The organism is Pseudonocardia nigra (assembly GCF_019396355.1).
In the GTDB taxonomy this organism is placed as follows: Bacteria; Actinomycetota; Actinomycetes; order Mycobacteriales; family Pseudonocardiaceae; genus Pseudonocardia; species Pseudonocardia nigra.
This window is the reverse complement of record NZ_JAHKRK010000016.1, coordinates 1-56,296: the sequence shown is the minus strand read 5'-3', so window position 1 is coordinate 56,296 and position 56,296 is coordinate 1. Positions and strand designations below refer to the sequence as shown.

The 56,296-nt window shown below is 75.0% G+C and carries 56 protein-coding genes and 2 pseudogenes (1 of these 58 cut by a window edge); 31 read left to right on the top strand and 27 right to left on the bottom strand.

Annotated features, from left to right (window positions below; translation table 11 throughout):
* From KME75_RS06795 to KME75_RS06780, 4 genes are all read left to right on the top strand, one after another.
* A protein-coding gene (locus tag KME75_RS06795; protein WP_219413669.1) for a phosphoribosyltransferase family protein crosses the window boundary here: on the top strand, positions 1 to 1,094 show its 3' portion. Its footprint begins 295 nt before the window's first position; 1,094 of the gene's 1,389 nt are visible here — the last part of the coding sequence; its start codon lies beyond the left edge, outside the window; the stop codon is at positions 1,092 to 1,094.
* The gene (locus KME75_RS06790) at positions 1,091 to 2,242 is read left to right on the top strand and encodes a cysteine protease StiP family protein (RefSeq protein ID WP_219413668.1); all 1,152 of its coding nucleotides are present in this window, start codon (positions 1,091 to 1,093) and stop codon (positions 2,240 to 2,242) included. Before KME75_RS06795 ends, KME75_RS06790 begins: the two co-directional genes overlap by 4 nt.
* A complete protein-coding gene (locus KME75_RS06785; protein ID WP_219413667.1) occupies positions 2,239 to 3,066 on the top strand; it encodes an HAD family hydrolase in 828 nt (275 codons plus the stop codon). Before KME75_RS06790 ends, KME75_RS06785 begins: the two co-directional genes overlap by 4 nt.
* A gap of 89 nt (positions 3,067 to 3,155) precedes the next feature.
* On the top strand, positions 3,156 to 3,611 hold the full coding sequence (locus KME75_RS06780) for a tellurite resistance TerB family protein (RefSeq protein ID WP_219413666.1): 456 nt from the start codon (positions 3,156 to 3,158) through the stop codon (positions 3,609 to 3,611).
* 73 nt (positions 3,612 to 3,684) lie between these two features.
* Here the strand turns inward: KME75_RS06780 and KME75_RS06775 are convergent, their stop codons facing one another.
* The 4 genes from KME75_RS06775 to KME75_RS45690 form a co-directional block, all read right to left on the bottom strand.
* Positions 3,685 to 4,263 (bottom strand): TerD family protein, encoded by a 579-nt coding sequence (locus KME75_RS06775; RefSeq protein WP_219413665.1) that lies wholly within the window; start codon positions 4,261 to 4,263, stop codon positions 3,685 to 3,687.
* A gap of 40 nt (positions 4,264 to 4,303) precedes the next feature.
* Positions 4,304 to 5,449: a DUF475 domain-containing protein gene (locus KME75_RS06770; RefSeq protein WP_219413664.1), complete on the bottom strand. Its 1,146-nt coding sequence runs from the start codon at positions 5,447 to 5,449 to the stop codon at positions 4,304 to 4,306.
* A gap of 163 nt (positions 5,450 to 5,612) precedes the next feature.
* The gene (locus KME75_RS06765) at positions 5,613 to 7,685 is read right to left on the bottom strand and encodes a fibronectin type III domain-containing protein (RefSeq protein ID WP_219413663.1); all 2,073 of its coding nucleotides are present in this window, start codon (positions 7,683 to 7,685) and stop codon (positions 5,613 to 5,615) included.
* Positions 7,686 to 7,694: 9 nt separating this feature from the next.
* Positions 7,695 to 9,374 carry an Hsp70 family protein gene (locus KME75_RS45690; protein ID WP_219413662.1) on the bottom strand — a complete coding sequence of 560 codons (1,680 nt, stop codon included), beginning with the start codon at positions 9,372 to 9,374 and terminating at the stop codon, positions 7,695 to 7,697.
* A gap of 35 nt (positions 9,375 to 9,409) precedes the next feature.
* Between KME75_RS45690 and grpE the strand changes: the two genes are divergently transcribed.
* Positions 9,410 to 9,880, top strand: a complete 471-nt coding sequence (gene grpE, locus KME75_RS45685; protein WP_219413661.1) for a nucleotide exchange factor GrpE — start codon at positions 9,410 to 9,412, stop codon at positions 9,878 to 9,880.
* Between the two features lie 67 nt (positions 9,881 to 9,947).
* Here the strand turns inward: grpE and KME75_RS06750 are convergent, their stop codons facing one another.
* A complete protein-coding gene (locus tag KME75_RS06750) occupies positions 9,948 to 10,697 on the bottom strand; it encodes a YebC/PmpR family DNA-binding transcriptional regulator (RefSeq protein WP_219413660.1) in 750 nt (249 codons plus the stop codon).
* Positions 10,698 to 10,902: 205 nt separating this feature from the next.
* On the opposite strand from KME75_RS06750, the gene KME75_RS06745 reads away from it, so the two are divergent.
* Positions 10,903 to 11,895, top strand: coding sequence for a hypothetical protein (locus tag KME75_RS06745; RefSeq protein ID WP_219413659.1), 993 nt, complete (start codon positions 10,903 to 10,905; stop codon positions 11,893 to 11,895).
* A 43-nt stretch (positions 11,896 to 11,938) separates the two neighbouring features.
* On the opposite strand, the gene pdxT is transcribed toward KME75_RS06745, so the two are convergent.
* The 3 genes from pdxT to KME75_RS06730 all read right to left on the bottom strand — a co-directional run bounded on the left by pdxT (position 11,939) and on the right by KME75_RS06730 (position 14,798).
* Positions 11,939 to 12,586 (bottom strand): pyridoxal 5'-phosphate synthase glutaminase subunit PdxT, encoded by a 648-nt coding sequence (gene pdxT, locus KME75_RS06740; protein WP_219413685.1) that lies wholly within the window; start codon positions 12,584 to 12,586, stop codon positions 11,939 to 11,941.
* A 101-nt stretch (positions 12,587 to 12,687) separates the two neighbouring features.
* Entirely contained in the window at positions 12,688 to 14,082 is a 1,395-nt protein-coding gene (locus tag KME75_RS06735) for an NAD-dependent malic enzyme (protein ID WP_219413658.1), read from the bottom strand.
* Between the two features lie 140 nt (positions 14,083 to 14,222).
* Positions 14,223 to 14,798 carry a YceI family protein gene (locus KME75_RS06730; protein WP_219413657.1) on the bottom strand — a complete coding sequence of 192 codons (576 nt, stop codon included), beginning with the start codon at positions 14,796 to 14,798 and terminating at the stop codon, positions 14,223 to 14,225.
* A gap of 219 nt (positions 14,799 to 15,017) precedes the next feature.
* Here KME75_RS06730 and KME75_RS06725 point away from each other — a divergent pair, with 219 nt between their 5' ends.
* The gene (locus KME75_RS06725) at positions 15,018 to 17,183 is read left to right on the top strand and encodes an elongation factor G-like protein EF-G2 (RefSeq protein ID WP_372452570.1); all 2,166 of its coding nucleotides are present in this window, start codon (positions 15,018 to 15,020) and stop codon (positions 17,181 to 17,183) included.
* 9 nt (positions 17,184 to 17,192) lie between these two features.
* Positions 17,193 to 18,359 carry an MFS transporter gene (locus KME75_RS06720; protein WP_219413656.1) on the top strand — a complete coding sequence of 389 codons (1,167 nt, stop codon included), beginning with the start codon at positions 17,193 to 17,195 and terminating at the stop codon, positions 18,357 to 18,359.
* Between the two features lie 96 nt (positions 18,360 to 18,455).
* On the opposite strand, the gene KME75_RS06715 is transcribed toward KME75_RS06720, so the two are convergent.
* From KME75_RS06715 to KME75_RS06705, 3 genes are all read right to left on the bottom strand, one after another.
* The gene (locus KME75_RS06715) at positions 18,456 to 19,727 is read right to left on the bottom strand and encodes a DUF2867 domain-containing protein (RefSeq protein ID WP_308282614.1); all 1,272 of its coding nucleotides are present in this window, start codon (positions 19,725 to 19,727) and stop codon (positions 18,456 to 18,458) included.
* 141 nt (positions 19,728 to 19,868) lie between these two features.
* The gene (locus KME75_RS06710) at positions 19,869 to 20,198 is read right to left on the bottom strand and encodes an AzlD domain-containing protein (protein WP_308282613.1); all 330 of its coding nucleotides are present in this window, start codon (positions 20,196 to 20,198) and stop codon (positions 19,869 to 19,871) included.
* Positions 20,174 to 20,836 (bottom strand): AzlC family ABC transporter permease, encoded by a 663-nt coding sequence (locus tag KME75_RS06705; RefSeq protein ID WP_308282612.1) that lies wholly within the window; start codon positions 20,834 to 20,836, stop codon positions 20,174 to 20,176. Before KME75_RS06705 ends, KME75_RS06710 begins: the two co-directional genes overlap by 25 nt.
* Before the next feature lie 102 nt (positions 20,837 to 20,938).
* Between KME75_RS06705 and KME75_RS06700 the strand changes: the two genes are divergently transcribed.
* Complete coding sequence (locus tag KME75_RS06700; RefSeq protein WP_219413654.1) at positions 20,939 to 21,493, top strand: helix-turn-helix domain-containing protein; 555 nt, start codon at positions 20,939 to 20,941, stop codon at positions 21,491 to 21,493.
* On the opposite strand, the gene KME75_RS06695 is transcribed toward KME75_RS06700, so the two are convergent.
* The 10 genes and pseudogenes from KME75_RS06695 to KME75_RS06650 all read right to left on the bottom strand — a co-directional run bounded on the left by KME75_RS06695 (position 21,490) and on the right by KME75_RS06650 (position 31,583).
* Complete coding sequence (locus KME75_RS06695; protein ID WP_219413653.1) at positions 21,490 to 21,960, bottom strand: TIGR03618 family F420-dependent PPOX class oxidoreductase; 471 nt, start codon at positions 21,958 to 21,960, stop codon at positions 21,490 to 21,492. The two genes, KME75_RS06700 and KME75_RS06695, sit on opposite strands and share 4 nt — an antisense overlap.
* A gap of 61 nt (positions 21,961 to 22,021) precedes the next feature.
* On the bottom strand, positions 22,022 to 23,353 hold the full coding sequence (locus tag KME75_RS06690; protein ID WP_219413652.1) for a glycoside hydrolase family 16 protein: 1,332 nt from the start codon (positions 23,351 to 23,353) through the stop codon (positions 22,022 to 22,024).
* A gap of 194 nt (positions 23,354 to 23,547) precedes the next feature.
* Entirely contained in the window at positions 23,548 to 24,396 is an 849-nt protein-coding gene (pdxS, locus tag KME75_RS06685) for a pyridoxal 5'-phosphate synthase lyase subunit PdxS (protein WP_246631612.1), read from the bottom strand.
* Between the two features lie 114 nt (positions 24,397 to 24,510).
* Entirely contained in the window at positions 24,511 to 25,110 is a 600-nt protein-coding gene (locus KME75_RS06680) for an NUDIX hydrolase (RefSeq protein WP_219413650.1), read from the bottom strand.
* Complete coding sequence (locus KME75_RS06675) at positions 25,107 to 26,279, bottom strand: glycosyltransferase family 4 protein (protein ID WP_219413649.1); 1,173 nt, start codon at positions 26,277 to 26,279, stop codon at positions 25,107 to 25,109. Before KME75_RS06675 ends, KME75_RS06680 begins: the two co-directional genes overlap by 4 nt.
* Complete coding sequence (locus KME75_RS06670; RefSeq protein WP_219413648.1) at positions 26,276 to 27,202, bottom strand: phosphatidylinositol mannoside acyltransferase; 927 nt, start codon at positions 27,200 to 27,202, stop codon at positions 26,276 to 26,278. The genes KME75_RS06675 and KME75_RS06670 overlap by 4 nt, the downstream gene beginning before the upstream one ends.
* The gene (pgsA, locus tag KME75_RS06665) at positions 27,199 to 27,852 is read right to left on the bottom strand and encodes a phosphatidylinositol phosphate synthase (RefSeq protein ID WP_219413647.1); all 654 of its coding nucleotides are present in this window, start codon (positions 27,850 to 27,852) and stop codon (positions 27,199 to 27,201) included. Before pgsA ends, KME75_RS06670 begins: the two co-directional genes overlap by 4 nt.
* 114 nt (positions 27,853 to 27,966) lie before the next feature.
* Positions 27,967 to 28,538 (bottom strand): annotated as a pseudogene (locus KME75_RS06660) (HIT family protein).
* Between the two features lie 216 nt (positions 28,539 to 28,754).
* Positions 28,755 to 30,821 carry a threonine--tRNA ligase gene (gene thrS, locus KME75_RS06655; protein ID WP_219413646.1) on the bottom strand — a complete coding sequence of 689 codons (2,067 nt, stop codon included), beginning with the start codon at positions 30,819 to 30,821 and terminating at the stop codon, positions 28,755 to 28,757.
* Positions 30,822 to 30,908: 87 nt separating this feature from the next.
* The gene (locus tag KME75_RS06650) at positions 30,909 to 31,583 is read right to left on the bottom strand and encodes a hypothetical protein (RefSeq protein WP_219413645.1); all 675 of its coding nucleotides are present in this window, start codon (positions 31,581 to 31,583) and stop codon (positions 30,909 to 30,911) included.
* A 125-nt stretch (positions 31,584 to 31,708) separates the two neighbouring features.
* On the opposite strand from KME75_RS06650, the gene KME75_RS06645 reads away from it, so the two are divergent.
* Positions 31,709 to 32,695: an LLM class flavin-dependent oxidoreductase gene (locus KME75_RS06645; protein ID WP_308282611.1), complete on the top strand. Its 987-nt coding sequence runs from the start codon at positions 31,709 to 31,711 to the stop codon at positions 32,693 to 32,695.
* A 928-nt stretch (positions 32,696 to 33,623) separates the two neighbouring features.
* Here KME75_RS06645 and KME75_RS06640 read toward each other — a convergent pair.
* Positions 33,624 to 34,793: an alpha/beta hydrolase gene (locus KME75_RS06640; RefSeq protein WP_219413644.1), complete on the bottom strand. Its 1,170-nt coding sequence runs from the start codon at positions 34,791 to 34,793 to the stop codon at positions 33,624 to 33,626.
* Positions 34,794 to 35,044: 251 nt separating this feature from the next.
* On the opposite strand from KME75_RS06640, the gene KME75_RS06635 reads away from it, so the two are divergent.
* From KME75_RS06635 to KME75_RS06620, 4 genes are read left to right on the top strand one after another with little or no spacing between them, the layout of a single operon-like run.
* Positions 35,045 to 37,504 (top strand): transglycosylase domain-containing protein, encoded by a 2,460-nt coding sequence (locus KME75_RS06635; protein ID WP_308282610.1) that lies wholly within the window; start codon positions 35,045 to 35,047, stop codon positions 37,502 to 37,504.
* Positions 37,505 to 37,532: 28 nt separating this feature from the next.
* Complete coding sequence (locus tag KME75_RS06630; RefSeq protein WP_219413643.1) at positions 37,533 to 38,600, top strand: DUF3500 domain-containing protein; 1,068 nt, start codon at positions 37,533 to 37,535, stop codon at positions 38,598 to 38,600.
* Positions 38,601 to 38,644: 44 nt separating this feature from the next.
* Positions 38,645 to 38,797 (top strand): MerR family DNA-binding transcriptional regulator, encoded by a 153-nt coding sequence (locus tag KME75_RS06625; protein WP_219413642.1) that lies wholly within the window; start codon positions 38,645 to 38,647, stop codon positions 38,795 to 38,797.
* Positions 38,798 to 38,809: 12 nt separating this feature from the next.
* A complete protein-coding gene (locus KME75_RS06620) occupies positions 38,810 to 39,136 on the top strand; it encodes a TipAS antibiotic-recognition domain-containing protein (RefSeq protein ID WP_281424434.1) in 327 nt (108 codons plus the stop codon).
* Here KME75_RS06620 and KME75_RS06615 read toward each other — a convergent pair.
* Positions 39,129 to 39,776 (bottom strand): nucleoside/nucleotide kinase family protein, encoded by a 648-nt coding sequence (locus KME75_RS06615; protein ID WP_308282616.1) that lies wholly within the window; start codon positions 39,774 to 39,776, stop codon positions 39,129 to 39,131. The two genes, KME75_RS06620 and KME75_RS06615, sit on opposite strands and share 8 nt — an antisense overlap.
* 22 nt (positions 39,777 to 39,798) lie before the next feature.
* On the opposite strand from KME75_RS06615, the gene KME75_RS06610 reads away from it, so the two are divergent.
* From KME75_RS06610 to KME75_RS42715, 6 genes are all read left to right on the top strand, one after another.
* The gene (locus KME75_RS06610) at positions 39,799 to 40,659 is read left to right on the top strand and encodes a helix-turn-helix domain-containing protein (protein ID WP_219413639.1); all 861 of its coding nucleotides are present in this window, start codon (positions 39,799 to 39,801) and stop codon (positions 40,657 to 40,659) included.
* Between the two features lie 85 nt (positions 40,660 to 40,744).
* The gene (locus tag KME75_RS06605; protein ID WP_219413638.1) at positions 40,745 to 41,119 is read left to right on the top strand and encodes a VOC family protein; all 375 of its coding nucleotides are present in this window, start codon (positions 40,745 to 40,747) and stop codon (positions 41,117 to 41,119) included.
* Complete coding sequence (locus KME75_RS06600; protein WP_219413637.1) at positions 41,116 to 42,120, top strand: methyltransferase; 1,005 nt, start codon at positions 41,116 to 41,118, stop codon at positions 42,118 to 42,120. Before KME75_RS06605 ends, KME75_RS06600 begins: the two co-directional genes overlap by 4 nt.
* Positions 42,117 to 42,467, top strand: a complete 351-nt coding sequence (locus KME75_RS06595; protein ID WP_219413636.1) for an MmcQ/YjbR family DNA-binding protein — start codon at positions 42,117 to 42,119, stop codon at positions 42,465 to 42,467. Before KME75_RS06600 ends, KME75_RS06595 begins: the two co-directional genes overlap by 4 nt.
* Before the next feature lie 20 nt (positions 42,468 to 42,487).
* The gene (locus KME75_RS42720; protein ID WP_308282609.1) at positions 42,488 to 44,377 is read left to right on the top strand and encodes a vWA domain-containing protein; all 1,890 of its coding nucleotides are present in this window, start codon (positions 42,488 to 42,490) and stop codon (positions 44,375 to 44,377) included.
* Entirely contained in the window at positions 44,374 to 45,144 is a 771-nt protein-coding gene (locus tag KME75_RS42715) for an alpha/beta fold hydrolase (protein ID WP_308282608.1), read from the top strand. The genes KME75_RS42720 and KME75_RS42715 overlap by 4 nt, the downstream gene beginning before the upstream one ends.
* 1 nt (position 45,145) lies before the next feature.
* On the opposite strand, the gene KME75_RS06585 is transcribed toward KME75_RS42715, so the two are convergent.
* On the bottom strand, positions 45,146 to 46,054 hold the full coding sequence (locus KME75_RS06585) for a LysR family transcriptional regulator (RefSeq protein ID WP_219413635.1): 909 nt from the start codon (positions 46,052 to 46,054) through the stop codon (positions 45,146 to 45,148).
* A 71-nt stretch (positions 46,055 to 46,125) separates the two neighbouring features.
* Here KME75_RS06585 and KME75_RS44810 point away from each other — a divergent pair, with 71 nt between their 5' ends.
* Together KME75_RS44810 and KME75_RS06580 are read left to right on the top strand one after the other, a co-directional pair.
* A complete protein-coding gene (locus KME75_RS44810) occupies positions 46,126 to 46,350 on the top strand; it encodes a dihydrodipicolinate synthase family protein (protein ID WP_308282607.1) in 225 nt (74 codons plus the stop codon).
* A gap of 2 nt (positions 46,351 to 46,352) precedes the next feature.
* Entirely contained in the window at positions 46,353 to 47,042 is a 690-nt protein-coding gene (locus KME75_RS06580) for a dihydrodipicolinate synthase family protein (RefSeq protein WP_308282606.1), read from the top strand.
* Here the strand turns inward: KME75_RS06580 and KME75_RS06575 are convergent.
* On the bottom strand, positions 47,005 to 47,427 hold the full coding sequence (locus KME75_RS06575) for a TIGR03668 family PPOX class F420-dependent oxidoreductase (RefSeq protein WP_219413634.1): 423 nt from the start codon (positions 47,425 to 47,427) through the stop codon (positions 47,005 to 47,007). The two genes, KME75_RS06580 and KME75_RS06575, sit on opposite strands and share 38 nt — an antisense overlap.
* 379 nt (positions 47,428 to 47,806) lie before the next feature.
* Here KME75_RS06575 and KME75_RS06570 point away from each other — a divergent pair, with 379 nt between their 5' ends.
* From KME75_RS06570 to KME75_RS06545, 7 genes are read left to right on the top strand one after another with little or no spacing between them, the layout of a single operon-like run.
* Entirely contained in the window at positions 47,807 to 48,358 is a 552-nt protein-coding gene (locus KME75_RS06570; RefSeq protein WP_219413633.1) for an MBL fold metallo-hydrolase, read from the top strand.
* 28 nt (positions 48,359 to 48,386) lie between these two features.
* Positions 48,387 to 49,004 carry a pirin family protein gene (locus KME75_RS06565; RefSeq protein ID WP_246631599.1) on the top strand — a complete coding sequence of 206 codons (618 nt, stop codon included), beginning with the start codon at positions 48,387 to 48,389 and terminating at the stop codon, positions 49,002 to 49,004.
* On the top strand, positions 49,004 to 49,309 hold the full coding sequence (locus tag KME75_RS06560) for a GNAT family N-acetyltransferase (RefSeq protein ID WP_219413632.1): 306 nt from the start codon (positions 49,004 to 49,006) through the stop codon (positions 49,307 to 49,309). Before KME75_RS06565 ends, KME75_RS06560 begins: the two co-directional genes overlap by 1 nt.
* A gap of 46 nt (positions 49,310 to 49,355) precedes the next feature.
* On the top strand, positions 49,356 to 52,502 hold the full coding sequence (locus KME75_RS06555) for a DEAD/DEAH box helicase (RefSeq protein WP_219413631.1): 3,147 nt from the start codon (positions 49,356 to 49,358) through the stop codon (positions 52,500 to 52,502).
* Complete coding sequence (locus KME75_RS45680) at positions 52,483 to 52,908, top strand: SWIM zinc finger family protein (RefSeq protein WP_308282605.1); 426 nt, start codon at positions 52,483 to 52,485, stop codon at positions 52,906 to 52,908. The genes KME75_RS06555 and KME75_RS45680 overlap by 20 nt, the downstream gene beginning before the upstream one ends.
* Before the next feature lie 32 nt (positions 52,909 to 52,940).
* A complete protein-coding gene (locus KME75_RS45675; RefSeq protein ID WP_308282604.1) occupies positions 52,941 to 53,321 on the top strand; it encodes an SWIM zinc finger family protein in 381 nt (126 codons plus the stop codon).
* Positions 53,322 to 53,337: 16 nt separating this feature from the next.
* Complete coding sequence (locus tag KME75_RS06545) at positions 53,338 to 54,555, top strand: trans-sulfuration enzyme family protein (RefSeq protein WP_219413630.1); 1,218 nt, start codon at positions 53,338 to 53,340, stop codon at positions 54,553 to 54,555.
* Positions 54,556 to 54,579: 24 nt separating this feature from the next.
* Here the strand turns inward: KME75_RS06545 and KME75_RS06540 are convergent, their stop codons facing one another.
* Positions 54,580 to 54,909, bottom strand: coding sequence for a DUF3817 domain-containing protein (locus KME75_RS06540; protein WP_308282603.1), 330 nt, complete (start codon positions 54,907 to 54,909; stop codon positions 54,580 to 54,582).
* Between the two features lie 130 nt (positions 54,910 to 55,039).
* Here KME75_RS06540 and KME75_RS06535 point away from each other — a divergent pair, with 130 nt between their 5' ends.
* Together KME75_RS06535 and KME75_RS06530 are read left to right on the top strand one after the other, a co-directional pair.
* On the top strand, positions 55,040 to 55,339 hold the full coding sequence (locus tag KME75_RS06535; RefSeq protein ID WP_308282602.1) for an ArsR/SmtB family transcription factor: 300 nt from the start codon (positions 55,040 to 55,042) through the stop codon (positions 55,337 to 55,339).
* A complete protein-coding gene (locus KME75_RS06530; protein ID WP_219413628.1) occupies positions 55,336 to 56,085 on the top strand; it encodes a DUF899 family protein in 750 nt (249 codons plus the stop codon). Before KME75_RS06535 ends, KME75_RS06530 begins: the two co-directional genes overlap by 4 nt.
* Here the strand turns inward: KME75_RS06530 and KME75_RS06525 are convergent.
* Positions 56,058 to 56,296 (bottom strand): annotated as a pseudogene (locus tag KME75_RS06525) (aminotransferase class IV); the annotation flags it as partial. The gene KME75_RS06530 and the pseudogene KME75_RS06525 sit on opposite strands and share 28 nt — an antisense overlap.

Here is a 56,296-nt window from a genome sequence, read left to right as displayed (position 1 = left end):
CCGTCGTCACCCTGCACGAGGCAGCAGCAGGTGCCGTCGGTGCGGCGCCGGACGCGCTCGTGCTCGGGTTCGCCGAGACCGCCACCGCGCTCGGCCACTGTGTTGCCGAAGCACTGGGTGTTGCCGAAGCACTGGGTGTCGCCGACGGCCTCGGAGGTGCGGACTACCTGCATTCGACCCGCCGGCCCGTTCCCGGACTCGCGACGGCGGGCGGGTTCACCGAGGAGCACTCCCATGCCACCGACCACCTGCTGCTGCCCGCCGATCCCGCGCTGCTGCAGGGCGGACGGCCGCTCGTGCTGGTCGACGACGAGCTGAGCACCGGCCGCACCGCGCTCAACACGATCGCGGCGCTGCACCGCACGGCACCGCGGGAGCACTACGTGCTGGCCGCGCTGGTGGACGTCCGGCCCGATCCGGCCGCGCTCGTCGACGGGGTGCGGGCGCTGGGTGCCCGGCTGGACGTCGTCGCGCTCGCACGCGGCACCGTCGAGCTGCCCGTCGACCTGGCCGAGCGCGCGGCGGCCCTGCGCGCGGAGCTGGACGGGCGACTCGCGTGTCCGGAAGGGGCGACTCACGCGGCGGAAACGGGCGACTCGCGAGTGGAGCTGCGGGCGCTGGGGTGGCCGGACGGGCTCCTGGTCGGGGGGCGGCACGGGTTCGGGCCTGCCGACCACGCCGCGCTCGCCGCCGCGCTGCCCGGGCTCGCCGACGGCGTCGCCCGCCACGCCGGAATCGCCGCCGGGGACCGGGTGCTCGTACTGGGCACCGAGGAGCTCATGGCGCTGCCGCTGCGGCTGGCCCAGACCCTGGCCGACGCCGGGCACGACGTGCGGTTCTCCACCACCACGCGCTCCCCCGCCGTCGTCGCCGACGAGGACGGCTACGCCCTGCGCACCGGCATCACGTTCCCCGCCCACGACGACCCGGCCGACGGACCGGGCCCGCGGTTCGCCTACAACATCGGCGCCGCGCACTGGGACCACGTACTCGTCGTCGTCGACCCGCCCGCCAACACCGCGGCGCTGCGGACCGGGCTGCTGGCCGCCCTCGCCCCGCACACCGACCGCACGACCTTGGTGGTGACCCCATGACGCCGGAGCCGCTGCGCGGCCCGCACTTCGGCAGCTACGTCCCGGACGAGGTCGGCTGGCTGCTCACCGACCTGTCGGGCGTGGCGCTCGAGGCGCCCACGGAGGAGCGCGAGGAGGCGATCCAGCGCGGTGGGGCGCACTACGCCGAGTCGCTGCCGCAGGAGTACCAGCCCGACGCCGGCTACCTGGAGCTGTACCGGTCGGCGCTGGCCGCGGGCGCACCCCGGCTGGCGCGTGCGGTGGCCACCGTGGCGGAGCTGGTGCTGCGCGAACGCGGCCGCGACGTCGTGCTGGTCTCGCTGGCCCGCGCCGGCACGCCGGTCGGCGTCCTGCTGCGCCGCTGGGCGTCCCACGCCCACGGGCTGGACCTGCCGCACTACGCCGTGTCGATCGTGCGCGGTCGTGGGATCGACCGGCTCGCGCTGCGCCACCTCGCCGTGCACCACGACCCCGCGACCGTGGTGTTCGTGGACGGCTGGACCGGCAAGGGCGCGATCTCCCGCGAGCTCACCGCGGCGCTGGCCGAACACGAGCGCGACACCGGCGTGCGGTTCGACCCCGACCTCGCCGTGCTCGCCGACCCCGGCCGGTGCGCCCGCACGTTCGGTACCCGCGACGACTGGCTCATCGCGTCGGCCTGCCTGAACTCGACGGTCTCCGGCCTCGTCTCGCGCACCGTGCTGAACCCCCGGCTGCTGCGGCCCGGCCAGTACCACGGCGCCAAGTTCTACGCCGAGCTCGCCGGAGCCGACGTCTCGAACGACTTCCTGGACGCGGTCACGGCCGAGTTCCCGGCGGTGGTCTCGACCGAACCTTCCACCGAGCGCGAGCCGGACTGGTCCGGCTGGGCGGCGATCGAGCGGATCGTCGAGGCCTACGGCATCGGTGACGCCAACCTCGTGAAGCCCGGCGTCGGCGAGACCACCCGGGTGCTGCTGCGGCGGGTGCCGTGGCGGGTGCTGGCGCGCGCGGACGCCCCCGCCGCCGACCTCGCGCACGTCCGGCTGCTCGCGCAGCGCCGCGGAGTGCCCGTCGAGGAGGTGGGCGACCTCCCCTACAGCTGCGTGGGCCTGATCCACCCCCGCTTCACCCGCGGCGCGACGGGGGCCGACGGCCTGGCCGCCGCGAGCGCGGAGGGCGCGCGATGACCGTCGTCTGTCTGGATCTCGACCGCACCACCATCTACTCCGCGGCGGCGCTCGACCTGCGCGTCCCCGACCACGAGGCGCCGCGGCTGCTGTGCGTGGAGATCTACAAGGGGGCGCCGCTGTCGTTCATGACGGAGGACGCCGTCGCGGCGTTCCTGGAGCTCCAGGGCGTCGCCACGGTCGTCCCGACCACCACCCGGACCCCCGAGCAGCTCGCCCGCGTGCACCTGCCCGGGCCGCCGCCGCGGTACGCCATCGCGAGCAACGGCGGCCACCTGCTCGTCGACAGCGCGATCGACCCGTCGTGGAACGCCGCGGTCCGCGCCCGGCTCGACGCGTGCGCCCCGCTCGCCGAGGTGGAGGCGCACCTGCGGGCCCGCGGCGGCCCGTTCGTCCTCGCGCTGCGCACCGCGAGCGAGCTGTTCAGCTACGCCGTCGTGGACCGCGCGGCCCTGCCGGACGGGTGGGTCGAGGAGCTCGCGGCGTGGTGCGCGCCGCGCGGGTGGACGGTGTCGCTGCAGGGCCGGAAGGTGTACGCCGTGCCCGCCGGGCTGACGAAGTCGGCCGCGGCGGCCGAGGTGGTCGCGCGCTGCGGGGGCGGGCCGCTGCTCGCCGCGGGCGACTCACTACTGGACGCCGACCTGCTGGAGGCCGCCGACGCCGCCGTCCGCCCCGCACACGGCGAGCTGGCCGACACCGGCTTCCGGCGCCCGCACCTGGACGTCACCACGGCCTCCGGCGCGGCCGCCGGGTCAGAGCTGCTGCGCCGGCTGCGCGAGCGCGCGGCGGCCATCGCCCCGGTGCCCGTGTCTGGCAGGCTGTGACCAGACGATCACCGACCAGACGATCACCGACCAGACGATCACCCACCAGACGATCACCGAGAACCGATTACCGAGAGGACACTGCATCCATGGCGCTGTGGGACCAGCTCAAGGAACGCGCGGCGGACATGTCCGCCCAGGCCAAGACGCAGGTGGGCAAGTTCAAGAACAAGGACTTCGCCAACGCCAGCATGGCGATCTGCGCGCTGATCGCCGCGGCCGACGGGCGCATCGACGCCGAGGAGCGCCGCAAGACCGCCGGGTTCATCAGCAGCAACGACACGCTGTCGATCTTCCCGGCCAGTGAGCTGCTGGAGAAGTTCAACCACTTCGCCGGCAAGCTCGAGGCCGACTACGACTTCGGCAAGGTGGAGGCCATCCAGGCCCTGTCCAAGCTCAAGTCGAAGCCGGACGCCGCGCGCGCCGTCATCCAGGTCGGCATCATCATCGGCGGCGCCGACGGCAACTTCGACAAGGACGAGATGCAGGCCGTGCGGGAGGCCTGCAACGCGGTGGGCATCTCGCCCGCCGAGTTCGACCTCTGACCCGTGCGCGAACGGGCCCCAGCGGGATTTCGCCGGGGCCCGTTCGTCGTTGCCCGTCCGTCGTGTCAGTCGCTCACAGGTGGCCGACGGTGGCCGGGAGCAGGTCCTGGAACGTGCGCCCGGACGCGGTGGCGCCGATGGCCGTCATGCTCCAGGCACCCGCGCCGTCCCGACTCACCTTCGCCATGATCTGGGCGTTGTGGCGGCCCGAGCCCGACAGCTCGTAGCGGGCGAGCTCCTCGTTCGTCGTCTCGTCCACCAGCCGGCAGAACGCGTTCTCGATCTGCGAGAAGTCCTGCCCGGTGAACGAGTTGACCGTGAACACGATCTGGGTGATCGCCGGCGAGAGCCGCGTGAGGTCCACGAGGATCGACTCGTCGTCGCCCTCACCGGCACCGGTGAGGTTGTCGCCGGTGTGCTGCACCGAGCCGTCCTGGCTGCGCAGCTGCCGGAACCACACCGCGTCGGCGAGGTTGTTGCCCGCGTCGAACAGCAGCGCCGAGGCGTCGAGGTCGATCGACTGCGACTTCGAGCCGAACAGGCCGCGCTTCTTCACCGCGTCCCAGCCCAGGCCCATACGGACCACGGTCAGGCTGCCGCCGCCGCGCTTGGCCAGCGACACCTTCTGGCCCTTGGTCAGGTTGACGGACACGCACTCTCCATTCGTCGTGGACGGGTGGAACGAACTGCGCTCAGGCGCCGTGGTGGCCCGCGTGCTCCTCGGCGAGCTCGTCGGCGCTCTTGTGCGTGTCGACGCCCTCCGCCGCGAGCTTGCGGTTGCGCAGGATGCTCGCCAGGAACGCCGCGCCGATGAACGCGACGCCGAGCAGGCCGGTGATGATCTCGTTGACGTGGAAGCCGATCCCGAGCAGCAGGATCACCGACAGCGCGCCGATCGCCCAGTGGGCGCCGTGCTCGAGGTAGACGTAGTCCTGCAGCGTGCCCTTGCGCACGAGGAACACCGTGAGCGACCGGACGAACATGGCGCCGATGAGGCCGAGGCCGAGCGCGATGATGATCGGGTCGGTGGTGATGGCGAACGCGCCGATCACGCCGTCGAAGGAGAAGGCCGCGTCCAGGACCTCGAGGTAGAGGAACAGGAAGAAGCCGGCCTTACCGGTGGCCTTGGCCAGCTGCGACGGGCCGGAGCCGTTGCGCGCCGGCGCCTCGCCGCCCTCGACCTCCTCCATCTGCCTCTGACCCACGCGCTCGAAGAACTCGCCGACGCCCTGCACCGCGAGGTAGGTGACGAGGCCGAGCGCACCGGCCACCAGGACGACGGCCGGCTCCTCGGCCATCGTGTTGGCCAGCACGACGAGCGCGACGACGGCGATGACGACCGAGATCCGCTCGACCTGCCCGATGCGGGCCAGCGGCCGCTCCAGCCAGCTGAGCCACTTGATGTCGCGGTCCTCGAAGACCCAGTCGAGGAACAGCATGAACAGGAACATGCCGCCGAACGCCGCGATCTGCGGATAGGCCTCGTTCAGCAGGTGCGCGTAGCTGGTGGGGTCCTCCTCGGGCCGCCGTTCCAGCGCGAGCGTGAGCGCCTCGATCGGGCCGAGGTCCGCGGTGATCCCGACGATCAGCAGCGGGAACACCAGCCGCATGCCGAACACGGCGATGAAGATGCCGATGGTCAGGAAGATCTTCTGCCAGAACGCGTCCATGCGCTCGAGCACGGTGGCGTTGACCACCGCGTTGTCGAACGACAGCGAGATCTCCAGGATGCCGAGGATCGCGCACAGGATCAGGGCTTCGGGGCCCCCGTAGATGAACGCGACGACGAGTGACACCGCCGTCACCGCGTAGGACCAGCCGAAAATCCTTAGGTTCATGTCCCCTGTTCCTGTGTCTGCGCCTGCTGACCGTGCCGGCCGTTGCCGCCACCGTAGCGCCCCGTGATCGAACGCCGGCGGGCATGCCCGGAATGTCGGACCCCGGGCCGGGTCTCCAGTCTGCCCGTAAATCGCGATCCGGGTCGGGCGTGAGCGTCGCAGGTCACGCCCCGCGCTCGTCCGACCTGCACTCCGGCGAGCGTCCGCCACCCGCGGCCGCGCTCACCGCGTACACGGGCAGTGCCCCGGACGGGGCGCCGCCGTCCTCGATCGAGGTGTCCCGGGTGCGCCCCACCACGCGCCACCGGCCGTCGGGCGTCAGGCACCGCACCCGGTACTCGACGTCTGCACCGGCGTCCCCGCCCGTCCAACGCACCTTCACCGTCCCGGCGGTGGCCCGGACGGCGTGCACGTCCCGCGGCGCGCGCGGTACCCCGTCGTCAGCTCCAGACCCGTCCGAGCGGGACGGCGCGGCGTCCGAGCGGGTCTCGGCCGATGCCCACCCCGCCTGCAGCGCCGCGACCGCGTACACCGGCACCTCCACGCCGGGCGGGGCGCCCCCGTCGTCCAGGGACGTGCCGCCCACCCGGCCGAGGACCTGCCACGAGCCGTCCGGGCGCAGCCGGGCCACCCGGTAGACCACGTCGGGGGTGGCCGACGGCGCCCACAGCACCAGGACGCCCCCGCGCGCGTCGCGGGCCGCACTGACCCACGCGGGCGCCGCGACCGGGATCTCCGCGAGCGCGGCGAGCGCACCGGGGTGCCCCGGGCAGTCGGCGAGGACGGCGAGCAGCGCCTTCGCGCGGGCGGCCGCCGGACCGGCGAGCGCCTCCGCGACGGCCCGGTCGGCGCGCTCGACCGCGGCCCTGGCGCGCTGCAGCACCGCCTCGGCGTCCTCGCCGGCCGGGCCCGGGACGTCAGCGGCCGTCCGCCGAAGATGCTCGAGGTCCCCGAGCGCATCGGTCCAGCGGTGGGCGGCGCAGGCCGTGGCGGCGGCGCGCCACCGGGTGTCGGCGTCGGCCAGCACGGCGGCGACCTCGTCGGCCACCGCCCGCACCGGGGTGGCGCCGTCGGTGTCCGCGAGCCGCTGCGCGTCCCCGACCAGCCGCTGCGCCTCGAGGGGCCGGCCCGCCCGCAGCGCGGCCCTGGCCGCCTTCAGCGGCTCCTCCCACGCGCGGCGGACCGGCGGGCGCGGTGGTGCGGGGGGTGGGGACGCGGCGGGCGGTCGGGCCCGGTCCTCGACCGGCACCCCCAGCTCGGCGGCGAGCCCGGCCACCACGGCGGTCGCGCGCCCGCGGTCCAGGCCGAGGGCGAGCGCCTCGTCGACGAGGTGCGCGCGGTCCTCGGCGACGAGCCGGTCCTCGACGAGCACGGCCGCCCGCACCCGGGGCCGCAGGTGGTCTGCGACGTCGGCGGCGACCGCGTCCAGGTACGCGTCGACGGCGGTGCGCCCCGGTTCGAGGAGCTCCGCGACGTGCACCAGCAGCTCGTCCGCCACCGCGCGCAGCCGTTCCGGCGGCAGCTCCCGCGCCCGGGCCCGCCAGGCCTCCGCCCGCGCCCGCACCTGCGCCTCCATGGCGGCCGCGTCGAGCCCGAGCAGCGCGAGCAGGGTCGGCGGCGCGGCGGCGTCGGTGAGCCGCCCGAACTCCTCCAGGAGCGCGCGGACCTGCCGCCTGCGCTCCGGCGCCACGCCCGGTGCGGCGACCGCGGGCGCATCGGCCCGCAGCACCCGGTGGCGGCGCAGCCGCAGGGCCACCTCGTCCCGGGTCAGGCCGGCGAGCGCCCCGATCTCGTACAGGCCCTCGACCTTGTCGGCGGGGATCCCGCGGTGCCGCTGCACCATGCGCGAGATCGCGGCGTCGAGCAGCTCGTAGCGGGCCGCGTCGCGCTGTTCGCGCTGGGCCCGCACCCGCGCCGCCGCGAGCCGGCGCCGCCCGGCGTCGAGCAGCTCCGCGCTGCGCTGCGCGTGCCCCTCGACCAGCAGCGCGACGAGCACGCGGTACTTGGGGTGGTCCCGCTGGCGCTGCCACGCGCCCCACACCTCGACGACGCGCTCGGCGACGGTGGCGTCGTCGAGATCCCCGTCGGCGGCGCGGTCGAGCGGGAGGTCGTAGAGCTCGAACGGGTCCGACGCGTCCGGCCCGCCGCGCTTCTCGACCGCGGCGAGCACCCGCTTGCGGTAGTCGTTGGGGTCGAACGGCGGCAGCGGGACCGCGGCCGGGGTCACCTCGGTCATGTCGTCGTCTCAGTCACGTCGCCGCGTCCTGCCGAGCTGGTCGCGCTCGCGCGCCACCTCCGCCTGCGACAGCGTGGCGCCCGTGGTGGTCTCCAGGACCAGCGGGATGGCCGCGTCGACGTGGAACGCGGTGACGTGCAGGACGCCGTCGAACCCCATCTCGAACGTCACGCGGACCTCGCTGCCCTCGTCGTAGCCCGGCGGGATGCCGGTGATCTCACCGACGATGAGGACCTTGGCGTCCTCCGGGCGCGACGACTCCGCCTGTCCCTGCTGCTCCACCACGGTCAGCTGGATCTCCGACTGGTCGGGGCGCACGGTGCCGTAGGAGCGGCTCGTGCGAATCGGCAGCCGGTCGTTGCAGTGCACCAGCCAGGACGGCTCCAGCCGGCCGGCGAGTGCGTTGATCGCGAGCACCCCGAAGCCGCGGGACACCACGGTGTCCACCTGGACCTCGACGGCCCGGCGGACCTGCGCCAGCGGCACCCCGTACGCGTCGGCCACCCGCCGGCAGGCGTCGTCGAGGTCGGGACTCGCGGCGTTCTCGAGCGGTTCGCCGTCGCGCAGGCGCCCGCGGGTGCGCAGGTCGGCCGCGACCATGCGCTCCAGCTCCTTCTTCTCCCCGTAGAGGGCCGCGCCGCGGGCGACGGCCAGGTCCGGGTCGTGCAGGTGCGGATCGAGATCGAGCTCCCGGCGCAGCACATCGGCCACGGCGGGCATCCGCGACGAGCCGCCGACGAGCAGCACGCGGTCCACCCCGGCGACGCCGCGCCGCGCGGCCTCGGCCAGACACGTGCGCGTGAGGTCGACGGTGCGGCGCAGCAGCGACGCGGTCATCTCCTCCAGCTCGGCGCGGGTGATCGCGACCGTCGAGCGGGCGCCGTCGTGGGCGACGACGGCGTCCGTGCGCTCGGCGTCGGACAGCTCGTGCTTCGCGCGTTCGGCGGCCAGGACGAGCGCCTGCGCGCCCGTGGAGTCGTCGAGCGGGTCCTCGGCGTCCGGGTTCTCCTCGCAGAAGCGCCGGGACAGGTACAGCGCGATCCGCTCGTCCCAGTCGGCGCCGCCGAGCTGGTGGTCGCCCTCCACGGCGAGCACGGAGATGCGCCGGTCGGCGAGCTCGATGACGGTGGCGTCGAACGTGCCGCCGCCGAGGTCGTAGACGAGCACGGTCTCGTGCCGGGCCTTGGACAGGTCGGGACTGCCGTCCAGCCGTCCGAACCCGTAGGACAGCGCCGCGGCGATCGGCTCGGACAGCACGTCGACGACGTCGAGCCCGGCGTAGGTGCCGGCCAGCACGGTGGCCCGGCGTTCCTCGTCCCCGAAGTACGCCGGGACCGTGATCACGGCCGACGTGGGGGTCTCCCCGGTGGCGTACCCGGCGTCGGCCACCAGGCTCTGCAGGATCAGCGCCGACACGGCGGGCGCCGACCAGGCCTTGCCGTGCGCCACGAAGCGCCATTCGGCGTCGCCCATCCGGCGCTTGACCAGCGCGCACACGTGCTCGGGGTCCAGCCGGGCCTCGCGGCGGGCGCCCTCCCCCACGACGTGCTCGCCCGGCGAGGCGAACAGCACCACCGACGGCGTGGTCGGGCTGCCGGCGAGGCCCGTCAGAACCTGCGGTCGCCCGTCGGGGCCGGTGCGGGCGATGGCGGAGTTGGTGGTGCCGAGATCGATACCGGAGACGGGCACGAGCGGAGCCTAGCGACAGGGCTAGGTTCACCCGTGTGGCCGACCCCTCGCTCCGGGACCCCTCACTGCAGGACCCCTCGCTGCAGGACATCGCCGACAAGGTCGACGACCTCACCCGGCTGGTGAACCGGCAGGCCGCGACGCTCGGTCGGCTCGCCGACGCGCGCGCCACCGCGGGCCCCGACGTCCCGCTGCTGGTGGAGCTGCACGCGCTGCGGTCCGACGCGGTGCGGTGCGCAGCCACCGCACGATCCCGGCGCGAGCGGAGCGCGTTCGAGGCCGTCGCCGGCGGCCTGGAACGGCTGCTGGCCGGCCGCGGCGGCACCGTCGTGGCACCGCAGCCCGGCGAGTCGTTCAGCGGGGCGACGATGGAAGCCGCCGAGGTCGTCCCCACCGAGGACCCGGCGCAGGACCGCACGGTGGCCGCACTGCTGGAGGCGGGGCTGCAGGCGGGTGGGCGCTCGGTCCGGCCGGCGCGGGTGGCGGTGCACCGGCACCGGAACTGAACACGCGAACGGCACTTTCAGGCGAACCTATCGCGCGAAAGTGCCGTTCGCGCAGTGCGGGGCGGGCTCAGCCGACCTCCGCCATCACCTCGTCGCTGACGTCGAAGTTCGCGTAGACGTTCTGCACCTCGTCGCTGTCCTCGAGCGCCTCGACCAGGCGGAACACCTTCTTGGCCGCGTCGGCGTCGAGCTGCACCGACATCGACGGGAGGAAGGTGGGGTCGGCGGAGTCGTAGTCGATGCCGGCGTCGCGCAGCGCGGTGCGCACCGCGATGAGGTCGCCGGCCTCGGAGACGACCTCGAAGCTCTCGCCCAGGTCGTTGACCTCCTCGGCGCCCGCGTCGAGGACCGCGAGCAGCAGCTCGTCCTCGGTGAGCTCGCCCTTGGGGACGATGATCACGCCCTTGCGCGTGAACAGGTACGCCACCGACCCCGGGTCGGCCATCGTGCCGCCGTTGCGGGTCATCGCGGTGCGGACCTCGGTGGCGGCCCGGTTGCGGTTGTCGGTGAGGCACTCGATGAGCAGCGCGACGCCGTTGGGGCCGTAGCCCTCGTAGGTGATCGTCTGGTAGTCGGCGCCGCCCGCGTCGGCGCCCGAGCCGCGCTTGACCGCGCGGTCGATGTTGTCGTTGGGCACCGAGCTCTTCTTCGCCTTCTGCATGGCGTCGTAGAGCGTGGGGTTGCCGTCGGGGTCACCGCCGCCGGTGCGCGCGGCCACCTCGATGTTCTTGATCAGCTTGGCGAACATCTTGCCGCGCCTGGCGTCGATGACGGCCTTCTTGTGCTTCGTGGTAGCCCATTTGGAGTGGCCGCTCATCGATGTCCCTTCTCCGTGCACAGATCCCGTCGATGGTACCGACGGGCGGCAGGTGGCCGGACGGGGTGGGGCGACGCGCCGTCCGTGTGCCAGCAAGGTGGCATACTGACGCCCAGTGGCAGTATCGCCACCTTGCTGGCATCCCGGCCGGGCAAGTTCGCCGTTCCGGCCCGGAGGCGCCGGGCCGCGCCGCATCATCCCGTGCATGCGACGACGACCCCAAGGCTCTCATCCCGACGCGCTGCGGGCGGCCGCTCGGGACCGGGTGATCCGGGCTCGCACGCTGGTCGCGCTCGGCGTGCCCGAATCGACGGTGTACCGGCGATGCCGCGACGGCGGCCCGTGGCAACTGCTCGCTCCCAGCATCGTGCTGCTGGCGACCGGGACTCCCACGCCCGATCAGGTCGTGGCGGCGGCACTGCTGCACGGCGGACCCGCGGCCATGGTGACCGGGTTGCACGCGTGTCGCCGGCACGGCGTGCGGCGCGGTCCGCCGCCCACGACGTTGCACCTGCTCGTGCCGCATGCCCGCCAGATCCGCAACACCGACCTGATGCATGTCGAACGGACCCACCGGCTGCCCGAGCCGGTGCTCCGCGCCGGCATCCCCCTTGCACCGGTGGCGCGTGCGGTCGCCGATGCCACCCGCCGGCTCCACGCGCGAGACGAGATCACCGAGCTCGTCGCGGACGCGGTGCAGCGCGGGTTGTGCACGGTGGCCCAGGTGTCACAGAAGCTGAACGACAACGGTCGGCGGGGATCCTCGACGCCGCGTCGCGTACTGGACGACGTGAGCGCCGGCGTGCGATCGGCCGCCGAAGCCGAGGTCAAGAAGCTCTGGGAGCGTTCCGGGCTCCCGGAACCGTGGTGGAACGCACGGGTCCACGACGCACGCGGACGTCTGCTCGGGATCGCCGACGCGTGGTGGGACGACGTCGCACTGGCGTGGGAGATCAACTCCCTCGAGTGGCACCTCTCTCCGCAGGACTACGCCCGCGAGCAGGAGAGGCTCGCCCGGTTCACCGCTGTGGGGGTCTGCGTGCTCCCCACGCTGCCGAGACGGCTGCGCACGGAGAAGGGCGAAGTGCTGGACGAACTGAGGGGCGCCTACAAGGCGGCGGCGGAACGCCGACGCCCGAACGTGCGTGCCCAGGCGCCGCGCCGACGCCAGCAAGGTGGCGATACTGCCGTCCAGTGACAGTATCGCCACCTTGCTGGCACTTGGTCGGGGCGGCGGCCGGCTACACCGCGGCGGCCAGGTCCCGCACCATGCGGCAGAACAGGGCGTGGACGCGGGTGTCGCCCGTCAGCTCGGGGTGGAACGCGGTGGCCAGTACCGGGCCCTGGCGTACCGCCACCGCCCGGCCGGCCGCCGCGCCGGCGTCGGCACCGGAGGCCGTGCGCTGCGGGACGGAGGCGAGCACCTCCACCTCGGCGCCGGTCGACTCCACCCAGGGCGCGCGGATGAACACCGCGCGGACCGGCTCGCCGGCCACCCCCGTGAACTCCAGGTCGGTCTCGAACGAGTCGACCTGGCGGCCGAACGCGTTGCGCCGGACGACGACGTCGAGCCCGCCGAGCTGCTGCTGGTCGGGGCGGCCGTCGAGCACCTCGTTCGCGAGCAGGATCATCCCGGCGCACGAGCCGTAGGCGGGCATGCCGCCGGCAATCCGCTTGCGCAGCGGGTCGAGCAGGTCGAACGTCTCGAGCAGGCGGCTCATCGTGGTGGACTCGCCGCCGGGAATCACCAGCGCGTCGACCGCGTCCAGTTCGGACGGGCGGCGCACCGGCACCGCGCGGACGTCGCCGCACGCCGTCACCGCCGCCACATGCTCGCGGACGTCGCCCTGCAGGGCCAGCACACCGATCACGGGAACCACGCCGACCAGGGTAATCGGCGCCTCCGCGGACCGTGTCGCCCGCCGGTTCGCGCCGGTTCGCCCGCCAATCCGTGCCGGCTCGCGCGCCAACTTGTGCCGACTCGCGCGGGTCAGACGGGGGCGACGTCCTTCTTCGCCGTGGCCTGCTTCACGGCGTCGGCCACGGCGGGCGCGACGGAGGCGTCGAACACGCTCGGCACGATGAACGACGCGTTCGGCTCGGCCACGACGTCGGCGATGGCGGCCGAGGCGGCGAGCAGCATCGCGTCGGTGATGTCGCGTGCTTGCGCGTCGAGCAGCCCGCGGAACACGCCGGGGAAGGCGAGCACGTTGTTGATCTGGTTCGGGTAGTCCGAGCGCCCGGTGGCGACGACGGCGGCGTGCTGCAGCGCGGTGGCCGGGTCGACCTCGGGGTCGGGGTTGGCGAGCGCGAAGACGACCGCGTCGTCGGCCATGGTGGCGAGCTCGTCGGCCCCGAACAGGTTCGGCGCGGACACCCCGATGAACACGTCCGCGCCGACGAGCGCGTCGGCGAGGCTGCCGGAGACGCCCTGGGAGTTGGTCATCGCGGCGATCGAGACGAGGTTGGGGTCCATCCCGGGGCGTTCGGGGTGGACGATGCCGTCGATGTCGACGGCGAGGATGTCGCCGGGGGCGCCGGAGCGCAGCAGCCGGATGATCGCGGAGCCGGCCGCGCCGACGCCGCACACCACGACCTTGCAGTCGCTGAGCTTCTTGCCCACCACCCGCAGCGCGTTGCGCAGCGCCGCGAGGACGACGACGGCGGTGCCGTGCTGGTCGTCGTGGAACACCGGGATGTCGAGCAGTTCGCGCAGCCGCGCCTCGATCTCGAAGCACCGCGGCGCGGCGATGTCCTCGAGGTTGATGCCGCCGTAGGCCGGGGCGAGGATCTGCACGGTCCGGATGATCTCCTCGGTGTCCTGGGTGTCCAGGCACACCGGCCACGCGTCGACGCCCGCGAACCGCTTGAACAGCGCCGCCTTGCCCTCCATCACGGGCATCGCGGCGGCGGCGCCGAGGTTGCCCAGTCCGAGCACGGCCGAGCCGTCGGTGACGACGGCGACGGTGTTCCGCTTGATCGTGAGCCGCCGCGCGTCGGCCGGGTTGGCCGCGATCGCCTGGCAGACCCGCGCGACGCCCGGGGTGTAGGCCCGGGACAGGTCGTCGCGGTTGCGCAGGCTGACCTTCGAGTCGACGGTGAGCTTGCCGCCGAGGTGCAGCAGGAACGTGCGGTCGGACACCTTGCGCACGCGCACGCCGGGCAGCGCCTCGAGCGCGGCGGTGATCTCGCCGGCGTGCGCCTCGTTCAGCGCGTTGCAGCTGATGTCGACGACGAGCGTGGCGGTGTGGCCCTCCACGACGTCGAACGCGGTGACCACGGCGCCGACGCGGCCGACGGCCATCGTGAGGTCACCCGCCGCGCTGGCGGATGCGGGTACCTCGACCCGCGCGGTGATGGCATAGCCGGGTCCAGGAACGGGCACGGGCGAAACCCTACCGGCGGTCCCGGCAGGGCCGTGCTCCGGCCGCGGTGACGAGGACCTCGTCCGGCTCGCGCACCAGCCGGCGCGCGGTCAGATACGCGCCGCCGGCCGGCCCCGCTCTCCGCATTGCGGAGCCCCGCTCATCCGCACGCCGCGGTCGGGGCCAGCGCCACGGTCAGGTCGAGGCGCGACCGGGGGCCGATCAGCCGGGCCGCGCCGGGCCGGGCCAGCAACCCGGCGACGGTCTCCCGGTCGACGACGCCGCGCAGGTGCAGCCGGAACCCGGTCGCCGCCATGCCGGCGTCGACGACGGTGAGCCGCACCGGTCGCTCCCCGCGCGCGGTGGCGAGCGAGCCGTCGACGGTGCGCGGCGCGCCGATCGGCAGCCGCCGCGCGCGATAGCGGATCAGCGGCCCGGCCGCCGGGTCGACGAGCCCCGACGCGCCCAGCAGCGCGTCCAGGCGGGGGCTGCCGCTGGTCAGCGACGCGGTCTCGACCGCGACGTCGACCGCGACGGCCACCGGACCGGCGGGCGGCCCGGCCGTCACCTCCACCGCGCCGGACACCCGGGGGAACCGGGCGCGGACCGCGACCGCACCGAGCACCTGCGTGTCGAGCAGCAGTCGCGTGCGGGCCGGGTCGACCGTCCACCACCCCGGCGCGAGCTCGGCTGCCGCCGGGTCGGCGGGGACGTCGATCGCCACGTTTCGCGTCATGGCCCGAGCCTGGCGCGCCGCGCCTCGCCCGTCGTCCGCCCGGGGTCGACTCCCCCGCTACCGCGACCGACGTAGCCATGGCACGCGTGCTGCGCCGGGGCCGGCCGGACACCACTCCGACGAGCCGCAGGGGTTGTGACCTGCCGGGAGCGGGTGTGAGATGGCGCACACGCATCACGAGTCTCACCGACGAGCGCAGTGTCGCGGAGGTGGTCCCCAGTGGCCGTCAGAGCAGCAGTGGCCGGCAGAGCCGACAGTGGGCAGCGCGCGGGGGGCCGGACACCGGCCGTCGGCGACCCGGCGAAGGTGCGCAACGTCGTGCTCGTCGGGCCTTCCGGGGCGGGGAAGACCACGCTCGTGGAGGCGCTGCTCGCACACACGGGCGCGATCCCCCGGGTCGGCACGGTGCTCGACGGCACCACCGTGTGCGACCACGACCCGGCCGCGGTCCGCCAGCAGCGTTCGGTGGCGCTGTCGGTCGCGCCGGTGGTGCACGACGGCATCAAGATCAACCTGATCGACACACCGGGCTACGGGGACTTCGTCGGCGAACTGCGCGCCGGGCTGCGCGCCGCCGACGCCGCGCTCTTCGTCGTCCCGGCCCACGAGGGCCGCGAGGGCGCGATCGACCCCACGACGGTCGCGCAGTGGGAGGAGTGCGCCGCGGTCGGCATGCCCCGCGCCGTGGTCGTGGCCCGCTGCGACCACGCCCGCGCCGACCTCGACGCCACGATCGCGGCCTGCCAGGACGCCTTCGGCGGTGGTGTGGCCCCGCTCTACCTGCCGATCCGTGACGGCGACCGGGTCGGCGACCTGTACGCGCTGCTCTCGCAGACCCCGGCCGGGCAGGCGCCGCCGGGCGCCGAGGACGCCCGCGGCGAGCTGATCGAGGGCATCATCGAGCAGTCCGAGGACGAGACGCTCATGGAGCGCTACCTCGGCGGCGAGGACATCGACCTGGCCACGCTCATCGACGACCTGGAGACCGCGGTCGCGCGCGGCACCTTCCACCCGGTGATCCCGGTCTGCGCCGGCGCGGGCCTCGGCCTCGACGCGCTGCTCGAGGTGCTCGTCGGCGGGTTCCCGTCGCCGCTGGAGCACCCGCTGCCGGGCGTGTCCGGCGTCGACGGCACCGCCCACCCGCCCCTGCAGGCCGACCCCGACGGGCCGCTCGCCGCGGAGGTCGTGCGCACCTCGGCCGACGCCTACGTCGGGCGGGTCGCGCTGGTGCGGGTGTTCTCCGGCACGCTGCGCCCGGACACGACCGTCCACGTCAGCGGCCACCACCTCGGTGAGCACCCGCTCGGGGGGCACGACGCCGCCATCCCCGAGCAGCGCACCACGGAACCCGAGGACGGTCACGACGTCGACGAGCGCCTCGCGCACGTCTACTCCCCGCTCGGCGCCACGCTGCAGGAGGTCGAGGCCTGCATCGCGGGCGACATCTGCGCGCTCACCAAGATCGGTTCGGCCGAGACCGGCGACACGGTGTCGGCCGCCGACCACCCGCTCCTGCTGTCGTGCTGGGACCTGCCGGACCCGCTGCTCCCGCTGGCGGTGGTCGCGCACAGCCGGGCGGACGAGGACGCGCTCGGCCGGACCCTGGCCAAGATCGTCTCCGCGGACCCGGCGCTGCGCCTGGAACGCAGCCCGGAGACCCACCAGACGGTGCTGTGGTGCATGGGCGAGGCACACGCCGACGTCGTGCTGTCGCGGCTGCGCGCGGGCGGCGCCGAGGTCGACACCGAACCGGTGCGGGTGCCGATGCGCGAGACGATCGCCAAACCGGCCCGGGTGACCGGCCGGCACGTCAAGCAGTCCGGCGGCCACGGCCAGTACGCGGTGTGCCACGTCGAGTTCGAGCCGCTGCCGCGCGGGGCGGGCTTCGAGTTCGTCTCGAAGGTCGTCGGCGGGGCGGTGCCCACCCAGTACGTGCCGAGCGTCGAGAAGGGCATCCGCGCACAGATGGAGCGCGGCCTCACCGACGCCCACCACCCCGTGGTCGACCTGCGCGCCACGCTCGTCGACGGCAAGGCCCACAGCGTCGACTCCTCCGACGCCGCCTTCCAGACCGCGGGGGCGCTGGCGCTGCGGGAGGCCGCCGCTGCGTGCGGCACGGTCCTGCTCGAACCGCTCGACGAGGTGACCGTGCGGATCCCCGACGAGCACCTCGGCACCGTGCTCGGCGACCTGTCCGGCCGCCGCGGACGTGTGCTCGGCACCGACGTCGCCGGTCCGGGGCGGTCGCTGGTACGAGCCGAGGTGCCGTGCACGGAGCTGGTGCGCTACGCGGTGGACGTGCGGGCGATGACGGGTGGCGCGGCGACGTTCACCCGCCGGTTCGCCCGCTACGAACCGGCGCCCGGACGGACCGGCGAGGGGTAGCGTGCACGGGTGCGACGGTCCCCGGTACCCGGCCTGTGGACCGCCGTGTTCGTCGTCGCGTTCGGCACCAACGTGCCCACCCCACTGCTGTTCGTCTACCGCGACACCCTCGACCTGTCGGCCACCGGGCTCACCGGGGCGTTCGCCGTCTACGCCGCCGGGCTCGTGCCCGCGCTGCTGCTGGCCGGGTCGGCGTCGGACCGGTTCGGACGGCGCCCGGTCGTCGTCCCGTTCGTGCTGCTGTCGGTGGTGACGTCGCTGCTGTTCCTCGGCGCGGGCTCGTCGGTGGCGCTGTTGTTCCTGTGCCGGTTCCTCCAGGGCGCCGTGTCGGGGGTCGTGTTCAGCGTGGGCACCGCCTGGCTCGGGGAGCTCGTCGGCGAGCCGGGCCGGGCCGCGCGGCTCACCACCGCCGCGCTCGGCGGCGGCTGGGCGATCGGGCCGCTGGTGTCCGGGCTGCTCGCGCAATGGGCGCCCGCCCCCACCGTGCTGCCGTACCTGGTGCACGTGGCGCTGATGCTCGTCGGGCTCGCGCTGCTGGTGGGCGTCCCGGAGACGCTGACCGCCCGGGACCGCCGGGCCGGGCCCGTGATCAACCTCGGGGTGCCTGCCGGGGCGCGGCTGCCGTTCGCGCTGGTGGTGCTGCCGGTCGCCGTCGGCGTGTTCACCTTCCCGTCCACCGCGGTGACGGTGCTGCCGCTGCTGCTCACCCCGTCGATGCCGCAGATCGCCGTGGCCGTCACCGGGCTGATGGCCGGCGTCACGCTGCTGACCGGCGTGTTCGCCCAGCCGCTCGGCCGCAGGCTCGGCGCCGTGCGCGCCGGCCCGGCCGGGCTCGGGCTCGGCGCGGCCGGGTTCGGGCTCAGCCTGTTCGGGGTGGGGCTCGACGCGTGGCCGCTGCTCGTGCCGGTGGCGCTGCTGCTCGGCGTCGCCTACGGGCTGTGCCTGGCCGCCGGGCTGACGATGGTGGCGCAGCTCGCCTCGCCCACCGCCCGCGGCGCGCTGACCGGCACCTTCTACGCCTGCGCCTACCTCGGCTTCGGCGTCCCGCTGCTGTTGTCGGTGGCCGGGGGCGCCGACGGGTTCGCCGTGCCGCTGGCCGAGCTCGCGGTCGTCACCGGGGTCGTGGCCGCCGCGCTGGCGCTCCCCGCCGCACGGCGCCTGGTCACCCCGGCCTGAGCCGCCCGGGTCGGCGGCGGGCTCACCCGCGGGCGGCCACCCCGGCGACGGTGCGGGCCATCACCGCGAAGACGAACGCGTGCACCGGGAGCTGCGCTACCAGTACGCCCGGCCCGCCGCGCCGTGCGGGCGGAACGTCACCCGCTGCACGTAGCGGCTGCCGCCGTCGGCCGTGGACTCGGCGCGCAGCTCCAGCCGCGCCACCCCCGGCAGCCGCATCTCCGCCCGCAGCCGCAGCACCCGGCCCGGCTCGACGTCCTCGATCCGCCACCAGTCGAGCGCGGCGCCCGGGACGAGCCGCTCCGGTCGGGTCCGCCGGGCGCCGACGCCGCCGAGCAGGGCGTCGAGCGCACCCCGCAGCGCCCACACGCCGGGCACCGTGTACCAGCCGGTGTCGCCGCCGAGCCCACTGATCACCTCCCACACCGCGCCCGGGGGCGCGGCGACGTCCTCGACGTGCTCGCTCACCAGCTCCTCGGGGGCACCGCCGGCGAGCGCCCGGCGCACCGCCTCCGGGTACGGCGTGGGCCCACCCGGCGGCGGGCCCGCGGGCGGCGGGTTGCGGCACACCAGGTCGTGGGCCATCGACTCCAGCAGCGGTCCGGCCAGGTGCCGGTCCACCGAGGTCAGCGCGCCGACGAGGCGAGCGGTGAGGCGCGGTGCCGCACCGGGGACGGGCACGGTGACCGGCCGCGGCAGCCCGGCGGCCACCGCGCACCCGGCGACCAGGTCGGCGTAGGTGAGGACCTCGGGACCGCCCACGTCGAAGGTCCCGGCGACCTCCGGCGGCAGGTCCAGGCAGGCCACGAGGTGGTGCAGCACGTCGTCGATGCCGATCGGCTGCACGACGTTCCACGCCCGGTCCGGCAGCACCAGCACCGGCGCCGACGTCGCGAGCCTGCGGATCATCGCGAAGCTCGCCGAGCCCGCCCCGACCACGATCCCGGCCTGCAGCACCGCCGTGGGCACCCCGGAGGTCAGCAGGACCTCGCCGACCTCCCGGCGCGACGCCAGGTGCTCCGAGCTCTCCGGCCCCACCGGCTGGAGACCGCCGAGGTAGACGACCCGGCGAACGCCCGCGGCCCGCGCAGCCTCGGCGACCGTCCCCGCCGCGGCCGGGTCGCGCGCCGCGAATGCCGGGCCGTCCATCGAGTGCACGAGGTAGAACACCGCGTCCATCCCGCGGCACGCGTCGGCGGCGCCCCGCGCCACGTCACCGGGCACGACCTCGACCGCGTCCGCCCACTCCTGCCGGGCCGCCTTGGCGGGATCCCGGACCAGGCACCGGACCTCGTAGCCCCCGGCCAGCAGCCGGGGCACCAGCCGGGACCCGACGTAGCCGGTCGCCCCGATCACCAGACAGCGCACGCCCCGAGCCTCCCATGCCGCGTTCCGGCGGGTCGGCCGGTCGGTGGACCCGCCCGTTGCAGCAAAGCCACTTTCACGCAAGGAGCTTGCATGAAAGTGGCTTTGCTGCAATCCGGTCGTGGCTCCCGCGGGCCGATCCGCTCAGGGCACGCCGAGGTACCGCAACGCCGCCGTCGTCGCCGCGGCCAGCACCACCACCAGCACGAACGGGACACGGCGCCACGCGGCCAGCGCGCCGACCGCCACGCCCGCGGGCCGCGCCCAGCCCGCGAAGCCGTCCCCGTCGGTCAGCGCCGCGGTCGCCACCAGCGCGACCAGCAGCGCGGTGGCGCCGAGGTCGAGGTAGCGCTCGACCCGCGCCGGGATCCGCACCCGGTTGCGCAGCACCAGGCCCGTGAGCCGCAGCAGGTACGTGCCCGCGGCGAGGGCGAGTACCGCGGGCCAGTTCACCGCGACCCCCGATCTGCGCACGGTGCCGCCTCCGGCGCGCTGCGCTGGGTGCCGGCGGCCAGCAGGCCGAGCATCCCGGCCAGCACCGGCAGCCCGGCGGGCAGCACCGGCGTGGCGAGCAGGGCGACGGCTGCCGCGGCGAGCCCCACCCGGCGCGCGTCGGCGCGGCGCAGCGCCGGGACCAGCAGCGCCAGCAAGCCCGCCGGGAACGCCGCATCGACGCCGAAGGTGTCCGGGTCCGGCACCGCGGCACCCGCGAGGGCGCCCACCACGGTGCCGATGTTCCAGAACGTGAACAGCAACGCCCCGCACAACCAGTAGGCAGTGCGGGCGCGCCGTCCGGTCCCCCGGGCGCGGGAGAACGCGACCACCTCGTCGATCAGGAGGTGCGCGCCGAGCAGCCGCGCAGGCAGGCGGTCGCCCACCGTGTCACCCATCGCGAGCCCGTAGGGCAGGTGCCGGGCGTTGATCAGCAGTCCGCCGACCACGGCGGCGACCGGTCCCCCGCCCGCGGCCACCACCGCCACCACGAGGAACTGCGAGGCACCCGCGAGCACGAGCACCGAGAGCCCGACGATGAGCGGCAGCGCGAGCCCCGCCGCGCTCCCCAGGGCACCGAAGGACGCCCCGACCACGCCGACGGCCGCGGCGATGGCCACGGCGTCCCGGAGGTCACCCCGGTCTATCGTTCGGAGAAGCGAACGCACGTCCGCCAGAATGGACGACCCGCGGTGCGTTCGTCAAGCCGAACGAGGTGACCGATGGAACGAACGGAACTCGTGGAGTCGATCGCGGCGGTGCTGCGCCGTGAGCGGGAACGGCACGGCATCTCGCTCGCCGAGCTCGCCCGGCGGGCCGGGATCGCGAAGTCCACGCTCTCACAGCTCGAGGCCGGAGCCGGCAACCCGAGCGTGGAGACGCTGTGGGCGCTCGCCGTGGCGCTCGACGTCCCGTTCAGCCGGCTCGTCGACCCGCCCGGCCCCCCGGTGCAGGTGCTGCGCGCAGGCGAGGGCGTGGCGATCCGCTCCGAGCACGCCCCGTTCACGGGCACGGTGCTCGCCGCGTGTCCCCCGGGCGCGCGCCGCGACCTGCACCTCATCACCGCCGAGCCCGGCCCGCCCCGCGAGGCACACGCGCACATCCGCGGCACCACCGAGCACCTGCTCGTCACCGCGGGCCGGTGGCGAACCGGGCCGGTGGGTGCCGAGGTGGACCTCGGCCCGGGCGACTACGCCCGTTTCCCCGCCGACCGGCCGCACACCTACGAGGCCTTCGAGCCGGGCTCGACCGCGGTGCTGATCATGGAGTACGTCTAGGCGACGAGGCGGGCGTAGAGCCGGTCGACGTGCAGGCGGATCACGAGCCTGCGGTCGGCCACCATCTGCCGGAAGAACGTCGCCTCTTCCGAAGGGTCGGGGAACGGCGGGCGCAGCGCCGCCAGCTCACGGCCGGTGGCGTCGCCGGGCTCGGTGCTCACCGCCGACAGCTCCGCCGAGCCCTCGGCCACGCCGTAGGCCAGGAAGTCCGGCGCCGTCACGTGCAGCGCGGCCCGCGCGTCGCGGCGCAGGTGCCCGACCTTGACGCGACCCTCGGTGGTCGAGATCCGCGCGACCCTGGCGGCCGGGTCCCACGACTGCAGCACGTTGATCAGATGCGGGAGCCCGGACCGCTTGAGGGTGGCCAGGACCGCCTGCGACTGCTGTGCGAGCAGCCGCGCGACCTCCTCGTCGGTGAGCGCCAGGGGCGGCGGTCCGCCCCCGGGTCCGTACTCCGTGTCCGCCATGGCAGGACCATAACAGATAGTCTCGTTCAAAACTATCTATTACAGGAGTACGCGATCGACATCACCAACCGGGGGCGCGCACCACCCGGTCGACCAGGCCGCCACGGCTCGGCACCGGGTCCGGGGCGCCTTCGACGATCCGGCTCCTGGCCTCATCCACCGCGTCCTCCGCCGCCTCGCTCAGGTCCTCACCGGCGTCCTCGAGTGCCTCCTCGACGTCGAGCGGGTACTGCTTCACCCAGTCGACGTGCATGTAGGACTCCTGCACCTCCCCGTCGCCGTTGCCGGGGAACCAGTCGAGCTGGATGCACAGGTGCATCGCACGCGGCGGGAGGATCGAGGTGTCCGTGGTGCGCCACCACTCCTCCCCGTCGACGAACGCGGCCACGTGGGTGGGCGTCCACTCGACGGCCCAGTTGTGCCACTCGGTGCCGTCGATCTGCACCTCGCCCACGACCTGGTCGTTGTTCTTGCCGTAGTGCAGGAAGATGTTCGTCACCTGCCGGGTGTGGTCGAGCATCTCCATGAAGTCGATCTCGCCGCCCACCGGGAAGTCCTCGGCGTCGGGCCACAGGAGCAGCAGCGCGTTGTAGGACTCGTCGCTCGCGGGGGCCCTGACCCGGCCCTCCCAGCGCCCGTACTTCTGACCCGGGTTCCAGGCCATCCCCGCGGTGTTGCCCTCCGAGTCCCCGGTGATCGTCATGATCCCGTCCTCGATGCTCACCGCGTCCGGGGTACGGCGCCCGTTGCCCGCGTGCCCGGGGCCGTCGTAGACGTTCCAGTGCTCGCCGAGCGGACCGTCGAACTCCTCGACGCGGTTCGGCTCGCCCCACCCGTGCCGGGCGGCAGCGCTCTCCTCGTGGCCGGTCGACGGGCCCGGCTCCCCCGGGTCACCCGGCTGCCCGGGCTCACCGCCGGAGCCCGGCTCACCCGGTTCACCCGGCTGCCCGGGCTCACCACCGGAGCCCGGCTCACCCGGTTCACCCGGCTGCCCGGGCTCACCACCGGAGCCCGGCTCACCCGGCTCTCCCTGCTGCCCGCCGGCGTTCCCCGCGGTGTCGGACCGCTCCTCGGGGTCGCCGCCCGGGCCGCAGTCGTCCGGCTCACCACCGAGGACCGGGTCGGGGGACACCCGCTCGCCCGGGAGCGGATCGGAGGGTCCGGGGTCGAGGGGTCGGGGGTCGGCGGGCGGTTCCGGCTCGGCCTCCCGACCCGACGTCGCCCGTTCGGCCGGATCCGTCGTGGCCCGGCCGGGAAGTTCCGGGACGACGGGCGCCACCACGGACGTGCAGTCCGCATCGGGCGGTGCCGGCGCGGCGACGGCGGCCATCGAGGCCGCCGCCATCGTCGCCGCGACGACGCCCACGACAGCCACCAATCGCCTCACGGACATCGCCTGCCCCTCACGTCACAACTCGGACATGGCGGACACTAGGCGGAGGTGATCACCTCGGCCGGACGAGTCACCGGACCGGGTGGCGATCCCGACCGGGAAGGGCGACAGAACGACGTCGCCGCCGCGTCCCGGTCACGGGACACGGCGGCGACGGACGAGCGGTGATGCTGTTGTGCGACGACCCGAGCGGGTCACCAGCCCCGCGAGGCGTAGCGCTGCTCGGCGGGCAGCTCGGCGACGTTGATGCCCACCATCGCCTCGCCGAGGCCCCGGGAGACCTTGGCGATGACGTCGGGGTCGTCGTGGAAGGTGGTGGCCTTGACGATCGCCTCGGCGCGCTGGGCCGGGTCGCCGGACTTGAAGATGCCCGAGCCCACGAACACGCCCTCCGCGCCGAGCTGCATCATCATCGCCGCGTCGGCCGGGGTGGCGATGCCACCGGCGGTGAACAGCACGACCGGCAGCTTCCCGGCCCGGGCGACCTCGCTGACGAGCTCCACGGGGGCGCGCAGCTCCTTGGCGGCGACGTAGAGCTCGGCCTCGTCGAGGCCGGCGAGCCGGCGGATCTCGCCGCGGATCGAGCGCATGTGCCGCGTGGCCTCGACGACGTTGCCGGTGCCGGCCTCGCCCTTCGAGCGGATCATCGCCGCACCCTCGGAGATGCGGCGCAGCGCCTCCCCGAGGTTGGTGGCGCCGCAGACGAACGGCACGGTGAACGCGAACTTGTCGATGTGGTGCGCCTCGTCGGCGGGGGTGAGCACCTCGGACTCGTCGATGTAGTCGACGCCGAGCGACTGCAGCACCTGGGCCTCGACGAAGTGCCCGATGCGGGCCTTGGCCATCACCGGGATCGAGACGGCGTCGATGATGCCCTGGATCATGTCCGGGTCGCTCATCCGGGCCACGCCGCCCTGGACGCGGATGTCGGCGGGCACGCGCTCCAGCGCCATGACGGCGACGGCGCCGGCGTCCTCGGCGATCTTGGCCTGCTCGGGGGTGACCACATCCATGATCACGCCGCCCTTGAGCATCTCCGCCATCCCGCGCTTGACGCGTGCGGTGCCCAGCGTCTGGCCGGTGGCTTCCGGGTTGGCCTGGTCGGACGACACGGCGGTACCTCTCGGTTCTACGAAGTATGGACACCCGATCCTACGTCAGCGGGCGGGTCCGACCGGACGTTCGGGGCGATGGACCGGGGCGGTCGTCGTCACACCCGGCTCGGCGTCGGCGATCTCGAAGTACGCCGGCAGCGGGGCGGTGGCCGCGAGGTGCAGCCAGCGCACCAGGCGCCGCGAGCGCAGCCCGAGGGTGTCGCGGACGGCGTCGTTGTGCACCCGGCGGGCCAGGATGAGCAGTTGCTCGGCGTCGACGAGCTCCTCCAGCACGGCCGCGGGCAGCGCGGACCGGTCGACGGCCGCGAGCACGCGGCCGAGCGCGTTCTCCGAAGCCTCCCGGTCGGCGTCGAGCACCCGGGCGGCCCGGACGCGGGTCACGGCCTCCCCCAGCCGCCGGGCGTGGTCGATCGCTCCCGCCGCATCCACGACCGCTGGATCCACCACCGCCGGATCCACCACCGCCGCGACCGCGAGCGCGGCTCCCGCCCGCCGCTCCAGCGCGGACTCCAGCCCGGCGCGGGCGGCGTCGGTGCGCACGTGCAGGCGGTCCAGGCGGCTGACGCGCGCGGCGCACAGCAGCGTGACCCACACGACCACGACCACCGCAACGGCGAGGAGCACCCAGGCCCAGGTCGTCACCGGGTGCCCACCACCCGTCGCGGGTCGGCGGCCACGGCCGCCCGGTAGACCCGCTCGACGGCCGCGGCCACGGCGGGCCAGCCGAAGTCGGCGGCGCGCACCCGGCCCGCGGCCGACAGGGCCGCACGTCGCGCGGGGTCGTCGAGCAGTCTCGCCAACCCGGCGGCGAGCGCCTCGGCGTCGCCCGCGGGGAAGGTCTCGCCCGCCGCAGCGCTGCCCGACACCGTGTCGCCCAGCACCGTGTCGCCCAGCACGGCCCGGAACGCGTCGAGGTCGCTCGCGAGCACGGGAGCGCCCGCGGCCATCGCCTCGGTGAGCACCATCCCGAAGCTCTCGCCCCGCAGGTTCGGCGCGCAGAACACCTCCACCGACCGCAGCGCCGCCGCCTTCGTGGCGTCGTCGACCGGGCCGAGCACGTCGAGCCGGCCGGCCACCGGCCCGGCCTCCCGGCGCAGCGCGGCGGCGTCCCCGCGCCCGACGACCAGCACCCGCAGGTCCGGCCGCGACGGGGCCAGGGCGCGCACGGCGTCGAGCAGCACGGCCATGCCCTTGCGCGGCTCGTCGAAGCGGCCGAGGAACCCCACCGTGCCGGGGCGCGGGTACCCGGGCAGCAGCGGCCCGTGCGCGAACGCGTCGACGTCCACGCCGTTGGGGATCTCCACCGCGTCCCCGCCCAGGTGCTCGACCTGCACGCGGCGGGCCAGCGGCGACACCGCGATGCGGGCGGTGACCTTCTCCATCAGCGGCCGCAGCATCCCGCCGAACGCACTCAGGGCGCGGGACCGCTCCGTGGAGGTGTGGAACGTCGCCACGATCGGCCCTTCGGCCGCGAGCAGCGTGAGCACCGAGAGGCTGAACGTCGTGGGCTCGTGCAGGTGCAGCACGTCGAAGCTGTGCTCGGCCAGCCAGCGGCGGGCCCGGGCGTAGGTGACCGGGCCGAACGACACCCGGGCCACGGACCCGTTGTAGGGCACGCCCAGCGCGCGGCCCGCCGGGGTGACGAACGCCGGCACGGGCGTGTCCTCGTCGGCGGGCGCGAGGACGCTCACGGTGTGCCCGAGCCGCTCCAGCGCCCTGGCCAGGCCGACGACGTGCCCCTGCACACCGCCGGGCACGTCGAGCGAGTAGGGGCAGACGATGCCGATCCGGAGCGGGGGCCTGCCGTTCACGGCGCCTCCCGGTCGGCGGTCCAGATCGGCTGCAGGGCGTGCCAGTCCTGCGGGGCCCGGGCGATCAGCACGCCGAACGCGTCGGCGATCGCCTGCGTCGCCTTGCCGATCGCGTCGCGGCCGGGCACCGGCACCGGCTCGGCGATGTGCACCCGCCACCCGTGCGGCGTGAACCCGAGGTGCGCCGGCATGAGGACCGCCCCGGTGAGCGCCGCCAGCCGGGCCGGGCCCGCCGGGAACCGGGCGGGCTCCCCGAGGAAGGAGACCTCGACGCCGTGTGCGGTGAGGTCGCGGTCGGCCACCAGGCACACCACGCCGCCGGCGCGCAGCCGCCGCGTCAGCGCGCGGTAGGCGGCGGCGCCGTCCTCGGCCGCGACGACCTCGAACCCCAGCGACTCCCGGTAGTCGACGAACCGCCGGTAGACCGACTCCGGCTGCAGCTTCTGCGTGACGGTGGTGAACCGCGGCTCGCGGCCGAGGCGGCGCAGCGTCTCGACGACCCAGACGCCCGCGGTGTCCCAGTTGCCGCTGTGCGGCACCGCGAAGATCACACCGCGCCCGCCGTCGAGCGCCTCGAAGAACGGCTCCGTACCGGTGATCCGCGTCCGGCCGTGTACGGCCGCCGGGTCCATGCCGGGCAGCCGGAACGCCTCGCACCAGTACCGGGCGTAGCTGCGCATGCCCTCGCGGACCAGCGCGTCGAGCGCGGTGGGCGACGCGTCCGGGACCACCCGCGCGAGGTTGGCCCGCAGCCGCCGCACGCCCGCGCCGCCGCGGCGGGTGGCGAGGTCGGCACCGAGGCGGAACGCGCCGTGGGCGAGCCCGGCGGGCAGAGCGCGCACCAGGCCCCACGCCGCCGCGTACTCGGCGTCGACGATGCGGCCGGCGAGCGTCTCGGCCGGGCCGGCGGCGCGTGCGATCATGGGTTGGGCGCCGGGTCGGCGGGATCGGGAGCGCCGCGGCCTGCCTCGTGGGCGCGGGCGCTGCGGTGGACCGCCGCGATCCGCTGTCCCACCGTCCACACCGACGCGGCGGCGAGCACCCACAGGGCGACGTGCAGCGCGTACGGGACGCCGAGCCCGTGCAGCCCGGTGCCGACCAGCGCGATGATGAGCCGCTCGGCCCGCTCGACCAGACCGCCGTCGGCCGAGAGCCCCGCGCCCTCGGCGCGGGCCTTGATGTAGCTGACGAGCTGGCCAGCGACGAGGCAGACCAGCGCGGCCACCCCGAGCGTGCGCTGGTCGCCCACGCCGAGGCACCACCACGCGAGCGCGGCGAACAGGGCGCCGTCGGCGATCCGGTCGCAGGTGGAGTCGAGCACGGCGCCGAACACGGTGCTGCGGCCGCGGGCGCGGGCCATCGCGCCGTCGATCAGGTCGAACAGCACGAAGAGCGTGATCACCAGCGTGCCCGCGACCAGCTCACCGCGGGGCAGGAACCACAGTGCGGCGGCGACCGAACCGACCGTGCCGGCCACGGTGACCGCGTCGGGCGTGATACCGCGCCCGACGAGCCAGCGGCCGATCGGGTCGGTCACGCGGTTGACGTGCGCGCGGGCGGATGAGTTGAGCATGGACTCCTGCTTGTGACCGGGGCCGGCAGGTGTCGGCACTCCACTGGTGGCCGTCCGCCTGCTTCGCGACGGCGTTCAACCACCAGACAAGCTTGGCACCGCCTGCCTGCCAGCCTAGTCCGGGACGTGGGCTCCCCGATCCGGCGACTCGCCGCCGGGCCACGCCGCGGCGAGCAGCGCCCTCGTCTCCGACAGCAGCTGCGGGATGACCTTCGTCTGCCCGACCACCGCGATGAAGTTCGCGTCACCGCCCCAGCGCGGCACGACGTGCTGGTGCAGGTGCTCGGCCAGCGAGCCGCCCGCGACCGCGCCGAGGTTCAGCCCGACGTTGAACGCGTGCGGCGCCGACACCCGCTTCATCGCCCGTACCGCGTCCTGGGTGAAGCGCATCAGCTCACCCGCCTCGCGGGAGTGAGGTCCTCCAGCTCGGCGACGTGCCGGTACGGCAGCACCATGAGGTGGCCCGGGTTGTAGGGGTGCAGGTTGAGCACCGCGTACACGCTCTCGCCGCGGGCGACCACCAGCCCCTCGTCGTCGGACAGGCCCGGGATCCGGCAGAACGGACACCCCGTCATCCCGGCCTCTTTGATGTAGGCCAGCCGGTGCGGGGTCCAGAGCCTGCGGAAGCCGTCCGGGGTGCCCACGCCGTCGCGGGGCTCGAGCTCCGGCTCGGCGGGGTCGGTCATGGGAGCCGATCCTAAGCGTCCCCGCCGCCCGGCCCGACCGAGCGGCCACCTGCCCGGCGTCGACCCCGCCGGGCAGGGGTGGGCCGACCGGCCGGGGCGGGGGCGGAACTGCGCTGATCAAGGCACTGATGTCGCCCTGTACCGATGCAGGAGAGACATCGGCGCCTTGATCGATCGTCGGGTCGGGTCGGGTCGGGTCGGGGAAGCGGATGGACCTCAGTCCGCGGCCGCGCCGAACGACTCCGCCGTCGGGCTCGCGTTGTTGCGGCTCCCGACCCACGCCACGAGCTGCTCGACGGCCTCGGCCACCGGCACCCCGTTGCGCTGCGTGCCGTCGCGGAACCGGAAGCTCACCGCACCCGCCTCGACGTCGCGCGCCCCCACGAGCAGCAGGAACGGCACCTTCTGCAGCGTGTGGTTGCGGATCTTCTTCTGCATCCGGTCGTCGCCGGCGTCCACCTCGACGCGGATGCCGCGCTCGCGCAGGGACGCGCCGACCTCCTCCACGTAGGAGACCTGGTCGTCGGTGACCGGGATCGCCACCGCCTGCACGGGCGCGAGCCACGCCGGGAACGCGCCGGCGTAGTGCTCGGTGAGCACGCCGAAGAAGCGCTCGATGGACCCGAACAGCGCGCGGTGGATCATGACCGGCCGCTGCCGGGACCCGTCGGCGGCGGTGTACTCCAGGTCGAACCGGTCCGGCAGCATCAGGTCGACCTGGATCGTCGACATCTGCCAGCTGCGCCCGATGGCGTCCTTCGCCTGGACGCTGATCTTCGGGGCGTAGAAGGCCGCGCCGCCCGGGTCGAGCACCAGGTCGAGCCCGCTCGCCTCGGCGGCCGCGCGCAGCTCGTTGGTGGCGCGCTCCCAGTCCTCGTCGGTGCCGATCGACTTCTCCGGGTTCCGGGTGGACAGCTCCAGGTAGAAGTCGTCGAGGCCGTAGTCGCGCAGCAGGTCGAGCACGAACTGCAGCAGCGAGCGGATCTCGCCCTGCATCTGGTCGACGGTGCAGTAGATGTGCGCGTCGTCCTGGGTGAACCCGCGGGCCCGGGTGAGGCCGTGCACCACACCGGACTTCTCGTACCGGTAGACCGTGCCGAACTCGAACAGCCGCAGCGGCAGCTCGCGGTAGCTCCGCCCGCGCGACCTGAAGATCAGGTTGTGCATCGGGCAGTTCATCGGCTTGAGGTAGTAGTCCTGCCCCGGCTTGCGGACGCTGCCGTCGGGGTTGAGCTCCTCGTCGAGGTGCATCCCCGGGTACATCCCCTCCTGGTACCAGCCCAGGTGCCCGGAGATCTCGAACAGGTGCCCCTTGGTGATGTGCGGGGTGTTGACGAACTCGTAGCCCGACTCCTCGTGCCGGCGCCGCGAGTAGTCCTCCAGCTCCTTGCGGATCACCCCGCCCTTGGGGTGGAACACCGGCAGGCCGGAGCCGATCTCGTCGGGGAACGAGAACAGGTCGAGCTCGGCGCCCAGCCTGCGGTGGTCGCGGCGCTCGGCCTCGGCCAGCCGGTGCAGGTGCGCGTCGAGGGCCTCCTGGCTCTCCCACGCGGTGCCGTAGATGCGCTGCAGCTGCGGGTTCTTCTCGCTGCCGCGCCAGTACGCCGCAGCCGAACGCATGAGCGCGAACGCCGGGATGAACTTGGTGGTGGGCACGTGCGGGCCGCGGCACAGGTCCGACCAGACGACCTCGCCGGTGTGCGCGTGCACGTTGTCGTACGCGGTGAGCTCACCGGAGGCGTCGACCTCCATCACCTCGGAGTCCGCCGCGGCGTCCGAGCCGCCCTTGAGCTCGATCAGCTCGAGCTTGTACGGCTCGTCGGCGAGCTCCTTGCGGGCGTCGTCGAGCGAGTCGTAGCGGCGGCGGGAGAAGCGCTGGCCGGCCTTGATGATCTTCTTCATCGCCGACTCGAGCTTGCGCAGGTCGTCCGGGGTGAAGGGGGTGTCGACGTCGAAGTCGTAGTAGAAGCCGTCGGTGATCGGCGGGCCGATGCCGAGCTTCGCCTCCGGGTACAGCTGCTGCACGGCCTGGGCGAGCACGTGGGCCGCGGAGTGCCGGATGACGCTGCGGCCGTCCTCGGTGTCGGCGGCGACCGGCTCCACCTCGGCGTCGGCCTCCGGGGCCCAGGCGAGGTCGCGAAGCCTGCCGTCGGCGTCCCGGACGATCACGACGGCGCTCGGCCCCGTGGTCGGCAGGCCCGCCTCGCGTACGGCCGCGCCCGCGGTCGTCGCGGCCGGCACCCGGACGGGGGCGGACGCGGGGCGGGATGCGGACGGGGACACGAGGGGCCTCCAAGGGGGTTGTTCGGGTGTTCCCACGATGCTAGAGGGCGGCGGCGAGCCGGTTTCCGGCGCAGGGGGCCCGGCCCGTCAGAGCGCGTGCAACGCCCTCAGCACGCGCTGCAGCGTGCCGAGGTCGCTCGACCACGCCTGCGGCAGCGCCGCGGGCGCACCGGCCACGGGAGCGGGGGAGGTCCGCCGTCGCGGGAGCGGGACGGCCCGCGGCACCGCGACGGGCGCCGGTGGCGGCAGCGCCAGCACGGCGAGCGCCCCCGCGCGCACGACCGGCCGCTCCCCCGCCAACGTGACGAGCGCCGGTTCCTCGGCCGGAGGGCCACCCGCGGGGAACCGCGGCGCCGGAACGGGCGGCACGGGAACGGGCGGCGGCAGGCGCTGCTGCGGGACCGCCGCGGGCGCCGGCGCGGCCTGCAGCGCGCGGTGCAGGCCGGGCGAGCCGAGGGCCCGGCGGGCGACCTCGACGTCCGCGCGCGTGCGGTCCAGGCGCACGTACACGAACACGCCGGGGCGCCCGCATCCCCGCAGGACGTGCACCACCGGCCCCGCGGTGACGACGAGGTCGTCGAGGCGGGCCAGGGCACCGGCGGCGGCGGCCAGCCCGCCGAGGGCGGTGAGATCGGCGACGTCGCCCGCGGCGCCGGCGGCGGCGAGGACCACCTCGCGCCGCGCGTCGACGGCGCAGGCTCCGGTGGCCCCGCTCGCGCGGAGCAGGTCGGCGAGCACGGCGGCGAGGGGCGGGGCGGGCACACCGCAGGTTCTCGCGACGGCGGGGAGCAGCGGCGGGGCACCCGCCCGGCGCCGCGCCGCTGCGCCGTTCGGCTCCCGCGGGCCCGGGAAGAATCGGTGGTGTACGCGGGTTGCACCGACGCGTGGTGCCTCTCTCCGTGCTCGATCTCGTCCCCATCGGCTCCGGTTCGACGGCCACCGCGGCGCTGCAGCACAGCACCGCGCTGATCCGCCGCGTCGAGGAGCTCGGCTTCCACCGCTACTGGGTGGCCGAGCACCACGGCATGCCGGGCATCGCGAGCTCCTCCCCCGCCGTGCTGATCGCCCACCTCGCCGGGGCCAGCTCGCGGATCCGGGTGGGCTCCGGCGGTGTGATGCTCCCGAACCACCAGCCGCTGGTGATCGCCGAGCAGTTCGGCACGCTCGACGCGCTGCACCCCGGCCGGATCGACCTCGGCATCGGCCGCGCCCCGGGCACCGACCAGCGCACCGCGCGGGCGCTGCGCCGCGGCACCGACCCCCTGGGCGCCGACGACTTCCCGGAGCAGCTCACCGAGCTCACCGCCTACTTCCGCGGCGAGGGCCCGGTGCTGGCCGTGCCCGCGCGGGGGCAGGACCCGGCGATCTGGCTGCTGGGCTCCAGCGGCTACAGCGCCCAGCTGGCCGGGATCCTCGGGCTGCCGTTCGCCTTCGCCCACCACTTCAGCGCCGAGAACACGCTGCCCGCGCTCGCCCTCTACCGCGAGCACTTCCGGCCCTCCCCCGTGCTCGAGCAGCCCTACGCGATGATCGCCGCGTCGGTGCTCGCCGCCGACACCGACGCCGAGGCCCACCGGCTCGCGATGCCTGGCGCGCTGCAGTTCCTGCGCCTGCGCCTCGGCATGCCGGGCCCGGTCCCGACGCCGGAGGAAGCTGGCGCGTACCCGTACACCGACGAGGAGAAGCTCTTCGTCGAGCACCGGCTCGGCAGCCAGATCATCGGCTCCCCCGCCACGGTCCGCGACGGCGTGCGCGAGCTGCTCGAGCGCACCGGGGTCGACGAGCTGATGGTGGTGACCAGCACCCACGACGGCGCCGACCGGCTGCGGTCCTACGAACTGTTCGCCGAGGCCGTGACGCCGGCGACGGTCTGACGCCCGCCCCCGACATCACCGCGCCCCTGATCGCCGTGAGATGGCGCTCGTCGTCCCCCGCGGTGCAGAAGCCGCCATCTCGCAGCGATCACGCGGCTGGTGATCGCTGCGAGGTGGCGATCTCGGCACCCGGGGCCGCAACAACCGCACCCTCGCGGCGATCACGGGCAGAGGGCGCCGAGTGGATCCCGGACCACCACCCTCCGCCCATGATCGCGGCCGGACGGGAACGCCACGCACCCCGGAGATCACCGCCCGCGGTACGAGCGCCGCGAGATGCCCCCCGTCGCCCTCGGCGGAGCGAAAACCGCAACCTCGCAACGCTCACCCCACCCGTGATCGCCGCGAGATGACCGTTCCCACACCCGGGGCCGCAACAACCGCACCCTCGCGGCGATCACGGGCAGAACGCGCCGAGTGGATCTCGGACCGCGACCCTCCGCCCGTGATCGCGGCCGGACGGGGACGCCGCGCACCCCGGAGATCACCGCCCGCGGTGCGAGCGCCGCGAGATGACCCTCGTCGTCCTCACCGGAGCGAAAACCGCCATCTCGCAACGCTCACCCCACCCGCGATCGCCGCGAGATGACCGTTCCCACACCCGGGGCCGCAACAACCGCACCCTCGCGGCGATCACGGGCAGAACGCGCCGAGTGGATCTCGGACCGCGACCCTCCGCCCCTGATCGCGGCCGGACGGGGACGCCACGCACCCCGGAGATCACCGCCTGCGGTGCGAGCGCCGCGAGATGACCCCCGTCGCCCTCGGCGGAGCGAAACCCGCCATCTCGCACCGATCACCCCACCCGTGATCGCCGCGAGATGACCGTTCCCACACCCGGGGCCGCAACAACCGCACTCTCGCGGCGATCACGGGCAGAGGGCGGCCGGGCCGGCGGGGCGACCCGCGGCGGGCGGCGGCATCCGGCTCAGCCCGCCCGGTACCGCTCGTGCGCCGCGGTCAGGAAGCGGTGCACCGCCCGCACGACGTGCCCGGTGCGCGCGGTCGGCAGCTCGTCGAAACCGTGCTGCGCGCGCGGCAGCTCCGCGTAGAACACGGGCTGCTCGCTGACCTCCCGCAGCCGCTGCACGAACCGCTGCGACTGCCCCACGGACGCGACGGTGTCGGCGGTGCCGTGCACGACGAGGAACGGCGGGGCGTGCGGGCCGGCGCGGTGCACGGGTGAGGCCTGCTGCCAGGTGTGCGGGTCGTCGACCGAGGTGGTGGTCATGACCTTGCCCTCGAGCAGCGCGAACAGGCCGTACTCGTCGACGGAGAAGTCGAACACGCCGTACAGCGGGACGGCGGCGGCGAGGGAGGTGTCGGCGTCGGCGAAGCCGGGCTGGAAGGCGCGGTCGTTCGGGGACAGCGCCGCGAGCGCGGCGAGGTGTCCGCCCGCGGAGCCACCGCTGATCGCGACGAACCCGGGGTCGCCACCGTGGTCGGCGATGTTCTCCTTGACCCACGCGATCGCCCGCTTGACGTCGACGATCATGGCGGGCCAGCGCTCCCCCGGTCCGAGCCGGTAGTTGATCGTGACGCACACCCAGCCGCGCTCGGCGAGGTGGGCCATCAGCGGGGCGGCGGAGACGGACTTGTCGCCCATCGTCCACGCGCCGCCGTGCACCTGCACCAGCACCGGGGCGCCCGCGCCGGCGGCGAGGCCGGGGCTCGCCCACACGTCGAGGCGGTGGTCGGGCTCGTCACCGTAGGCGACGTCGGCGGCCCGCAGGTTCCGTTTGCGGGCGCTGCGGCCCGAGGCGACCCTGCCGTCGTTGCGCGGGTCGGGGGCGGCCGGGCCGAGCGAGGCCAGCGCCGACTCCAGGACCTCCGCCGAGCGGGCCGCGTCCCCGCGCAGGCCGGCGAGCGCGGCGACCGCCGCGGCGTTCGCCACCGCCCCGGCGACGCCGCCGCGGGCGAGCGACAGCGCCCCCAGCGCGGCGTGCGCGGCGGTGAGCGGGCCCGGCGCCTCCGACGCCGGGAGGCAGGGCAGCATCTGCGCGAGCGACGCGGGCCAGCGCCGGAGCACCGGCCGGCGGGCGCCGGCCGCTGCGAGCACTCCGGCCACCCCCGCGACGGTGGCGACACGACGGATCATGGTTCCCCCCTTCGCACGGCCCCCGCGGGCCGGCGCGGCCGAGACTACGAGGCCTGCGATACGGGCGGACGACGGACCGACGTCACCATCCGTGACCGGCGCGCCGCCGAACACCCGGTCGGACACTCCGCGCGCCCGCCCATCGGGTGATGTCGTGGACGCCCCCACACCGCACGACCCAGGCGATCCGTTGAACCGGCGTCCGCGAGGGGAGGCGACGGCGACGTGGGGGCGACGTGGGAGGTGGGGCGGTGAACCGGTCACGCACCGCACGCGCGGCCCGGTCGGCGGGGCCCGGGGAGCGCCCGGCGCTCCCGGTCCAGCGGTCCCGCCGCGACGCGCCGCCGGCCGGGGTGGGCTGGTGGCAGCCGCCGAAGGCCAAGGCGGGCTCGCCGGACGACTCGGCCCGCCACCGCGTCCCCGACGCCACCGAGGTGCTGCCGGGATCCCTCGCCCCCGGCGGCCGGCGCGGCCCCGCGTCCCGCCGCTCCCGGCGGCGCATGCAGCTCACCCCGGCGCAGCGCAGCGCCCGCAGGCGCCGCAGGCTGTTGCACGCGGCGCTCGGTGGTGCGGCCACGGTCGTCCTCGCCCCGGTGCTCGCGTTCGTCGCGGGCTATCTCCTGTTCACCGTCCCCAGCCCGGACGACGCGGTGAACAACCAGGTGGCCCTGGTGTCCTTCGCCGACGGCACCCCGCTGACCCGCCTCGTCCCCGAGGAGGGCAACCGGATCAAGGTGTCGATCGAGCAGGTGCCGGTGCACGTCCGGCACGCGGTGCTGGCGGCCGAGGACCGCACCTTCTACTCCAACCCCGGCTTCGACCTCACCGGCATCCTGCGGGCGGCCTGGAACCAGCTGCGCGGCGGCGTGGGCGGCGGCTCGACGATCACCCAGCAGTTCGTGAAGAAGGCGCTGGTCGGCGCCGAGCAGACGCTCTGGCGCAAGTACAAGGAGGTCGTCCTCGCCGTCAAGATCTCCCAGGAGCGCAGCAAGGACGAGATCCTCGCCGACTACCTCAACACGATCTACTTCGGGCGGGGCGCCTACGGGATCCAGTCCGCGGCGCAGGCGTACTTCGGCAAGAACGTCCAGGACCTCACGGTGAGCGAGGGGGCGCTCCTCGCCGGGGTGATCCAGTCGCCGTCGCGCTGGGACCCAGCGGTCAGCCCCGAGCGCGCCGTCGAGCGCTGGAACTTCGTGCTCGACGGCATGACGTCGCAGGGCTGGCTGGACGCGGGTACCCGCGCGACGCTCGGGTTCCCGCCCACGTCCGGCACGAGGAGCTTCTCGCGGGGGGTGCCCGCCGACAGCAGCGGGCACATCGTCACCGCCGTGACGGCCGAGCTCGCGGACCTGGGCATCTCCGACCAGGCCCTCGCCCAGGACGGCCTGCGGATCACGACGACGATCGACCCGCGCCGGCAGGAGCACGCCGTCGCGGCCGTGCACGAGACCCTCGCCGGCCAGCCGGTGAACCTCCGCAGCTCGATGGTGGCCATCGACCCCGCCACCGGCGGGGTCCGCGCCTACTATGGTGGCGAGAACGGCGTCGGGCTGGACTACGCCCAGGTCCGGCGGCTCGCGGGGTCGACGTTCAAGCCGTTCGTCGTGCTCGCCGGGCTGCTGCAGGACCCCCCGGTAGGGCTCGGCGAGGTGTTCGACGGCACGGAGGTGCCGGGCCTGCGCAATGCCGACGGCGCGGAGTGCGAGCGCTGCGACCTCAAGCAGGCCATGACGATGTCCAACAACGTCGTGTTCCACTCCCTCGCTCGGCAGGTCGGCCCGGAGGCCGTTGCGGCGGCGGCCAGGGCGGCCGGGATCACCGCCCCGCTGGAGGACCCGACGGCGGGGATCGCGCTCGGCAACAAGGAGGTCAGCGCGTTCGAGCTGGCGTCGGCGTACGCCACGCTTGCGGCGGGCGGGGTCTGGCACCAGCCGCATTTCGTCGCGTCCGTCGTCACCGCGGACGGCAGCGTGCTCTACGAGGCCGCCGTCGAGGGCGAGCGGCGCTTCCCGGAGCGCGTCGCCCGCAACGTCACGGAGTCGATGCTGGAGGTCGCCGCCCACGACGGGCTGGCCCTGCCCGGTGCGCAGCCGGTCGCGGCGAAGACGGGCACCGTGCAGTCCCGGTTCGAGGGCGAGAACAACGATGCCTGGATCGCCGGGTTCACCCCCACGCTCGCGACGTCGGTGTGGATGGGCACCGACATGAACTCGCCGATCCGCACGGCGCGGGGCGCGCCCGTGGAGGGGGCGGGCCTGCCCGGTGAGGTGTGGCAGTTGTTCATGACCGACGCGCTCGCCGGCGAGCCGGTGCAGCAGTTCGCCCCGTTCCGGCCGATCGGGGAGGCGCCGTCCACCGCGCCGCCGAACGCGCCGACCACGGCGCCGACGCCCGTCCCGCCGGCCACGGCCGCCCCCGACGCGAACGACCCCGACGCCCCGCCGGCTCCGAACGCCCCGCCGGACCCGAACGCCCCGCCCGGCGGCGCCGCCCCGTCGCCGGGGTCGCCGGTTCCGGGCGCGCCCGGCGGTCCCGAGCAGGGCCCGCCTCCTCCCGACGGCGGTGCGCCCGCGGGCGGGCCCGGCGAGGTCGCGCCCACCCCGACGCCGCAGCCCGGCGGCGACGGGGCCGACGGCGCCCCGCGCCTCTTCGGCGGCGACCCGGAGCCGACGCCCCGGCAGGACTGCTCCGTCACGCCCTGTGGCTGATCGCAGCGACCGCGTTAGGTTGAGCCGCATGGTGGACGCGAGCAGCGACGAGACCGTGCAGCCGGAGGGTGTGGCGACAGCGGGGCGGATGGCCGAGGCGGCCGGCGCGTGGCTCGCGTCCCTCGACGCCGGGCAGCGCGCGGTGGCGACCGGTGCGGCGCCGTCCGCCGCCGATCGCGAGGGCGACGCCGAGCGGCTGCGCTGGTTCTACACCCCGGTCGACCACGGCGGGCTGACCTTCCACGCGCAGCGCCCGGCGCAGCAGCAGCTCGCGATGCGCCTCGTGGCCACCGGGCTATCGGAGGCGGGTTTCACCACCGTCGCCACGGTGATCGGGCTGGAGAACGTGCTCGACCGGGCCGAGGGCTTCCGCCCGAGCCACGGCCGCGAGCGTGGGCGCGACCCGGGGCTGTACTACCTGCGGGTGTTCGGCACGCCCGGCGGGACGGCCCCGTGGGGCTGGCGGTTCGGCGGGCACCACGTGTCGCTGAACAACCTGGTGGTCGACGGACGGGTGGCGGCCACCACCCCCAACTTCCTCGGCGCCAACCCGGCCCGGTCGCCGCTCCTGGGCGGCACCGAGCTGCGGCCGCTCGCCGGTCCGGAGGAGCTCGCCAGGGAGCTCGTGCGGTCGCTGCCCCGCGAGCTCGCCGCCCGGGCGGTGCTGCTGCCGCGCGCCCCGTCGGACATCCTCACGGGCAACCGCAGCCGGGTCGCCGACGAGACCGCCCCTGCCGACGACGACGCCGTCGCGCTCACGCCGACCCCGAAGGGGGTGGCCGCCGCCGACCTCGACACCGCGCAGCGCGAGATGGTGTTCGCCCTGCTCGCCACGTACCTGGACCGCGTCCCCGCCGCGGTCTCCCCGCTCGCCCGGTACGCCGATCCCGCCGAGCTGGACGCCGTCCACGTCGCCTGGGCCGGCTCCCTCGAGCCCGGCGCGCCGCACTACTACCGGCTGCACGGGCCGCGGCTGCTCGCCGAGTGGGACAACACGCAGAACGACGCCAACCACGCGCACGCCGTGTGGCGCGATCCCGAGGCCGACTTCGGTCTCGACGTCCTCGCCGCGCACCGTGCCGCCCATCACAGCTGATTCGGCTCGCGCTTGACGCAGCGTCAACTCCTACCGTGACGGACATGCGCTGGTCGACGGCCGAGGTGGCCCGGATGTCCCGGGTCAGCTCGCGCACGCTGCGGCACTACGACCACGTGGGGCTGCTCCGGCCGGCGCACACCGGGCCCAGCTCTTGTCTCGCGGATCAACGCCGCCAGGCGGAGATCCGCCAGTGACATCACGGCGGGCTGCGCTACTACGGAGCGCCCCCAGCGAGCTGGGACGACGCCGCCGCGGGCCGCGTCATGGGCGAGGCCCACGCCGTGCACCGCGACCTGGCCGCGGCGATGCGGGAGGGCGCACCCGTCGACGACCCCGCCGTGCAGGAGGTCGTCGCCCGCCACCACGGGTGGGTGTGCCACTTCTGGACCCCGGGGCGCGACGCCTACATCGGGCTCGGGCAGCTCTACGTCGACGACGAGCGGTTCACCGCGACGATCGACGCCACCGCACCCGGGCTGGCGGCCTACCTGCGCGACGCGATGGCCGTCTACGCGCGGGCGCGGCTCAGCTGAGGGACTCCAGGACGGAGGCGGGCACGACGAGGTCGGCCCGGGAGCGGGTCGCCTCCACCAGCGCGGCGTTCGGCTCGTCCACGGCCTGCACCCACGCCGCGGCCCGCTGCGGGTCCTTGCCGAACGCCACGTGCCGCGCGGTGAGCTGGGCCAGCCGCACGTCCGGGCGCGGGTCACAGAACCACACCTCCGCGAGCTCCGGGCGGACCTCCGGCCACCGCCCGCGCTCCAGCAGCAGGTAGTTGCCCTCGGTGAGCACCAACCGGGCCTCCCGCGGCACGGCGATCGCGCCGGCGAGGGGCTGCTCGAGGTCGCGTTCGAACGCCGGGGCGTAGACCACGTCCTCGGCGTCGGCGCGCAGCCGCCGCAGCAGGGCGACGTAGCCGCCCGCGTCGAACGTGTCGGGCGCGCCCTTCGCGTCGAGGAGCCCGAGCCGGGTGAGCGCGACGTCCGCGAGGTGGAACCCGTCCATCGGCACGTGCGCCAGTGCGCCCGCCGGGAGGCGCGTGCGCAGGGCCGCGAGCAGCGCCGCCACCAGCGTGGACTTGCCCGCGCCCGGGCTGCCGGTCACGCCGAGGATCGCGCGGTGCGGGCCCGCGGCGAGGGCGGCGGCGCGGTCGACGAGCTGGTCGAACGTGATCGTCACGCGTCCGGTGTAGCCGATGGCCGCGCGCGCCGCCATGCTGGTGGGCGTGGACGGGCCCGAGTACGTCCTCGCCACGCCGCACGCGGCGCTGAGCGGCCTCGCCGTGCGCTACCAGGGCTACCGGGAGTTCAGCGCCGTCCCGCTGCGGCGCCGGCAGGCCCCCACCGGCACGTGCACGCTGATCCTGTCCTTCGGGGCGGCGCTGCGCCTGCACGGGCCGGCGGGGCCGAGCGCCCCGGCGTCGTTCCTGGCCGGGATGCACGACGCGGCGGTGCTCACCGAGTTCACCGGCGCGCAGCACGGCATGCAGGTCGACCTGACCCCGCTCGGGCTGTACACCCTGCTGGGCAGGCCGATGCCGGAGCTGACGAACGTCGCGCCGCCCGTCGACGCGCTGGAGGTGCCCGAGCTCGGCGCGCTGCCGGAGCGGCTGGCGGCCGACCCGGGCTGGCCGCAGCGCTTCGCCCGGCTCGACGCGGTGCTGCTGAGCAGGCTGGCCGCCTCGCGGGCGCGGCCCGACCCGGAGGTGGCGTGGGCGTGGCGGCAGCTCGTGCGCTCCGGCGGCACCGCCGCCGTGCACGACCTCGCCACCGGCACCGGTTGGAGCAGGCGCCATCTCCTCACGCGGTTCCGCACGCAGGTCGGGCTCGCCCCGAAGCCCGCCGCCCGAGTGCTGCGGTTCCGGAGGGCGGCCGACCTGCTCGTCCCGGGCCGGGGCATCGCCGACGTCGCCGCCGCGTCGGGCTACGCCGACCACGCCCACCTGGTGCGGGAGTTCCGCGCGCTGGCCGGCTGCACCCCGTCGGAGTACCTGACCGAGCGGGCCCCGCCACCCGCACCCGACCGTCAGGAAAGCCACGTTCCTGACGTTGAATGACCGGAACGTGGCTTTCCTGTCATTTCCCGGCGGCTGTTCCCATTCGTTCAAGCTCGGCCCGCGCCCGCGCCCTACCGTCCCCGGCATGACCATCCACCCCACCCTGCGCTACGACGACCCGAAGGCGGCGATCGCGTTCCTCACCGACGCGCTCGGGTTCGTCGAGCAGCACGTGTCCATGGCCGCCGACGGGAGCGTCGGGCACGCCGAGCTGAGCTACGGCGACGGCGTCGTGATGATCGGTACCCGCCGCGGTTCCGACCCGTTCGACACGGGACGGGCGGTCCTCTACGTGGTCGCCGACGATGTCGACGCCCACCACGCCCGGGCGGTCTCCGCCGGCGCGACGGTGGTGCAGGAGCCGGTCGACCAGCCGTACGGGTCGCGGGAGTACGCGGTGTCCGACCCGGAGGGCAACCTCTGGTCGGTCGGCACCTACCGCCCTCCGGTGCAGCCGTGACGACGGCGTCGGCCGAGCGCGGCAGGCTCGTCGAGCTGCTGTTCGGCTTCTTCCCCGGCCAGCTGATGCAGACCCTCGCCCGGCTCGGCGTGCCCGACGCGCTCGGCGAGGGGCCGGCCTCCGTCGAGGAGCTCGCCGCGCGGACCGGGGCCCATCCGGGCGCGCTCGGGCGGCTGCTGCGGGCCGCGGTGGGGCTCGACCTGGTCCGGCCGACGGCGGACGGCCGGTTCGCGCTGACCGCGGGCGGTGAGCTGCTGCGCACCGGGCGGCCCGGTTCGGTGGGTAACCTGGCGCAGCTGTTCTGCGGTGACGCCGTGTGGCGGGCGTGGGGCGAGCTGGAGTGGAGCGTCCGCACCGGCGAGCCGGCGTTCGAGAAGATCACGGGCAGGTCCTCGTTCGAGCACATGGCGCAGGACCCGACGCTGAACGCGATCTTCACCGAGGCGATGGCCGAGGGCACCCGCAGCGCCGCCCCCGGCATCGTCACGAGCTGCGACCTCACCGGCGTCGGCACCCTCGCCGACGTCGGCGGCGGCAACGGCACGCTGCTCGCGGCCTTCCTCGCAGCGCACCCGGGCCTGCGCGGGATCCTGTTCGACACCCCGTCCGGCGTCGGGGACCCGGTGGCGGGAGAGCGCTGCGTGGTCGTGACCGGTGACATGTTCGCCGCGGTCCCGGCCGCGGACGCCCACCTGCTCAAGAGCGTGATCCACGACTGGGACGACGAGCGCAACGTCGCCGTCCTGACGCGCGTTCGGGAGGCGATGCCCGCGCACGGCACGCTGTTCGTCGTGGAGCCGGTGCTGGACGCCGACCCGGACGCCCTCGCGGCCCAGCGGATCACGCTGATGAGCGACCTCAACATGCTGGTCCTCACCGGCGGCCGGGAGCGGACCGAGGTGGAGTTCGCCGCGCTGCTGGACGCGGCCGGCCTGCGGCTCACCGACGTCTCCCCGGCGCCGCCGAGCGGCTACTCGGTGCTGCGGGCGGTGCCGGCATGACCGACCCGCTCCCCCGGCTGCGTGCGCTCTGCACGGCCCTGCCCGAGGTGACCGAGAAGGTCAGCCACGGCGAGCCGACGTGGTTCGTGCGCAAGGTGTTCGTCATGTACGCCGACCACCACCACGACGACCGCGTGGCGCTCTGGTGCGCCGCGCCCCCGGGAGCGCAGGAGGAGCTGGTGGCCGCCGACCCCGAGCGGTTCTTCCGGCCGCCATACGTCGGGGGGCACGGCTGGCTCGGGGTGTGGCTGGACGGCGAGGTGGACTGGGACGAGATCGCCGAGATCGTCACCGACGCCTACCGGCAGGTCGCCCCGAGGAAGCTCCTCGCGCAGCTGCCCGACTGACGAATGGCAGACTCCGCAGCGTGTTGACGTTCACCCGATCGGCGGCAGCCGCGCTCGCCGGCATCCTGTGCCTCCTGCTCGCCCCCGCCGCCGGGAGCGCCCAGGAAGCACCGGACGAGGTGGCGGCAACCATGGTGGTGCTGGACGCCTCCGGCTCGATGACGGGAGCCGACCCGGCGGGGGGCACGAAGATGGAGGCGGCGAAACGGGCCGTGCACGCCCTCGTCGAGACGGTGCCCGACGGCGCGCCCGTCGGGCTCGCCGCCTACGGCACGGGAACCGGCAACTCCGATGCCGAGCGGGAGCCGGGCTGCCGCGACGTCACGGTGCTGCGCGAGCCGGCGCCGGTCGACCGGGCGGCATTCACCGCTTCGGTGGACGCCCTGGTCCCGCGCGGCTACACGCCGATCGGGCGCTCCCTGCAGGTGGCCGCCGAGCACCTGCCCGCCGAGGGCCCCCGCTCGATCGTGCTCGTCTCCGACGGGGAGGACACCTGCGCACCGCCGGAGCCGTGCGAGGTCGCGCGCACCCTCGCCGGGCAGGGGGTGGACCTGGTGGTGCACGCCGTCGGGTTCGGGGTGGACGACGCGGCACGGGCCCAGCTCACCTGCATCGCCCAGACCACCGGCGGCACGTACACCGACGCCCCCGACGCGGAGGCCCTCCAGCGGGTGCTGCCCCGCGTGGCCGCGAGCGCGATGCGCAACTACGAGCCCGCGGGCACCCCGATCACCGGCACCCCGAGCTACGACGGAGCGCCGCTTGCCGCACCCGGACAGCACCTCGACACCCTCGGCCAGAAAGAGAAGCGTTACTACGCCGTCGACGTGCCGCAGGGCGCCACGGCGTACTTCAGCGCCACCGTCTCCTTCCCCCGTCTGCGCGGCATCTCCCCGACCGAGGACATGAACACGCTGCAGCTGCGCACGTACGGCGCCGACGGGCAGGACTGCTACGAGTTCGTGTCGGAGCTGATCACCGACTCCAGCGACGGCGGGACGCTCACCGTCGCCACGACGTGGACCGGCGCCACCGAGGCGGAGACCGGCAGCACGAGCGGGGACCGGTGCAAGGGCGGGGACCGCTACTTCTTCGCCCTCGAATGGGACACGGTGTCGCTGGGCGTGCCGGAACGGCTGCCGGTGGAGCTGCTCGTCGCCGTGGAGCCCGCGGCCGCCGACACCGGGCCGGTGGCGGTGCTGCCGCCCGCGGCGTTCGCCGAACCGGCCGGGCCCCGGCACCCGGTGGTCGGCGGCGGGTCGTTCAACACGGCGGGCACGCTCGGCGGCTCGGGCACCTACACCGACACGCTGCGGCGGAGCGAGTTCGTCTTCTACCGCGTCCGCCTGGACTGGGGACAGGGCCTCGCCTACCGCGTCCATTTCGGCGAGACCCCGGGCCGGGGCTCGGAGAACATCTCCCCGATCGGCACGACGGTGTACACGCCCGTGCGCCAGCGGATCGACGCCGACTTCACCGCTTACACCGGCAACGCCAGCGTCCTGCCGACGAGCAAGCCCGCGGTCACGACGGTCCCGGTGCGCTACAACAACCGCACCGCCGACGTGGTGGCGACGCGGACGCAGAGCATCGCGGGCTGGTACTACATCGCGGTGGAGCTGGGCGCGGCCGAGGACCCCACCCCGGTCCCGATCCGCCTCGAGGTCACCGTCACCGGCACCCCGGAGGCCGGGCCCGGGTACGCCTCGGGAACGCAGGCCACGTCCGGTGGCGGCGGAGTGCCTGCCCCGGCCGGGGCACAGCAGCAGGCCCCGGCCGTGGTGGACGGCAGCGACGCGACGACCACGTCCTTCTCGCCGGTGGGCCGGGTCTTCGCGGGGGCGGGCATCGCCGTCGCCGCCGGGCTGCTCGGCGCCGCTGTCCTGCTCGCCCGCCGGCGCTGGACGTGAACACCGGGCCCGGGCTGCCGACCGTCGAGGTCCCCGGCGGGCGCGTCGAGTACGACGACGTCCCCGGCGGACCGGCACTCGCTCCCCTGCTGTTCCTGCACGAAGGGCTCGGCTCGGTCGGGCTGTGGCGGGGCTTTCACCGCCGGGTCGCCGCGGCCACCGGACGCCGGGCGGTGGCGTACTCCCGCCTCGGCCACGGGTTCTCCGACCTCCCGCCCCGGAAGCGGACCGCGCGGTTCGCCCACGAGGAGGCGGAGACCGTCGTCCCGGCGCTGGTCGCCGCGCTCGGCCTCGAGCGCCCGGTCCTGGTCGGGCACAGCGACGGTGCGTCGATCGCACTGCTGCACGCGGCCGCCGCGGACGTCACCGGGCTGGTCGTGCTGGCACCGCACGTGCTCGTGGAGGAGCACGGGCTCGCCGGCATCCGGCAGGCGCGCCGCACCTTCGCCGAGGGCGACCTGCGGCGCCGGATGGCCCGCCACCACTGCGACCCGGACGTCACGTTCCGGCACTGGAACGACGTGTGGCTGTCGGTGGAGTTCCGGGACTGGGACCTGCGCCCCGCGCTGCCCGGGATCCGCTGCCCGACGCTCGCCGTGCAGGGCACCGCGGACGAGTACGGCACCGCGGTGCACGTCGAGGAGGTGCGGACCCGCGCCGGCGGACCGGTCGAGGTGCTGATGCTCGACTGCGGGCACGCCCCGCACCTGGAGCGCCCCGACGACGTCGAGGCAGCCGTGACGGCGTTCCTGCGCGGCCTGCCCTGACTCAGTCCACCGCGCGGATCGGCGGCAGCTCCACCTCGCGCACCGCCCGCACGAACGCGGCGATCGCCGGATGCGCGCCCGCCCCGCGCCGGTACGCCGCGAGCGTGGTGCGGTGCATCGCGAGGCGGGTGAGCCGGACGCCCGGGGCCGGGTCGACGAGCCCCAGCTGCGGCACGAGCGCCACGCCGTGGCCGATCCCCACCAGGGCGAGCACGGTGGCGAAGTCGTCGACGACGTGCCGCACGCGGGGGGTGAACCCCGCCGCCTCACAGGCCCGCACACTCATCGTGCCGCAGCGGGTGGCGGGCGGCGCCATGATCCACGGGGCGTCGCGCCAGCGTCCGAGGGGGTCGGCCGCCCCGGGGCGCGGGGCGAGGTCGCGGGGCGCGGCGAGGAACATCGGCTCGTCGAACAGGTGCGCGGTGTCCAGGCCGGGTTCGGGCGGCGCCGCGACGAAGTCGTAGCGGTGCACCAGCGCGACGTCGAGCTCGCCCGCCCGCACCGCGTCGGCGACGGCGGCGGGGTCGATCTCCCGCACGGCCGGGACCAGCCCGGGATGCTCGGCCGCCAGCCGGGCGAGCGCGGCCGGGACGACGGCTCGCGCCGCCGACGGGAACGCCCCGACCACGAGCGGCCCGGCGGGCCCGGTGCGCGTGGCCGCGAGCTCCGCTCCCGCCCGCTCGAGCCGCTCGAGGACGGCCTCGGTGTGCTCGACGAGCGCCGTCGCGGCCGGGGTGAGCACGACCCGCCGCCCCGACCGCTCCAGCAGCGCCACGCCGGCCTCCTTCTCCAGCGCGGCGAGCTGTTGCGACACCGCGGACGGGGTGTAGGCCAGCGCCTGCGCGACGGCGGCGATCGTGCCGCGCCGGGACAGCTCCCGGAGCATCCGCAGCCTGCGCACATCGAGCATCAGCTGAGCTTACGGCCGAGGCAAGAAATCGGAACTCGACGTGACGACCCGGGGGCGCGAGGCTCGGCGTCGTGGATCTCACCGGCGTGCACGTCCCCCTGATCACCCCGTTCACCGCGTTCGGCGAGGTCGACGCCGTCGCCCTGGAGGAGCTCGCCCGCGAGGTCGTGGCCGCCGGCGCGTCCGGGCTCGTCGCGCTCGGCACGACGGGCGAGGCCGCCGCGCTGACCGACGCCGAGCGGCGCACGGTGCTCGAGGTCGCCACCCGCGTGCCCGGACGACCGGGGCGACGCTGACCGTGGGCGCGGGCACGAACGACACCCGCCGCAGCGCAGCCGCCCTCGCCGAGCTGGCTGCCTGGCCCACGGCGGGGGCCGCGCTCGTGCCGGTGCCCGCCTTCACCCGCCCCACCGAGGACGGTGTGGTGGCCCACTTCGCCGAGCTGGCGCGGCGCAGCCCGGTCCCGGTCGTCGTCTACCACGTCCCCCACCGGACGGGCCGCAGCCTGTCCGCCCCGACGCTGCGGCGGCTGGCCGCCCTGCCCGGCGTCGTCGGGGTGAAGCACGCGGTGGGCGCGCTGGACGCCGACGCCGTCGAGCTGCTCGCGGACCCGCCGCCCGGGTTCGCCGTGCTGGCCGGTGACGACGTGGTCGCGTCGCCGCTGCTCGCGCTGGGCGCCGCCGGGGCGGTGCTCGCGTCGGCGCACCTGCACACGGAGCGGTTCGCCGCGCTCGTCCTGGCCTGGCGCGACGGTGACGTGGCGACGGCCCGGGCGCTGGGCGGCGCGCTCGCACGGCTGTCCGGAGCCCTGTTCGCCGAGCCGAACCCGACCGTGCTCAAGGGGGTGCTGCACGCCGTCGGGCGGATCGGGAGCGCCGCGGTACGGCTGCCGCTCCTGCCCGCCGGCCCGGACCCGGTCGCGGCCGCGCTCGCCCACCTCGACCCGCGGGTCAGGACGCCGTCCAGCCCGTCCAGCGCGTCGGCGTGACCACCAGGACGACCCCGTCCGGCGCGGCCGCGGCGTAGGCCGGGTACTTCGCCCGCAGTGCCGCGAGCGCCCGGTCCCGCAGCGCGCCGTCGGCGTGCACGGCGGCGGTGGCGTCCACCCGCACCCACCACAGCGTCGACCAGTCGTCGGCGTAGTGGTCGACGAGCAGCCCCACGCGTGGATCGCGTGCGACGTCCGCGAGCCGCGCCAGCCGCGTGCTGCGCTTGGGCTTCACCTCGTCCACCACGGAGCACACCACCCCGTCCACGAGCGCGAACGTGATCGGCACGAGCCGCGGGGTGCCGTCGGGGCGCAGCGTGGCGAGCCGGGCGACCGGGGCGGCGGCCAGCCGGGCGCGCTGCTCGGCGGGGTCCAGGGCGGGCACCCCGCGATTGTCCCCGCTCTCAGCGCTTCCACAGCCGTCGCCCACCGCCGCGGGGCTAGCCTCCGAGCATGGCTCCTCCCCCCGCGGTCGCGCCGGCGCCCGGCGTCTTCCGGATCCCCACCATCGGCTCGTGGGGCACGAACTCGTTCTTTCACTGATGGCTGTCCGCCTGCTTCGCGACGGCGTTCAGCCATCAGACATGCGTGGCGCGCTGGTCGACGACGACGGGTCGGTCACGCTCGTCGACACCGGCCTCAGGACCGCGCCCCGCGGATCGTCGCCGGGCTCGCGGCGATCGGGAAGCACCCCGCCGACGTCACGCGGATCGTGCTCACGCCGCCTCCTCGCTGACGCTCGTCGGCAGCGCTCGCGCGCTGCTGTGTCGGATGGTGAGCTCGCAAGCTCGCTCTCGTACGCCCACCCCGACCACGCCTCCGGGGCCGCCGAGCTGGCCGGGAGCACCGGCGCGCCGGTCGCCGTCCACGAGCGGGACGCCCCGTACGCCGAGGAGGGCAACGCGCCGCCCCAGGACACGTCCACCCTCGGCGGCAGGCTCATGTCCCGCATGCCCGGGAACACCTTCCCGCCGGTCCCGGTGGGTGAGCGGCTCGTCGACGGGCAGGTCCTCGACGTGGCGGGCGGGCTCCGCGTGGTCGCCACTCCCGGGCACTCCCCCGGGCACATCTCGCTGCTGCACGAGCCGACCCGCACGCTGATCACCGGGGACGCGATCTTCAACGTCCTCGGGCTGCGGTACTCACCGCGGATGCTGTGCACCGACTTCCGGCTCAGCAGGCGCACCGCGCACGTGCTGGGCGAGCTGGAGTACGACCGGGCCGGCTTCACGCACGGCCCGGAGATCATGGACGGCGCGCGGCAGGCCGTGCGCGGGTTCCTCGCGAAGGCGGTCACCCGCCGCACACCCGAGTAGGGCGGGAAGAGAACGGTCCGCGCTGAGGTTGAGCCCGGTCGAGCGGCCGCCGGAGAGCCTGGTGGTCAGCGGCGGGCTCTTCCACGGCGTGCAGCTGTGGGTGAACCTGCCGAAGGCCGACAAGTGGCTCGAGCCCAAGTACCAGGACCTGCGCGCCGGCGCGTCGGCGCTGCTCACCACGCCCGACGGCGGTGCGCTGATCCGCGTGATCGCGGGTGAGCTGGCCGGGCTGACCGGCCCGGGCTCGACCTACACGCCGATGGCGATGATGCACGCCACCGTCTCCCCCGGCGCCACGGTGCGGCTGCCGTGGCGGCGCGACTTCAACGCGCTGGTCTACGTGCTCTCCGGGGCCGGGTCGGTGGGGCCCGACCGGCACCCGGTGCACACCGGCCAGGCCGCGCTGTTCGGCCCGGGCGACACGATCACGGTGGCCGGCAACGAGCGGCAGGAGTCCTGCCTGCCCGGCCTGGATGTGATCATCCTCGGCGGACGGCCGATCCGCGAACCGATCGCGTGGGCCGGCCCGTTCGTGATGAACACCAAGGCGGAGGTGCTGGAGGCGTTCGAGGACTACCAGAAGGGCAAGCTGGGGGTCGTCCCCGCCACCTACGTCCCGCACGGTTCGCTCGGAGGAAACGCCTGATGGACATCTCGGTCGCCGACGCCCCCGCCCGGTCCCGGTTCGAGGCCTCGCGGGGCGACGCCCTCGCCGGGTTCGCCGAGTACCGGCTCCGCGACGACACGATCACGATGACGCACACCGAGGTCGACGACGCGTTCGAGGGCCAGGGCGTGGGCGGCGCACTCGTGCGCAGCGCCCTCGACATCGCCCGCGAGCGCGGCCTGGCGGTGCTGCCGGCGTGCCCGTTCGTGCGCGAGTGGATCGCGCGACACGCCGACTACGCCACCCTCGTGCCGGACGCGGAGCGGGCGGGCTTCGGCCTCTGACCCGCCGTCGACGTGACTGTCGGGGTCGCTTCGTAGGCTGGTCGACGTGCTCGCCGTCCACGCTCTCTGGTCCCCCGGTCGCGGAGTGCTGCTCTGGGCCGAGGACGGCGAGCGGCCCGCCACGTCGTCGAGCCGCTCCCTGCGCTCGGCCCGGCCCCACCCGTTCGCGGCGCCGTCGGCCGCGCTCGCGGCGCTGCACCCGGGCAAGCCGGCCACGGTCACGCTGCTGCTGCCGTCGCGGCCGGGCGGCCCGCTCGCGTCCCCCGCGCTGGTGCGCACCGGCGGCCGGGGCGGCGCGCCGCGCGGCGGCCCCGTGCTGCGGCCGTGGTCGGTGCCCGCGCTCGCCGTCGACGTCGCCGAACTGGAGGACCCGGCCGACGAGGCCCGATACGGGGCCACCGTGGCGCACCTCCGCCGGGTGGCGGCGCTGGCCGCCGACCTCGCGGCGCGCGGCCGGGTGTTGCCCACGCTCCACCGCCGCCGCGACCACGCGCTCGCCCGGTGGCGCCCGGTCGTGCAGGGGCTCGACGCCGTCGCCCTCGACGCGCTCGTGGCCGCGCTGCCGCCGGTCGGCCGGGCGGAGGCCACCGGCGCCGTGCGGGGCGTCGAGCCGGGCCGGGGCGCCGACCCGCACGCCCTCGTCTCCGACGCGCTCCACGCGCTCACCGACGCCGCCGTGCGCGACCGCCTCGCCCGCGCCGCCGAGCCCGTCACCGTGCTGCCGCCGCGCCGGGGCCGGGCGCCGCAGCAGCTGCCCGCCGCCGAGGCCTGGCTCGCCGCGCTGCTCACCCCCGACGCGCGCGTCGACGCCCCGGCCGGCGAGCTGGGCGCGCTGGCCGACGCCGTCGGCGAGTGGGATGCGTTCGGCACCACCGTCACCGGGGAGGGCCGGGCCTGCTTCCGGCTCACCGAGGTCAGCACCCTGCACGACCCCGACGACCCCGGTCCCGACCCGCTCGACCAGACCGGCGAGGGCACCCGCTGGGTGCTGGAGTTCCTGCTGCAGTCCACGGCCGACCCGAGCCTCCTGGTGCCGGCCGAGCAGGTGTGGGCGGGCGGTGCCGACCGGCTGATCGCCGAACCGCAGGAGCTGCTGCTCGCCGAGCTCGGCCGAGCCGCACACGTGCTACCGGAGCTGGCCGGCGCGCTGCGCGCCGCCACGCCGAGCGTGCTCGACCTCGACCTCGAGGGCGCCCACCACTTCCTCACCGCCGGCGCGGCGCTGCTCGTCGAGGCCGGGTTCGGGGTGCAGCTGCCCGCGGGGTGGGACGGCGCCCGCCGCGTCGGGCTCACCCTGAGCGCCCGCAGCACGCCCGCCGACCGGGTCGTCACCCGCGGCGGCCTGGGGCGCGAGCAGCTCGCCGACTTCCACTGGTCGGTCGCCGTCGGCGACGACGAGTTGTCGGAGGAGGAGCTCGCCGAGCTGGTGGCGGCCAAGGCGCCGCTCGTGCGGCTGCGCGGCAAGTGGGTCACCGTCGACGCCGAGCGGCTGCGCGCCGGGCTCGCGTTCCTGCGGCGGTCCCGCACGCGCCGTGTCGGCGCCGCCCCCACCGTCGCCGAGGTCCTCGCCCTCGCCCAGCGCCACCCCGACGACCCGGTCGACGGCGAGGAGCTCCCGCTGCCGGTCACCGACATCCGCGCCGACGGCTGGATCGGCGACCTCCTCGCCGGCACCGCAGAGGGGGCGATCGCCCCGGTCGAGCCCCCGCTGGGCTTCCGCGCACAGCTGCGGCCCTACCAGCAGCGCGGGGTGGCGTGGCTGGCGTTCCTCGCCCGCCTCGGGCTGGGCGCGTGCCTCGCCGACGACATGGGCCTGGGCAAGACCGTGCAGCTGCTCGCGCTGGAGGCCCACGAGCGCTCACCGGGCGGCCACGGCGCCGGGGAGGTCGGGCCCACGCTGCTGATCTGCCCGATGTCGCTGGTCGGCACCTGGCAGCGAGAGGCCGCCCGGTTCGCACCGGATCTGCGGGTGCACGCCCACCACGGCTCCGCGCGGCTGCACGGCCCGGCACTCGCCGAGGCGGTCGCGGCGTCCGACCTCGTCGTCACCACCTACGCCACGGCCACCCGCGACGCCGACGAGCTCGCCGGCGTCGCCTGGCACCGTCTGGTGCTCGACGAGGCGCAGGCGGTGAAGAACAGCCGCGCCTCACACGCGCGCGCCGTCCGCCGGTTCGACGCCGGGCACCGGGTGGCCCTCACCGGCACGCCGGTGGAGAACCGGCTCTCGGAGCTGTGGTCGATCATGGACGTGCTCAACCCCGGGCTGCTCGGTTCGGCCGACCGCTTCCGCGCCCGCTACGCGATCCCCGTCGAACGCCACGGCAACACCGAGGCCGCCGCGCTGCTGCGCCGCGTCACCCGCCCGTACCTGCTGCGCCGGGTCAAGACCGACCCGTCGATCATCGACGACCTGCCCGAGAAGATCGAGATCACCCAGCACTACCGGCTCACCCGCGAGCAGGCGTCGCTCTACCGCACGGTCGTCGACGACATGATGGAGAAGATCGAGGACTCCGACGGGATCGAGCGGCGCGGCAACGTCCTCGCCGCGATGGCCAAGCTCAAGCAGGTCTGCAACCACCCCGCGCACCTGCTGCACGACGGCTCGGTGATCGGCCGCCGCTCGGGGAAGATCCTCCGGATGGAGGAGCTGCTCGCCGAGATCCTCGACGAGGGCGACCGCGTGCTCTGCTTCACCCAGTTCACCGAGTTCGGGCACCTGCTCGTGCCGCACCTGTCGGCCCGGTTCGACACCGACGTCGCGTTCCTGCACGGCGGCACCCCGAAGAAGCGCCGCGACGAGATGGTCACCCGCTTCCAGTCCGGCGACGGCCCACCGATCATGCTGCTCTCGCTCAAGGCGGGCGGCACCGGCCTCACGCTGACCGCGGCCAACCACGTGATGCACGTCGACCGCTGGTGGAACCCCGCGGTCGAGAACCAGGCCACCGACCGCGCGTTCCGCATCGGGCAGCGCCGCAACGTGCAGGTGCGCAAGTTCGTCTGCCCGGGCACGGTGGAGGAGCGCATCGACGACATGATCACCAAGAAGAAGGCGCTGTCGTCGATGGTGGTGGGCGACGGCGAGAGCTGGCTCACCGAGCTGTCCACCGACACCCTCCGGGAGCTGTTCACCCTCGGCTCCGAGGCGCTGCAGGAGGAGGCCGACGATGCCGTCGAGGACATCTGAGCCCGACCCCTTCTGGTGGCGCGACGCCGAGCCCACCCGGCCCCGCCGGGTCGAGGGCGGCATCCAGATCAGCAGCACCCGCGGGCCGATCGCCCGCACCTGGTGGTCGCAGCGGTTCCTCACCGTGCTCGAGTCGATGGGCCTGGGCGGGCGGCTGTCACGGGGGCGCACCTACGCCCGGGCGGGGCAGATCATCTCCCTCGACGTCGACGCGGGCGGCGCCGTGGCCCAGGTGCAGGGCAGCAGGCCGCGGCCGTACAAGGTGCGGATCGGCATCCCGGCGTTCGGCAAGCTCGAATGGGGCGCGGTCGCGCAGGCGCTGGCCGACGACGCCTCCTACGCGGCCGCGCTGCTGGGCGGCGAGATGCCCCGCGACATCGAGGAGGTGTTCTCGGCGTCGGGCTGAGCCTGTTCCCGGCGACCACCCGCGACCTCGCGATGGACTGCAGCTGCCCCGACCACGCCGTCCCGTGCAAGCACCTGGCCGCGGTGTTCTACGTGCTGGCCGAGCGCTTCGACGCCGACCCGTTCGAGATCCTCGCGCTGCGCGGCCGCGACCGCGAGACGCTGCTGGAGGACCTGCGGGCCCGCCGCGCCGCCGCCACCCCGGCGGGCCCCGCCGAGGGCGTGCCGGCACTGGCCGAGGTCATGCACGCCTACTGGGCGCCGGGCGCCGAGCCCGCCGAGCGGCTGGCCGGCCCGAGCACACCGCCGGACGCCCTGCTCGACCAGGTGCCGGCGTTCCCCATCGCGGTGCGCGGCGAGCCCGTCACCGAGCTGCTGCGTCCCGCCTACCGCGCGCTGGCGGCGCAGGAGTAGCGGGTACGAATGCGGGGTGCCCGAATCAGACACCCCGCACCCCGACACCCCGCGCCTGGCCACGCTCGCCGTCCACGCCGGCAACGCCGTCGACGCCGGGAGCGGGGCGATCCGCCGCCCGCTCGTGATGGCCAACTCCTACGCGTTGCCCGACGACCCCTCCGAGCTGTCCTGGTCGGGCACCGGCACCCCGCTCTACACCCGCAACGGCGGCGCGAACCAGGGCTGGCTGGAGGAGAAGCTCGCCGCGCTCGAGGGCGGCGCGGCGGCGGTGGCGCTGGCCAGCGGGATGGCGGCCCAGCACGCGGTGTTCTTCGCCGCGCTGCGGTCGGGTGACCACGTCGTCTGCTCCGACAACACCTATGTCGGCACCTACCGGCTGCTCACCGAGCTGCTCCCGCAGAAGTACGGGATCACGGCAACGCTCGTGGACTCCTCCGACCTCGCCGCGGTCGCCGCCGCGATCCGCCCGGAGACCCGCGTGGTCCACGTCGAGACACCCGCGAACCCGACCACCCGGATCACCGACGTCGCCGCGGCCGCCGAGCTCGCCCACGCCGCGGGCGCCCTGCTGTCGGTGGACGCCACGTTCGCCACGCCCGTGCTGCAGCGTCCGCTGGCCCTCGGCGCCGACGTCGTCGTGCACTCGCTCACCAAGTACGTCAATGGGCACGGCGACGCGATGGGCGGCGCCGTGATCGGCGGCGGCGCGGCGGGCACCGACCTCGTCGGGCGGATCCGGAGCGAGGCGATGGTGAACGTCGGTGGCGCGATCAGCCCGTTCAACGCCTGGCTGATCATGCGCGGGTCGGTGACGCTGCCGATGCGGATGCGGGCGCACTGCGCGAACGCGCTGGCCGTCGCGGAGTTCCTGGAGAACGACCCGCGCGTGGCCTACGTCGCCTACCCCGGGCTCGCGTCGCATCCGCAGCACGCCCTGGCCGCGCGCACGCTCGACGGCGGGTTCGGCGGCATGCTCGCGTTCGCGGTGCACGGCGACCCCGCCACGCAGAACCGGTTCGTGGCGGCGCTGCAGGTGATCACCTCGGCGGTGTCGCTCGGGCACGACGAGTCGCTGATCGTGCACGTCGCGGGCGACGACGAGCGCGCCCGGTTCTACCCGGAGGAGTTCCGCCGCTACGGCCACCTGCGCTTCTCGGTGGGCCTGGAGGATCCGCGCGACCTGGTGGCCGACCTCGACCAGGCCCTGACGGCGGCGGTCGCCCCCGCGTGACCGTGGGGCGGGCCGGGCGACGCGTCACGCGGTGGCCGGCTCCGCGAGCAGCCCGCTGCGCCGCGCGCGGCGCTCGAACCACAGCGTGGCGAGCGGCGGGATGCTCGCGACCAGCGCCAGCACCGTCGCGCTGACACTCCATCGGTACTGGCGCGCGACCAGCAGCGTGATCACGACATAGGCGACGAACAGCGCGCCGTGGGTCGGCCCGAACACGTTCACGCCGATGTCGTCGAGCACGACGACGTACTTGAAGAACATCCCGATGAGCAGCCCGACCCACGAGCAGGCCTCGGCGATCGCGATCGCGCGGAAGACGCGGGCACCCGTGGGCGGGGAGAAGAGGGCCAGCACGCCCTCCACTGTGCCGCACGCCGGGAGCACTGCTTCTACCGGGTGTCGAACCCCACCTCGCGCCGGGTCCCCACCTGCACGGCGCAAGTGTAGGTAGACACCTACGTAGGTTTTGGCTTACGCTTTAGCCGTGCAGGCCGTCCTCGAAGCGCTCGTCGAGCCCCGCCGGCGCGACATCCTCCGGCTGGTCCGCGATGCGGAGCTGCCGGCGGGAGCCATCGCCGCCCGGTTCCCCGACGTCGCCCGCCCGACCGTGTCGCAGCACCTGCGGGTGCTGCGCGGCGCCGGGCTCGTCACCGAGCGGCGCGACGGCACGCGGCGGCTCTACCGCGCCCAGCCGGACGCGCTGGGCGAGCTGCGCGCGTTCGTCGAGGACTTCTGGGACGCCCGGCTGGCCATGATCAAGGCGATCGCCGAGGAGGAGCCGTGAGCACCACGCAGTGGTGGACCGAGCTGAAGAGCATCACGCTGCACGTCGAGGGGGAGCGACCGCGGCTGTGGCCGCACGGGGCGAGCGCGGAGTACGTCCGCGCGCGGACGGAGCTCGTGGCGGCCGAGGCCGAGCTGCGGGACCGGATCGAGGCCGTCGCGGCGCTCCGCCGCGCGCTCCCGCCCGGCGCCCCGCTCGGGGAGTACACGTTCACCGAGGGCCCCGTCGACCTCGCCGCCGACGGCCCGCAGCGGCCCGTCACGCTCGAGGAGCTGTTCGCCGGCCACGACCACCTGGTGCTCTACCACCTGATGCTGCACCCGGAGGACACCGCGGCCTGCGCGGCGTGCTCGATGTTCGTCGACGGCCTGAACGGGGTGGAACGCCACCTCGCCCGGCGCACCGGGTTCGCCGTCATGGCGCCCGCCCCGCTCCCGGCCGTCCGGGCGTGGGCCCGCACCCGCGGCTGGTCCCGGGTGCGGCTGGTGTCCGCCGCAGGCACCACGTTCCTCGACGACCTCGGCGTGGCCGGGTCCCGGGGCGCGCTGTTCCCGGCGTTCAGCGTCCACACCCGCCACGGCGACGGGGTGCGGCACGTCACCACGGCCCCCGCCGACTTCCCCGACGGGAGCATGCGCGGGATGGACCTGATGAGCCCGGTGTGGAACGTGTTCGACCTGCTCCCGTCCGGCCGCGGCGACGGCGACCCGGACAACACCTATCCCCTGACGCCGTCGGCGCGCTGACGCTCCACGCCCGGGGCCGCGACCGCGCGCAGCTGCCGCGCCAGTGCCACCGCCAGCGGGTGGGGCGCGTCCCAGCGCGCGACGCCGGCCACCTCGCGCACCCACTGCACGCCGCGGATCGCGTTGGTGAGGAACACGCCGTCGGCGGCCGCCAGGTCCGCGAGGGTCAGCTCGCCGATCGCGTACGGCAGGCCGGCGGCGTCGAGCGCGT

Excerpts from the sequence above, each read along its gene's own strand:
- KME75_RS06670 (WP_219413648.1), bottom strand. The coding sequence starts at position 27,202 with ATGATCGCACGCGCCGCCGGCCCGGCCGAGACGCTCGCCGGCCGCATC.
- KME75_RS06745 (WP_219413659.1), top strand. The coding sequence starts at position 10,903 with ATGCGACGACGACCCCAAGGCTCTCATCCCGACGCGCTGCGGGCGGCC.
- KME75_RS06785 (WP_219413667.1), top strand. The coding sequence starts at position 2,239 with ATGACCGTCGTCTGTCTGGATCTCGACCGCACCACCATCTACTCCGCG.
- KME75_RS06630 (WP_219413643.1), top strand. The coding sequence starts at position 37,533 with ATGGTGGACGCGAGCAGCGACGAGACCGTGCAGCCGGAGGGTGTGGCG.
- KME75_RS45675 (WP_308282604.1), top strand. The coding sequence starts at position 52,941 with ATGGACTGCAGCTGCCCCGACCACGCCGTCCCGTGCAAGCACCTGGCC.
- KME75_RS45680 (WP_308282605.1), top strand. The coding sequence starts at position 52,483 with ATGCCGTCGAGGACATCTGAGCCCGACCCCTTCTGGTGGCGCGACGCC.
- KME75_RS06585 (WP_219413635.1), bottom strand. The coding sequence starts at position 46,054 with ATGCTCGATGTGCGCAGGCTGCGGATGCTCCGGGAGCTGTCCCGGCGC.
- KME75_RS06700 (WP_219413654.1), top strand. The coding sequence starts at position 20,939 with ATGGAACGAACGGAACTCGTGGAGTCGATCGCGGCGGTGCTGCGCCGT.
- KME75_RS06790 (WP_219413668.1), top strand. The coding sequence starts at position 1,091 with ATGACGCCGGAGCCGCTGCGCGGCCCGCACTTCGGCAGCTACGTCCCG.
- pdxS (WP_246631612.1), bottom strand. The coding sequence starts at position 24,396 with ATGGCGGAGATGCTCAAGGGCGGCGTGATCATGGATGTGGTCACCCCC.
- KME75_RS06730 (WP_219413657.1), bottom strand. The coding sequence starts at position 14,798 with ATGACGCGAAACGTGGCGATCGACGTCCCCGCCGACCCGGCGGCAGCC.
- KME75_RS06780 (WP_219413666.1), top strand. The coding sequence starts at position 3,156 with ATGGCGCTGTGGGACCAGCTCAAGGAACGCGCGGCGGACATGTCCGCC.
- KME75_RS06750 (WP_219413660.1), bottom strand. The coding sequence starts at position 10,697 with ATGAGCGGCCACTCCAAATGGGCTACCACGAAGCACAAGAAGGCCGTC.
- KME75_RS06610 (WP_219413639.1), top strand. The coding sequence starts at position 39,799 with ATGGCCGCGCGCGCCGCCATGCTGGTGGGCGTGGACGGGCCCGAGTAC.
- KME75_RS06695 (WP_219413653.1), bottom strand. The coding sequence starts at position 21,960 with ATGGCGGACACGGAGTACGGACCCGGGGGCGGACCGCCGCCCCTGGCG.
- KME75_RS06605 (WP_219413638.1), top strand. The coding sequence starts at position 40,745 with ATGACCATCCACCCCACCCTGCGCTACGACGACCCGAAGGCGGCGATC.
- KME75_RS06690 (WP_219413652.1), bottom strand. The coding sequence starts at position 23,353 with ATGTCCGTGAGGCGATTGGTGGCTGTCGTGGGCGTCGTCGCGGCGACG.
- pgsA (WP_219413647.1), bottom strand. The coding sequence starts at position 27,852 with ATGCTCAACTCATCCGCCCGCGCGCACGTCAACCGCGTGACCGACCCG.
- KME75_RS06560 (WP_219413632.1), top strand. The coding sequence starts at position 49,004 with ATGGACATCTCGGTCGCCGACGCCCCCGCCCGGTCCCGGTTCGAGGCC.
- KME75_RS06625 (WP_219413642.1), top strand. The coding sequence starts at position 38,645 with ATGCGCTGGTCGACGGCCGAGGTGGCCCGGATGTCCCGGGTCAGCTCG.
- KME75_RS06770 (WP_219413664.1), bottom strand. The coding sequence starts at position 5,449 with ATGAACCTAAGGATTTTCGGCTGGTCCTACGCGGTGACGGCGGTGTCA.
- KME75_RS06640 (WP_219413644.1), bottom strand. The coding sequence starts at position 34,793 with ATGATCCGTCGTGTCGCCACCGTCGCGGGGGTGGCCGGAGTGCTCGCA.
- KME75_RS06595 (WP_219413636.1), top strand. The coding sequence starts at position 42,117 with ATGACCGACCCGCTCCCCCGGCTGCGTGCGCTCTGCACGGCCCTGCCC.
- KME75_RS06765 (WP_219413663.1), bottom strand. The coding sequence starts at position 7,685 with ATGACCGAGGTGACCCCGGCCGCGGTCCCGCTGCCGCCGTTCGACCCC.